We start from the raw sequence: 56380 nt of genomic DNA, 5'->3' as shown, positions 1-56380 counted from the left end.
TCTCAAGTATGCTAAGAGTACTACACAATTGTCCCGGGCACGAGGGCAGGGTGCCGGCGCCTAAAAACGGGAGAAATTCCGCAACCGCAAGCCGGCCGGCAGCAGGCGGTGTAGGATCAACCTTGTGGAAACTCAAGATACCCTGCAGGAACGGCCTCCGCCAGCCATATCCGGTCATTGCCCAGGAAGAACTTGACCCCGGCATCACACGCCCTGCGGGCCCAAACCCTGAGGATTACAGGCCTGCTGTCATGCCGCCGGCCGACCTCCAGGGCGGTCGGCACATCCACCGAGAGATGAACATACTGCCGCCTTCCGGGCAGCAGGCCATTTTCCTTGATGGAGGGGAGAAAGCGCCTGGCGGTACCGTGATAAAGAATCTCCGGCGGAAAAGCTGGTTCCTTGACAACCCGCTGGGAGCGGGAGTGCCCGTAGAGCGCCCGGATCTTCCCCCCGGCCATTTCAAACCTCTTCTTCTCGGCTGACCGGATCATTTCCTGCAAGCCTCGCACATCCAGATCGCTCCAGCCCCTGCGGTGCAGCGCAGCCAACAGATCGGAAACCGGAGCCCAACCCTCTTCATCGAGCCGCAGGCCGAACTCCTGGGGAGCATGCCGGAGGGCATAGGCAACCAGCTTGCTGAGCCTTACATGGTCCATTTCTTTCCATTCTCACCCCTTCACGGCAGAAGAGAAAAAGCCACACGCAATTCTCGAATTGTTCGCCCAGAAAAGCACCAGACTCCTTTTTCGCAAAAGCCCCACAAAATGCCCGCAGCTCTATTATAGCACTTGCGGGCCGGAGGAGCTTATGATTGCGCTTCCGCCTTCCCTCCGGGAGCGGAAGCGATCGGCACAACCGATAAAAAAAGGAGTGATGCTGATGGCCACCTTTTGGGAGGAACACCGCGATGACTCCCTCTGCGCCGACTGCGGTGGGAAGTGCTGCTACGTTTACGGCCCCCCTTACAACATGACCCGGGAAAGGCTGCACGAGGATAAACATGGGGTCCACGGCGGAGGCTATTATAAAAATTACGGAGTAGAACCCCTCTCTCAAAAGATCCACCCCCATGCCTGCGAGTACTTAAGCCCCAGCGGCTGCATCATCCCCTGGGAAAAACGCCCCCCGATCTGCAAGAATTACCGCTGCGGCCTGTGGAGGGATCTGGTCTTCAGAAGATGAAGAGATGAGTCGCCCTGCGAGCCGAGGTTCTTTTTCGCAATACCTCCTTCAACCACCCCTTCGCACATGCGGTGGTCTTGCCGAAACACCGGGGTCGGTTATAATAAAATCGGAAAAAATCTCTTAAAAGAAGAAAGACCGTTTCCGGCAAATTGCCGGCGCCCGTCTGCTCTGGTGGAAAAGGGCGTTCCTCGGGGTTCAGAATCGGCCAAGAGAAAACAGCCTATGAGCGGCAACCAAATCGACAGGGGGGACAAGCGGTAATGAGCGACCTGGGAGAGGTCTTCATGAAGCTCTTCGAAAAGCCGGAGATGGAGGTGCGCAACTGCGAGAACTGCAACAGCGGGATCATCACCAGCAACGGCATCGTCTGCTGCATCGACAAAAAGCAGGAGTGCCTCCCCGACGGGTCGTATAAGTACTGGACCCCGCTGGTGGTGATCGGAGAGGAAGATCTAGAAGATGAGGCTTAAGGGTAGGCGTTTATTTGCCCATTGCGCTGCTGCTTTTATTGTTTCAAAAATTTTTAAAAATTTTTGGACTGGAGATTTTGCCCCTATTGCATGAATCTCTTTTTATATATTGTATAATTTTTGTTGATATTTTTGTTCGATTTTCGCATAATATAAGTAAGGAAATCGTTTTTTGAATTTGTACAAGGAGGTATTATTATGATTGTAACCGCTACTGAGTTTAAGAAGAACCTGGGTAAATATTTAACCCTGGCAGCCAAAGAAGATATTTATATTACCAAAAACGGAAAAAGCATTGCAAAACTAACAAGCCCAATTCACGACAAGGTGGAAATGGCAAAATCCCTGTTTGGTATTCTTCCTGCAGATGCCTCTTTAGAACAAGCTAGAGAGGAGCGTCTGAGCCGTCATGAACGTGTTGATTGATACCAATGTTATTTTAGATGCCATGCTATCACGTTCTCCTTTTAAAGAAGCTGCAGAAAAACTGTTCCTTTTAGCCGCTGAAGATAAAATCGAAGCCTGTATCACCGCAAGCAGCATTACTGATATTTATTATTTATTAAAGAAATATTTAAAAAACGACGACCATTGTAAAGAGGCTTTGCTGAAACTTTTTGCCCTTTTTAAAATACTTGACGTTACCGGCACAGACTGTGAAAAGGCCTTGGAACTGGCTATGCCCGATTATGAGGATGCATTGCTTGCTGTCTGTGCCAAGCGTAATAAGATGGACTTTATTATCACCAGAAATTTAAAGGACTTTACCAACGCTCCGGTAAAAATTATTTCCCCCGACGATTTTCTTTCCACCCTTTAAAGTACCAGCGAGAAATTTCGTGGGATTGTCGCTTGCCGGAAAGAGTTTTCAGCCAAAAGCAGCCGCTTGCTCAGATAGGCACCTGTAGTTGTCCCATAAATGTATCTAATACCGCAGGCAACAAGGCCTTATTATTTCCAGCCCACCTACGGGAGAATCCAGAATATACTGGCCGTCACCGTTGTAATCAACATTGCAGGATTCTTCTCTTCGTTCGTATACTTTTTTTATCCCCGCCCGTTCCCCTCAGGCTAAAGGCCGCATCTAACGTTCCTTCCAGACCCTCCAGGAAAGGCTCGTTCTTGAGTTGCGCCTGGCAGGTGCTGCTACCAGCATGGTGGCCTGGGAACAAAACCTTGCCGTCGCGCTTTGTTCTGAAATTCCTCCTTCTCTATTTGAAAAATGATATGCGGGGTGGAGGTCATTAAACCGTTTCAGGTGCAAAGAAGCCCCTTTTTCTCCTCCACTGGCAGAGCGCATCCCATGCTTTGACGGCTATGTAAAGATTGGCCCGCACATCCGGTTGGGAAAGGTCGGCATTAATCAGCTTTTCGATCTTGCTCAGGCGATAGTGCAGGGTATTGATGTGAACATACAGGCTTTTTGCTGCAGCGGAGCGATTAAAACCGTGATCGACGAGGCTTCTCAAGGTCGGCAGCAAAACGGCAGTGCTATTCCCGTCATCTTCAATCAGCGGCCCCAGGGTTTTCAGGCAAAAGCTCTTAACAGAGCTCAGGCCCTGGGAAAAGAGGAAGGAAAAGACGCCGAGTTCGGAAAACTCCCTCACAAACCCCTTCTTCCCCATCACCCTGAGCAGGATCAGGGTAAGGCAGGCCTCCTGATAGCTCTTATACAGATCAGACAGCGGATAGGGCTGTCCTATGCCGATAGAGGTCTTCATGCTGAATGTTTTCTCGATAAACTCTTTGCACCTGCTCCTACCAACTGACCCCGACCAGTTCACCCCCGTCTCAAAAACACCGTCTGCATAAGGGTTCGGCACAACAAAAACCAGGCCGGTAGGCAAGGCAACCGGGATCACATCCGATCCCGTTTTCTTTAAGTACTCCCGGGAATATGAGCCGACCAGGCCCCAATCGATTCCGCCTTCCGCCTCCTCGGCCTCCATAACAGCTGCTGTGTAAGGTATATTTATATTCAAATCTTTCCCGCTTGACATAAAGATCTCTCTAACATCAGAAGCGTTTTTTTGGAGAAAGTATTCCCTAAGCTCCCTTTCGAACCTTTCACCGCTCTTAGCGAATTTATGAAAAGAGGCAAAACAACACTTGACCGCCAGCCTCGCTCCTTTAAGTACGGAAGCGGTACGCGCGACGACCTCCGGAGGAAGGTCCCTTACAATGACGAATGCGCTCGCACCATTGGAACCGATGTGGTAGAAAAGGCACCCATCGCCCTGCCGATAATAAAACTCGTTCACACCTATTCCTGAGGGGATTTCGACAAACGCCTCTTCTGTCCGGCCGGCTTCGACTTCCGGATAGTGTATTCGGCCGCTGCTATCCGTTATTATCACCGGACGGTTTAACACCCTTTTCAAGTAAGAGGCAACAAAAGGCAGCCCCTCATCGAGCACCCGCTCCACTAATTCTAACTGGCGCTGACCCTCTGTTGCTATCGACATCACACGAGATCACCCCCGGGCAATTTCCCCTCCTAGCAATAAACATGCCCAGAAGGATAAATTTTTCGTTTTCGGAAGAAAGGGTGATTCTAGGCATTTTTGAAAAACTTCTTAGAAAAAACGCATTCTCAAAATCGATCAACAAACAAACCGGGAGCCCCCTCCGTAACTCATCCCTGTTTCAATATTGGAACTGAAAGATTCCAGCGCTCGCTGACCGAAACTTCAGCGATTTTCCCTCTGGAAGCATAAAATCTCCGCGTAAAGAAGGCAGAAGGATAATCAAGACAAACAACGAAGATAAAAGCGATAAATCGACAAAATCCGCGCCTTCATTGGCTGACACCTCTGACACCGCATCTTCAAAGCCTTGACAAAACAGTTCCGGGTGTTCGCCCTTTGCACGCCCCTGCCCTGCAAACGTTTCAAGGTGGGTGTTAAGGCGCACCGCAAGCATGAGGAGGGTGATCGGTATGAGGAAGCCCTTGGTACAAATGCTCAGCCCGATGATCAAAAACAGAGATCGCCTTGTGAAGCAAACCCTTGACAAAAGCGATGTTCTCCTTATGGAAAAGATCAAAAAAAGCAAGCTGGAAATTCTCCACAACAGCTTCAGCCCTACCCCGAATGACTTAGTTCGACCCGTAGTAAACGAGTCATGGATCAGGTCGCGCAATTATAATCTTAAGCTCTTTGATTACAACTACGGTCCGACCCTGGACGGCGCTGCCTTTGAAGAACTGCTCAGGGAAAAAGGCCTGCTGCTGAAGGCAGCAGATCCATACCTCCTTAACCTGGAAACCATGCTCTCCCATACAAGCTGCATGGTTCTTTTGTCCGATGAAGAAGGGGTAATGCTGCGCGTATTAATCGGGAACCAAAAGCTGTTCAAAAAGATAAATAAAAGGTTCCAGCTGTCCCCGGGCGTAATTTGGACGGAAAAAACGATAGGGACTTGCGCCCACGGGATAAGCCTGCTGCTAGGAATCCCTATGCAAATCTGCGGCCCGGAGCACTACAGCGAAAAATTCGGGCAGATTTCTTGCTCCTCGGCTCCGATATTCGATGTGAACGACAATCTGGCGGCAACGCTCTCCATTGTCAGCCCTTATCTGCAGAATTCCCATTTTCTAAGCCTGGCGATTTCCACCGCCTGGGCCATTCAGAACGAATATCGGCTGGCGCTGAACAGGGAGCTGTTCGACACCGCTCTCGAGGCCACCGACGAAGCCGTAATAATCATCAACAGAAGAGGAATCATCACCAGGGCCAATGCAGCAGCCAGAAAAACACTCGATTTCTGGGGCAGAGATCTTATCGGGATGCCGATTGAAGACATCCTGGGGAAACAGCCTTTGGTGGACTTCGTGCTGAAGATGGGAGAGCCTGTAAAGGATGCCGAAATAGAAAGCGAGCGCTTAAACCGCAGGCTCTGTTTTTCCGCCCAGCCGCAAAAAGACCATAACGGCAATAATTTCGGCTGTGTGTTAACCCTGAAAGAGATCGAACGCGGCAGGAGAAGAGAAAAGCCGACCGGCCAGGCGCAAGCGGCGTTCACCTTCGATAAAATCGTGGGCAGCTCCCCTCAAATCATAAAGTCAATAGAAACGGCTAAAAGATTCGCCAGGCTGGATGTCAATATCCTCATTCAGGGTGAAAGCGGCACCGGAAAAGAGCTGTTCGCCCAGGCTATTCACAACGAGAGCCGGCCAGAAGGCCCCTTCATCGCCATAAACTGCGCTGCCATTCCCAAAAACCTGATCGCCAGCGAGCTTTTCGGCTATGAAGGGGGGGCGTTTACGGGAGCCGATCGGCAGGGACGGCCGGGGAAGATTGAACTGGCCAACGGAGGAACTCTTTTCCTGGACGAAATCGGAGATATGCCCCTGGAACTGCAGCCGGTGATCCTGCGGGCGATCGAAGAGAAAAGGATAATGCGCATTGGCGGCAAGCGGTACATCCCGGTCGACTTCAGGCTGATCACGGCCACCAACAAGAATCTACTGGATCTGGTGAAAAACAAACAGTTTAGAGAGGATCTGTACTATCGTTTGAAGGTGCTAGAGCTCAAAATACCCCCCTTGCGGGAAAGAGGCCCGGACACCGTAAGACTGGCCAAACACTTTATTGCTTTAGCGGCTCAAAAGCTGCAAATACCCGCTCCTTCTTTGAGCGATGAAGCAGTATTCCATTTATTGAAATACAGCTGGCCCGGGAACGTCAGGGAACTGGAGAACGCCATGTTTCACGCCGTTAGCATGTCAAGGAACGGGGTCATCGAACCGGGAGACCTTCCGGAGGAAATCGGCGCCTCACCCGCCCGCTGCCCTGTTAAAGACCACACCGGTCTAGAGTTGATCGCCGACAGCAGAATTGCCGCCGCACCCAACCTCTCCCTTAAAGAGATAGAAAAAATAACGATCATCCAGGCTTTGCTCCAAACGCAATACAACATCTCCGAAGCCGCGAAAATACTGGGAATGAGCAGGTCTACACTGTACAGAAAGATAAGAGACAACGGCCTGAAATTCATCACCCTCAACCGCAACACCAGACCGAAAGCACTGGGGCAATCACAACCACGATAGCATCCCCGATCGGCTTTGCCTCCTTCAGAAGCGAAAGAGGGATACCCGGGTACCACCTCTGCAGGTCAACCGACGCTTTAAGAGGGGCCTGAATTCAGGCCCCTCTTAGGAGGTAAACTTTTATTGCAATTCAACCCAACTCGACAACATATTTGCCGGCGAGATAACCCTGGGTATAGGCGCGACCATGGCTGTTGCCGGGCATGGTAACGCAGTAGTCGTTGGCGTAGTAGGAGCCCGAATTATTCCCGGCTGCATACAGCCCCGGAATAACGTTCAGGTCTTTATCCAGCACCTGCAGCTTCTCATTAACCCTCAGCCCGCCCAGAGTAACCAGCAAAGCCGTCGCCAGATGGGCGGCATAAAGGGGCGGCTTCTCGATGGTCGTCAGACAAACGGCACGCTTATGGAAGTCTTCATCGACACCCTTCCTCGCCAGTTCGTTGTAGCGCTCCACAGTCGCTTTAAAGGTCTCCACCGGCACCTTCATCTTCTGGGCCAGCTCCTCAACGGTATTGGCGCTCTTGATGACCCCTTTCTTAATCAATTCCTCGACCCTCTTCGGATCGTGAAATAAACTTTTCAGCGACTTGCAGGCGGTCATGCGAAACTTCGGCGCTTCCTCCGGCCATTTTGAATCCCATACCGTCCACCTCGTGCCGCCGGGCTGCTGCCTTACGGCATTGCTGATGTAGGCGTAGGGTAGGTCCTCGTTCATGAAACGTTCCCCGCGAATATTCACGCTCAGCCACGGCTGGCGCATAAGGGAGTCCGCCAGTCCCGGCTCCTCGACCATGCCGATATCGAACAGCATCGGCGCGTGAGGAGGCTCATCGATCGCTGCGCCGACCCAGAGGCCCATTTTATGCCCGTCACCGGTATTGGCCTTACTGTTATAGAGGTTCATGAAGCCTACGGCATGAGGGATATATTCTTTCAACATCTCCGGGTCGTTGCCGTAATCACCTGCACAAAGGACAACCCCCTTGGTAACGTTAAATCTGGTATAGGAACCGTCCTTATTCTTGGCGATTATTCCCGTCACCCGTCCCTTATTGTTGGGGCGGATAAGTTGTACCGCCGGAGTATTAAAGCGAACGTCCACTCCAACCTTCTTAGCATTAGTCAGCAATACCCAGGCCATTGCAGCCGTAGGTGGCAACGTCCCTTTGGGCATGACCTCCAGCGCTTCCTCCGGAGGATCTAACACAAAGGTCAGCGTCGGAAAGGTCTCGATGGTCGTATCAGGTATAGTGCAGTCCTCCGGCTTCCAAACCGTGTAAGTGCAGCCGAGTTCGGTCGCCATATCCAGCAGCCAGTCGTTGGCCTCGCCGCTGTATTCTGCAAAGAGCGAGACCACTTTTTGGTCGCCCTTATAACCGCCGAACCTCATTATCTCTCTTGTGATCTTCACCGGATCAATCCTGTTGCCTACCGATAACTGCGCCTTCGAGTTAACGGCACCGTAATCGTATCCGCGAAACCCCGGTATGTTGTTTTTCTCCAACAAAACGACCTTTGCTCCCAGCTGCCCGGCTCGCACGGCGGCGCACAATCCCGCAAACCCTGCGCCAACCACCACCACATCCGTATTCACAGTCTCCTTGATTTCCGAATCCGGAATCGGTTCCGGCGGCGTCAGAAAGCTCGGCTTTCTCGCTTCGTCTACCGGAGCCTGCACCTGCTCTTTGGGTTCTTTTTCCCCGCAACCGGCCAGCATCCCTAAGGAAGCAGCACCCACCGCACCGATCGCAGCACCCTTAATGAACGTTCTTCGTGAGATTCCCTTCCGTTCCCGAGCAGAACTCACGATCTCCTCTCCTCCCCTTGCTCTTAGTTTCTAATCGGCGCTCCTTTCCGTCTTGCCGGTGCACATTAAACAACACGCAAGATATTAAGGTCGATAAACTTCAAACGAGGCTTAAAAAAGACCTGCACTCAAGATTAGCATAGCACCCGCAGCAGCTTATTTTCATTGGTTCTATCCCACATAATTGTTTGTGTTGTTTATCCAAATGCAAGCGCTCCGTCATACATCGGGAAGGCCCTTACTAGTATCTCCCCGCCCGGACCGAAGCCGGCGGTGAAGAAAAAACACGGCAGAAAAAAGAAGAACTCAGGCTCTCCTTCCTGAGTTCTTCTTACCCCTCTTGCCGGAAAACTGGCGGGAGCGTGTGGGAATCGAACCCACCGGAGACGCTCTTCACGCCTCCCGCTGGATTTGAAGTCCAGGCGCACCACCAGGCACAAGCCGCTCCCGATGCCAGAGTTATTTTATCATATCCCAAAAGACCGTGTCCAGCCGGGCGGAGCAGGCCTCTAATTTCTGAAAGGCCCCTCCCGCCCTCAGGCATGCCCCTTCCAGGCGGCGGACTTGACCGAAATCCCCTCCTCTTTTAAGGCCTTGACGATATCTTCGGCGTTCGTCGTACGCAGCTGCAGCACCAGGGTCGCCCGGCCGAGCCTTTCATGAAACACCGCCAGGTGGGAGATGTCCCCCCCGTTCTTCCAGACGATCTCCGAGACCCGGACCAGCATCCCCGGCTTGTCTTCCAGCTCCAGCTCCAGCCGGGTGCCCGGATCCCGCAACCCCATCAATTCAATGAAGGCGTCAAAGATATCGCTTTCGGTAATGATCCCCAACAGCTTCCCGTCCTCAACCACCGGAATGGCGCCGATCTCGTTGTCCCGCATCATCAGTGCCGCCTCTTCGAGATAGGCATCAGGTGAGATGGAGATCACCTTCTGCTTCTTGATAATGGTGTCGATTTTGGTGCGCGCCAGCAGGTAGTTGAGCTCAAAGATGCTCAAAGATGTGGCCGGTGAAGGGGAGACCTCGCTCAAATCCCGATCGGTGACGATCCCCACCAGCTTCCCCCGGTCGAGAACAGGGAGACGCCTGAATTTGCCCTCTCTCATGAGCGTCAGGGCCTCGGCGATGGTCGTCTGCGGGGTGATGGTCACAGGGTTGGGAGTCATCTTGTCACGCACACGCAACTGAACCGCCCCCTTCGCAATAATTTATCCACATTAACCACCGAGATATGCCTTCTTAACCTCTTCCCGCCTGGACAGCTCCTTCGCCGGCCCCTCAAGGACGATCCTTCCCGTCTCCAGCACATAGGCGCGCTCGGCGATCTGCAGGGCCATCCTGGCGTTCTGCTCCACCAGCAGAATGGTGGTTCCCTCCCGGTTGATCTCCTCGATAATGGCAAAGATCTCCTTGACCAGCAGGGGCGCCAGCCCCATGGACGGTTCGTCCAACAGCATCAGGCTCGGACGCGTCATCAGGGCGCGCCCGATGGCGAGCATCTGCTGCTCCCCACCGCTCAGCGTCCCCGCAATCTGGTTCCTGCGCTCTTTGAGGCGGGGGAAGCGCTCCAGGACCCTCTCCAGGTCCTCCTTAATCCCCTGCTTGTCATTGCGGATGTAGGCACCCATCTCCAGGTTTTCGATCACGGTAAGATTGGCAAAAACCCGGCGCCCTTCGGGAACCTGGGCAATCCCGCGCTTGACGATGTCGTGGGCGGCCATCCTGGTGATGTCCTCCCCCCGAAAGGTGATCCTCCCCGAAGTCGCCCTGACGATGCCAGAGATCGCTCGCAATGTAGTGGTCTTTCCCGCACCGTTGGCTCCGATGAGGCTGATGATCTCCCCTTCCCCGACCGTGAGGTTGACCCCCTTCAAGGCCCAAATGGCGCCGTAGTGAACGTTGACATCCTCCAGGCTCAGCACCGGCTGCTTTATTCCTCCCATGCCGTCACCCCCTCATCAACTCCCAAATAGGCTTCGATCACTTTGGGATTTTGCTGGATTTCCTGGGGCGTCCCTTCGGCAATCAGGGAACCGTAGTTGAGCACCAGAACCCGCTCACAGAGGCCCATCACCAGGGACATGTCATGCTCGATCAAGATGATGGTCAGCCCGAACCGTTCCCGGATCCATCTGATCAAAGAAAGCAGCTCCTGCGTCTCCTGGGGGTTCATGCCCGCTGCGGGCTCGTCCAGGAGCAGGAGACGGGGTTTGGTAGCCAGCGCCCGGGCGATCTCCAGGCGGCGCTGCTCCCCGTAGGGGAGGTTTTTCGCCTTTTCCGCGGCGTACCTCTCCAGGTGCATAATCTCCAAAAGCCCCAGGGCCTCCTTTTCTATTTCCGATTCCCTGCGGGAATAAGGGGGAACCCGGAAGAAAGCAGGGATCAGCCCGTAGTTGAGAACCGACTGATAGGCGATCTTGACGTTATCCAGCACCGAAAGGTTGCCGAAAAGGCGGATATTTTGAAAGGTGCGGGCTATTCCCATTTTCGTTATCAGGTGGGGCGGCTTCCCCTTCAGGTCGCGTCCCTCGAACACGATGCTGCCGGAGGTCGGCTGATAAAGCCCGGTCAGGAGGTTGAAGACGGTCGTCTTGCCCGCACCGTTGGGGCCGATAAGGCCGACGAGTTCCCCCTCTTCGACGTTCAGATTGAAGTTGTTGAGGGCTACCAGACCACCGAAGCTCTTATTGAGCCTGTTCACGGTGAGCAGCGGCACCGAAAACACCTCCCCAGCGCTTAAAGATGTGCAAGGTCAGCTCTTTCTCCCCCAGCAGACCCTGAGGGCGGAAGACGGCGGAGGTGATCAGCAGCAGGGCGTAGAGGACCATCCGCAGCTCCGGGATAGCCTGAAGGGCGGTAGAGAGGATGGTGAGGAGAACGGCACCGACCACAGATCCCGTCAGGCTTCCCAGGCCACCCACCATGACCATCACCAGAACGTCGAAGGTGAGCAGGAAGGAAAACTTGGCAGGCTGGATGATGTAGAAGTAGTGGGCGTAAAGCACACCCGCCAGCCCTGCCAGCGACGCCCCGATCACGAAGGCCAGCACCTTATAGAAGGTGACGTTGATCCCCATCATGCTCGCCGCCAGGTCGTTCTCCCTGATGGCCAGGCAGGCCCTGCCGTGGGTGGAACAGATAAAATTCCGGATCAGCAACACCGATAAGACCACGGCGCAGAAGAGGATCGGCCAGTTGACGACGCGGGGTATCCCCAGAATACCCCTGGCTCCCCCCACATATTCGATGTTCACCAGGATCACCCTGATGATCTCCCCGAACCCTAAGGTGGCGATCGCCAGGTAGTCCCCTTTGAGCCTCAGCGTCGGGAGCCCCACAAGGAGACCGGCCAGAGCCGTTGCCAGCATCCCGCAGATGATCGCCAGTGGGAAGGGGAGCCCGAGCTTGACCGTGATCACAGCCCCCACATAGGCCCCCACGGCCATGAAACCGGCATGCCCCAGGGAGAACTCCCCGGTAAAACCGTTGATCAAGTTGAGGCTGGAGGCGAGGATGATATTAATCCCAATCAAAAAAACGCTGGTCAGCAGGTAATCGGAGAGAAGCCCGCTGTCGATCCCCACCTGCACGGCAGCGAAGATAACAACCAGGACGAAGATAAGAGCAATGTTGGCACTCCATCTCTTTTGCATTACATCCACCTACGCTTTCTCCTGTATGCCTTTCCCCAGCAACCCCGTAGGCCGGATTAAGAGAATCAGAATGAGAATACCGAAGGCTACGGCGTCCCGGTACATGGAACCCCCGAATCCGCTGACCAGGGCCTCTGTCATCCCCAAAAGAATTCCCCCCAACATGGCACCGGGTACACTCCCGATGCCTCCCAGCACGGCGGCAATAAAGGCCTTGAGGCCGGGCATCAGCCCCATCAGAGGCTGAACGGTGTTGAAGTATAAGCCGATTAAAAGCCCGGCGGCGGCCGCCATGGCGGAGCCGATGGCAAAGGTCACCCCGACTGTGGAATTGACGTTGACGCCCATCAGCTGGGCTGCCGTTCCGTCAAAAGAGACCGCCCTCATTGCCTTGCCGATGCGCGTCCGATAAATGATGTACTGCAGAATCACTACCAACACCAGAGTGGTTCCCAATACCAGCAGATCCTTGCTGGTGATGACGATACCTCCCACCCGGAAGATGCGTTCCTTGAGAATTGCCGGGTATGTCCAGACCTTTGGTGATAAGACGAACATCACCGCATATTCCAGAAATAAGGAAACACCGATGGCGCTGGTCAGAGCAGCCAGCCTGCTCACAGGGCGCACCGGCCTGTAGGCCACGCGTTCGATAACCACGCCCAGCAGAGAACAGACGATCATCGCCAGGACGAGGCTGGGGACAAACCCCAAACCGAGCAGGGCAGCGCCGAGAGCAACATAGGCACCCACCATCATGACGTCACCGTGGGCAAAATTGATCAGCTGGACAATGCCGTAGACCATTGTGTAGCCCACAGCGATCAAGGCATAGATGCTGCCGAGGGACAAACCGTTTAGCAACTGCTGGAGCAAATCCTGCATCCTCTCACCTCCGTTCGCGGCTACCAAGACAGGAAAAAGGGAAGGGCTTAAGGCCCTCCCTTACTTCCAACTGCCCCTTCTCCTTCTATTGCCTCGGCATCAGCTTGGTTACCAGCTGCTGTTTGCCGTCCACCATCTTGATGATGGAGACCTCTTTGACCGGGTTGTGTTTCTCATCGAAGGAGAGCTTGCCGGTGACACCCTCGAAGTCCTCGATCTCCTCCAGGGCCTGCCGGATCTTGATCGGGTCGGCCTCCCCTGCTTTCTCGATGGCCGCCGCCATCAGGTAACCGGCATCATAGCCCAGAGCGGCGAATGCATCGGGAATAACATTGTATTTCTTCTGATAGGCCTTGACGAAATCCTGAATCTTCGGAGAGGGATCCTCTACGGAATAATGGTTGGTGAAGTAGCAGCCATTGAGGGACTTGGCCTCGGCGATATTAACCAGTTCCGGAGAATCCCAGCCGTCCGCACCCATGAAGGGAACATCGATCCCGAGCTCCCGGGCCTGCTTGATGATCAGGCTCACCTGGTTGTAGTAAGCGGGAACATAAATGAAGTCAGGCTTCTTGGCGGCGATTCTGGTGAGCTGAGCCCTGAAGGCGTTATCGGTGCTGACAAAGCCCTCTTCCGCAACAATCTTGCCGCCCTTGGCAGTGAAGTACTCTTTGAAGTTCTCTCCCAGCCCCTTGCTGTAGTCATTGGTGGTATCCACCATGATGGCGCCGTTCTTCAGCTTCAGCTCGTCGGCGACGAAATTAGCCATGACCAGCGCCTGGTCCGGGTCGATGATGCAGATCCGGAACACAAAGTCCCGCACCTTGTTTTTCTCTTCATCAAAGGTGACCTGAGGAGCGGTGGCAGCGGTGGCTAGCAGTGGGATCTTGGCGTCGGTAAGAACCGGCTCTTCGGCCATGACATTCCCCGTCGTAGCCGGCCCGATCATGGCGACGATGCCCTGGGAAACCAGCTTGGTGGCAACGCTCAAGGACTCGGCGTTGTCGGACTTGTTATCCTGCACCAGCGGCTCGATCTTTTTGCCCAGGACTCCCCCTTTGGCGTTGATCTCCTCAAAGGCCAGCAGGATGCCGTTCTTGCAGCTGGTGCCGTAGGTGGCCACATTGCCGGAAAGCTCATAGTTTACCCCGATCTTGATGGTGTCGCCCGCAGCTCCCTGGGTTTTTTCCGTTCCCTGAGAGCCGCAGCCGGCGGCAAAGACGCTCAAGACAAAGACCAGCGCCGTGATTACGGCCAGGGCTTTACCCTTCCTCCTCCACAATCGCACTTAAAACATCCCCTTCCCGATTCGTTTTCTAAAAAAACAAAGTTATACAACGGACGACGACATGCGACCAGCTATCAGATACTCCAAAGGCTTATAACATCCTTCCACACTTCCCGGCCGGTTATTTGATGCATCGGCAAAACTCTTTATACAGAGCATCACTTCCCCGCTCCTTTTCAGCCCGCACCTTTCCCAGGCGCTCCTTCCAAAAAGACAACAGGCGCCTTTTGGCTGCCCTGATACCTACTGTCAAGCCGGGAATGCTCCAGCGCCACCCCCTTCTTTTTAGACTGCCAACGCCCGGCGCGATCAACAAACATTATTCCGATCTAATTCGGTAAACATCGGCAAAACCCTTCTAGTCGCATTAATTTTTTTGGAAATAGAGCATCCTTTTATCCCCAATCCTGCGCGTTTTTTTCAGGCGGTCGAAATGCTCCAGCAGCGGCAGACAGTAGCGCCGGGAGGTCCCCAGCAGATCCCGCGCCGTGGCCACCGTCATCTCCTGATGCTCCCGCAGATGAGCCTCCAGGATGTTCCAGGCCTGCTCCACCGCATCCCTGAGAAAATAGAGTTCCTCCCCTGCTTTGACCAATACGCCCGTCTGCAGGCAGTACTGAAGGAGTTCGCCGTCGTTTTCTAAAAGTCGCAGGATCTCCTCCGGCCCCGGTGGGGAGAAGGGGCAAGCGCTCAGCTCGGCCCGCAGCCGGTCGATAAGCGCCGCCTGCTCCGGGGTCGGGCTGGGGTTAAACCCCGGCATAACCAGGTTCTGGCCGTTGACGACAACCTCCCCAGCGGCAGCCCAGCGATCGAGAAGCGCCTGATACAAGCGCGCCGGGAGAAACTTGAAGTGGCGGGAGCGCAGCTCCTCCTTAGGAAAACCGCTGCGCAGAGGATAGCGGGAGTGATAAGCGGATAGAACCTCCTTCACCTTACCCAGCCACTCCTCATACAGGGCAAAGGGAACGGCCAGGGTCTCCCCGCCGAACTCGAACAGGAGGGCGTCCCCCTCTCTTTGCAGCTCATGAAGAATCTCCCGCACCTCCGCCTCTCCCAAACCGGTCCTGCCGGAGAGGTCGGCCAAGGAAAGGTGAGCGGTCGCGGCCCTAAGCTCCCCGGCAACCCTGGCGGAAGGGGAGCCGGTGAGCTTGAGCTCCAGCTGCCGCAGCACCTCCGGGCGGAACCGCTTGTAGCGCTTCCCCCCACATTCAATGATCTCCCCCCCGCCGATGGTCGTCACAGGGGAGTACTGTCTGATCACGTAGCGGTCGTGCACCGCTGCCACCACCGCCTCCTCCAGCTCGATCTGGACGACGGCGTCATCCCCGGGCCGGAGCTCATCGCGGTCGAGGAGGCGCACCCGCCCCAGGGCCTCTTTCGTCCCCAGGTGGAAGCGGATCCGCTGATAGTTCTTTAAAGGGTGAGGCGCCCGCTCCAGGAGGTGGAGAGCAGCGGCGACCCGCCGCACCGCCGGGAAGGCACCGGGGGTAACGAGCACATCCCCCCTCTTAACCTGGCCAACCTCCACGCCGGTCAGGTTGACCGCCACCCGCTGTCCCGCTCCCGCCTCCTCCACCTTTTGCCCGTGCACCTGCAGGGAACGCACCCTCCCTCTCAACCCCGAGGGCATGATCTCCAAGGCATCCCCGGTGTGCAGGGTGCCGCTGAAAAGCGTCCCCGTGAGCACAGTCCCGAAACCGGTGATGGTAAATACGCGGTCGATGGGAAGGCGCGCCTCCCCGGTGCGGGGCTTGGGGTTCACCTCCGCCGCTACCCCGGCCAGGGCGTCCAGCAACTCCTTCAGCCCTGCGCCGGTTACCGAAGAAACGGGAACTATCGGGGCATGGCGGAAGTGGGTGGGCTTGAGGAGCTCCCGCACGTCCTCCTCCACCAGGAGGAGCCACTCTTCATCCACCAGGTCCACCTTGGTAAGGGCGACTACTCCCTTTTGGACGCGCAAAAGCTCCAGGATGTCCAGGTGCTCGCGCGTTTGCGGCATAACCCCTTCATCTGCCGCCACAACGAAGAGCACCATGTCGATTCCGCCCGCACCCGCCAGCATGTTCTTGACAAACCTCTCGTGGCCGGGCACGTCAACCACCCCGGCGTGGATCCCGCCGGGCAGGCGCAAAGGGGCAAAACCGAGCTCGATGGAAATCCCCCGCTCCTTCTCCTCCTTCAGCCGGTCGGTATCAACACCTGTGAGCGCCTTAACCAGCCAGGTTTTCCCGTGGTCAACGTGGCCGGCGGTGCCGATTATGATAAAGGAATCCAATCGCTCTCACCTCCCGCCTTCTCTTCGCCAGCCGGCGTACCCGGCTCACCCCGCAGCGCCGCCTTCAGCGCCGCCGCCAGCTGTTCTTCTTCACCAGGCGCCAGGGTGCGGGGGTCGATGATAACCCGGTCCTCCCAGATGCGGACGATAACCGGAGGATCCCCCCGCCGCAGCCGCCCCGCCAGGGAGGCTGCCGTCATCTTCCCCGGGCGCAGGGAAAGCAGCGTCGTCGGAAGCTCAGCCAGCGGCAGGGAGCCCCCACCAACGCGCGAAGATCCGGGCATAATCTCTAATTTGCACTCCTCCCCTAAGGAAGCGGACAACATCTCCTTCAAAAAAATAGCTCTCCTTTCAATTTCGGAGTTTTTGAGGGAGATCATTCGCAGCACAGGAACGGCCTCTTCTGCCTTCCCCTCCAGGTAGAGACGAAGGGTGGCCTCCAGCGCCGCCAGGGTCATCTTATCCACCCGCAGGACGCGCAGCAGGGGGCTCTCCTTCAAGGCCTGCACCAGATCGGCCCGGCCGACGATAATGCCGGCCTGCGGCCCTCCCAGGAGCTTGTCGCCGCTGCAGGTGACCAGGTCCACCCCTGCGGCCAGACTCTCCCCGATCAGCGATTCCCCCGCCTCCCGGAACTCCAGCAGGTCAAAGAAGACTCCGCTGCCGGCATCCTCCATCACCGGGATCCGGTAGCTGCGCCCGATTGCCACCAGCTCCTGGCGGCTCACCTCCCTGGTGAATCCGACGACCCGGTAATTGCTGGGGTGTACCTTGAGGAGCAAGGCGGTCTCCGGCCCGATCGCCCGCTCGTAATCGCGGGGATAGGTCTTGTTGGTGGTGCCCACCTCCCTCAGGATGGCGCCGCTCTGGGCCATGATCTCCGGGACGCGGAAGGAGCCGCCGATCTCCACCAGCTCCCCGCGCCCAACCACAACCTCCCTGCCCCGCGCCAGGACATGGAGGGCCAGGAAAACCGCCGCCGCGTTGTTGTTAACCACCAGCGCCGCCTGGGCACCGGTCAGGTCGCAGAGGAGCTCCTCCACGTGGCTGTAGCGCTCTCCGCGGCTGCCCGTTTCCAGGTCGATTTCCAGATTACAGTAGCCCCCGGCGACCGCGGCCACCGCCTGACAGGCGGCTTCGCTTAAGGGTGCCCGGCCCAGGTTGGTGTGCAGAACGACCCCGGTGGCATTGATTACCGGGCGCAAACTGGGGCTGAGCCGCGACCGCACCAGGGCTGCCGTCTCTGCAGCCAGTTCCCCAGGCGCCGGCGGGTCGATGCCATTCTCCAGTATTTTCTTCCGCCAGCGCTCCAGCACCTGGCGCGCCGCCGCGGTGAGCAGATGTGTGGGGCAGCCCGCCCCGGAGCAGCGGTTGACCAGTTCATGCACGGCAGGCAGCTGCCGCAGCCGATCACGCTTATCCATTTAAGATCTTCCTTCCGGTGACTCCTTTTTGAAAACTTTCGATTCTGCGGTTAAAAACCCCTTCTTCCGGGCATATATATTTAACAAACGGATTGTATTTTTTACCATTGCGCTGCCCCTTCGGCACGCAGTTCAACCGTCCGCAGCAGGGGGGAAATAAGGATGATCTTCGGCCTCAAGCCCCAGAATATTCTCTCCCGCCAGGAAACCCGGGTGTCCGTCCACGACCGCAACGCGGCCGGAGATCTGGCCGCGTTTCTCACAGGGCTGCTCGGGGAGCTCAACCCATCGAGTTTTCGCCCGGTGGTGCTGCTGGGGATCGGTACAGATCGCTCCACAGGGGATAGCCTGGGTCCGCTGGTCGGGTCCCGGGTCAATGAGCTGGCACCTGGGCTGCTTCCAGTCTTCGGCACCCTCGACGACCCGGTGCACGCCGTCAACCTGGCGGAAAAAACCGAGGCCATCCAAAACGCTTTCCCTTTTCCCCTTATTATTGCCGTCGATGCCAGCCTTGGTCAACCGCAAAATGTCGGGGCGATAACCATCGGAAGGGGGCACTTAAAGCCGGGAACGGGGGTCCACAAGGATCTCCCCCCGGTAGGGGACATCTTCATCACCGGAGTGGTGAACATCGGCGGTTATCTGGAGTACCTCGTCCTGCAGAACACCCGGCTCGGGCTGGTGATGAAGATGGCAGACTGCATTGCCCGCGCCGTGATCCTCGGCTGCGAACAGGTGAGGAAAAAACAAAAACAGCCTGAGCGGCTGTCTTAATCGCGGCTGTTCAGGAAGAGGGTGATCCGCCGTCCCCACCTGTCGAAGCCAGCCCGATAAACCCCACTCCGGCTGTTACTTCAGGCGCTCCCGGACGGCGGCTACGATCTCCTCTGCGCTGAGCCCGGCGGCATTGATCACGGGAACATCCGTCCGGATATCCTCCTGCTGCAGCATATCGATATCCATTCCGCTCACGACCACCGCCTGAGCCCTCCTCAAATCCGCCGGATTCATCCCGACTACCCGGTAGCCGGCATCCTCGAGGGCACTGCGAACGTTTCCGAGTTCATCCTCTACCGCCACAAAAGCCATTTCTTTCCCTCCAGGCTGCTATTTTACACCCCTTATTGTGGCGCAAACAGAGGTCAATTATACGGGGCAACAGCCTGAAGGCACAGCACGAGGAGTCTATTCTATAGGAGCCCCTTCTGACGCCGAGGGGACACCTTCTTCCCCGGCAGAGGCATCCTCCGGCAGAGGGGACCCCCCATTCATCAGGCACTCCCCGCGAATCAGCGCTCCCTCCTCCACCAGCAGCCTAGACGCCTGAAAATTGCCGTAGAGCTTTCCCTTCGGGGTTATCTCCAGCTTGGCCTCAGCGTCGACATTTCCACGCACCAAGCCGGCGATGAGGACATTTCGCCCCTTCAGCTCGGCCTCCACTGCGGCGCCTTCACCGATCACAACATCCCCCGCCGACCTGACCGCACCCCGAAAGCGGCCGTCGATGCGGACGGAACCCTCCGTCTCCAGGGTTCCCTCGAAGGATGCCCCCCGGCCGAGAATGGTTTCCGCGGATTCGTTGAGCTTCAAACCGTCCTTCCTGAGCCAGGCCAATTTAAACTCCCTCCCGCAGTGCCGTTCAAAATTTTGTGCTTTCCGTGGCAAACCAAAAACTCCTCCGCTCCACGAGCCTTCCCCGGTTGAGGGCTGTTGGTGGGCGTTGTTTTCACGAACAGATGCACGTGATCCGGCATGATCCCCATTTGGGAATTTCAACCTCAATTTCATCGGCCTTCTGAAGAAGCAGATCTCTCAGCCGTTCTGCCATCTCACCTATCAGACTTTGCGGCGGTATTTTGGGCATCAGATGAGATGATAGCCAATATTGTACACGGTTGTTATTGATCGTTTCCACAGCTTTCCGTTCATGGCCAAATTATACGATTTAATTTTATGTTTGCAATGTATCTAATGTGAAAAGAACAACCTTTCATCCCACCCTTTCGGGTGGGCTTCCCGGCGTGGAATCGTAAAAAATTCAGCGCCGAAGAGCCACGGCGCGCCGGTGGGCCTCCGGCGAGGAGTCACTTGGCCGCCACCCGCCCCTCCGTCGCCCTACTCTTTGAGCACCTGCAGCGGGTCGATGAGAACCCCGTCCTTTTCCACCATAAAGTGCAGATGCGGCCCGGTGCTTCTGCCAGAATTTCCCGCCAAGGCGATCCTCTGCCCCTTTGTAACCCTTTCCCCAGCCCGCACCAGGTATCCGCTCAGATGACAATAAGAAGTTTTGTACCCGTAGCCGTGCTCGATGACCACGGTATGGCCGTAACCCGGACGGTAGCCGGTGAAGACGACCACCCCGTCCCCTGCCGCAGCAACCGGCGCCCCATATTCAGCGGCCAGGTCGAGGCCATCGTGAAACTCAGAGCGCCCGCCTCCGAAAGGTGAAGGGCGCTCCCCAAATCCGGAGGTCACTTCCCCCCGCACCGGCCAGTGGTCCGGCAGAGCGGCCAGGTACTTGAAGTGCTCCTGAAGATCCCTCTCCAGTTGCTCCAGATCGCGGCGCGCCATGGCGGCCACCCTTTGAACGGCGGAGAGGTTCCTCCTCACCTCAGCAGGGTCTTCTTCTGCGGCGGAAGTAGAGAGCCGCAGCCTGCGCGCTGAATCCCTGCTTCCGGACCTGCTGCTGTAATCCTCCCGGCGCTCAAGCAGCCCGGTCATCCGGCGCACCCTCTCATCCAGCTCTTTAACCCCCTCCAGGTAGGCCCTGGCCTCCTCAGCCTCTTCCCGAAGAGAGGCCAGTTCCCGCTGCTGCCTCTCATTCACCAGGCGCAGCTTGAGGAGTTCGTCCCGCTCCGAGCGCGCCCTATAACCGCCGATCAGCCCGGAGAGGGAGAGCGCCGCTAGCCCTGCGAAGAGCAATCCCGCACAGGCCAGCAGCCAGCAGGGAAGCCTAACCGCTTTCGTTCTCGCCCCGCCGGGGGGCACCACCACAAAGGTGAAGGGACGGGTGAGAAACCTTCTCCCGCGCAGGAACAGTTTACCGGGCATGGCTGCCCCTCCCCCAACCTCTAATTCGCAGCGGTAGCTTCTGACCGGCTGGCCATGCGAATGGCCGCCTTTTCCTCATCGCTGAGCGGATATGGGGACGTCCCCCCGACCACAGGCTTGGCAAACAGGCGACAGTCATCCCTCCCCACCAGACAGCAGAGAACGATGCCGTCACCGTCATTATTGAGCAAGGCAAGGGCAAAGCTCAATTCACTGCCCTTGTCGGAAAATGCATTAAACCGCAAAAAGCCGACGCGCCGGAGGGATTTGGCTACACCCTGCTCCAGCTCGCGGCACCACTGCCGGAGTTCGTTCAGCTCCGCCTTCGCCTCCCGGCAGGACACCAGGGTCTCACGAAGCAGCTCATCCAGACTCTCCCCGCCGCCGCGCAGCAGGCGCTGCAGGCGCCGGTTCCAGAGGAGAAGGCGTAAATTGAAGAATATCAACAGCAGGCAAAGGAGCGACAGCGCTCCCAGCGCCGTCAGCAAGGCTCCGTCCCCTTGCAGAAAAGGAATTCCGTCCATCTGGTCAGAACGCTACCTTTTTTTAATTTATCTGATCAAAAAAGTTCCACACATCCTCCTGAATTCCTCTTTTTTGACAAAAAACTTCGCGATGGCTTCATCGCCCACCACCCACCCCGCCCGCTACCGTTTCTTGACAGGAAGATCCCCCTCTGGTTAAACTTGTGGTGGTAAAATGCAGCTTGGATGCAGCCGGAGTGGTATTTGCAGAGCGGCCGGCACAAACGGGCAGCAGTGAAAGGAGAACCGCTACAATGGACAGAAGCAGCTTAAAGAAACTGCTCACAGACGTCCGGGACGGCAGGACGAGCGTGGAGGAGGCCTTTGCAAAGATCAGGCATCTACCCTATGAGGATATCGGTGCCGCCAAGATCGACCACCACCGCGCCCTGCGCAGGGGCTTTCCGGAGGTAATTTTCTGCCAGGGAAAAACGCCGGAACAGGCGCTGGCCGCCTTCAGAGAGCTGGCCGGGCACAACGGGCGCGTCCTGGCCACCAGGGTCTCTCCGGAAACCGCATCCCTGATCAAAACTGAGCTCCCCGAAGCTCAATACCGCCCGGAGGCCAGAATCCTTTTTCTGAGCCGGACGGAAATCAAGCCGCGCTGGGGCCGAATCGCGGTGTTGTCGGCGGGAACAAGCGACCTTCCCGTTGCCGAAGAGGCCGCCTTGACGGCGGAACTGCTGGAGAACGAAGTATCCAGAATCTACGACGTCGGGGTTGCCGGCATCCACCGCCTCTTCTCCCATCTGGAGGAGCTGGAGAGGGCGCGCGTCCTGATCGTCGTAGCCGGGATGGAGGGGGCGCTGCCCGGCGTGGTCGCCGGCCTGACAGACAGGCCGGTCATCGCCGTCCCCACGAGCACCGGATACGGGGCCAGCTTCGGCGGCCTCTCCGCCCTCCTGACCATGCTCAACACCTGTTCTCCCGGTGTGGGCGTCGTCAACATCGATAACGGTTTCGGGGCAGCAGTGCTGGCCCACCTAATCACGAGAAGCGGGGATGAAAAGCCATGAAAATCATCTATCTTGACTGTTTTTCAGGAATCAGCGGGGATATGTGCCTGGCCGCCCTCCTCGACCTGGGAATGCCCCTCGAGTGCCTGCAGGAGGCCGTAGAGCGCCTGGGGATTCCCGTTGCAGTCGAAGAGAAAACGGTGCACAAGGGAGCCATCAGGGCCAAAGGGATCGCCGTCAGGGAACTCCGCCCCCAGCCCCCGGCGCGCAGCCTCAGCGCCGTGCTGGAGATCGTGACAAAAAGCAGCCTCCCTGAAGAGATCAAGGCAAAAACGGAGGCCTGCCTCCGGCGCCTGGCAGCAGCGGAGGCAGCGGTCCACGGAACCCCCCCGGAAAAGGTGCACTTCCACGAGGTGGGAGGGCTGGACACACTGGTCGACCTCGCCGGCACCTTTATCGGGATCGCCCACCTGAAAGTAGAACACCTGTACGCATCACCCCTTCCCCTCGCCCGCGGCAGCATCAAGACCGCGCACGGGCTGATTCCCCTTCCGGCGCCGGCGGCCCTGGAGCTCCTGTCGGGGGTACCCACCTACGGCGTAAACCTGGAGGCAGAGCTGGTCACGCCGACGGGCGCCGCCCTGGTAACGGCGCTGGCATCCTCCTTCGGGCCACCGCCACCCGCCGTTTGGGAGCGGGTAGGCTACGGTGCCGGGAGCAGTGACCTGGAGTGGCCCAATGTCCTGCGCGCCTGGCTGGGGGAGGAGCGGATGTCCGATCAGCGTGCCGAGAAAGGAGCAGGGGCATTCGAGGAGGGCCGGATTCTGGTTCTGGAGACCCAGGTGGACGACACCAACCCCGAGTTTCTGCCCTACCTGCGCTCCAGGCTGGAGGAAGCCGGTGCCGTCGACGTTTCTTTCACCCCACTGCTCATGAAAAAAGGGAGACCGGGCTTCCAGGTGACCGTTCTCTCGTCTGCGGAGCGCCTCTACGCCCTGGCCCGGATCATCTTTCAGGAAACATCCTCACTGGGCCTGCGCTGGCGCCAGGAGGGGCGCATCATGCTTTTTCGCACAACCATCGGCGTGGAAACCCCCTACGGAAGGATCCCCGTCAAGATCGGATACACGCTGGCGCCGGACGGCAGCAGGGAGGTCTTCAACAGGGCACCGGAGTACGAGGACTGCGCCAGGGCGGCCAGGGAACACGGGGTGGGAATCAAAGAGGTCTACCGGTCGGCGCTAGCGGCATTGGTCAAAATCGAGGATGCGCAAGAAATATAGGCTTTTGGACTAGATCGCAAGTGGCGCCGGGGCTCACCGACCATCCAGCACCCGGCGCCACTCCTTTAACTCCCGCGACCCCTTAAAGCTCCTGTAAAGCCTTCTCAGCTCCGACAAGGGATTATCGCAAAACCGCCCGGCATCCTCCCCCTGGAGCCAGGATGGAACGGCCGCGCCGTCACGGCAGCATCCCCCATCATCTTTTATCCTTTCCGCAAACTCCCGCACCGCCCCTGCCGCCTTCTTCGGCCTGCCGTCGGCAGCAAACAACCCGAAAAATCTTTCGTGGGGGTTTTCCCTAAGGGGTGTGATCCCAAACAAATCGGGGTGGTAGTCGCTGTAGCACCAGGCGAATGCTCCGAGCATTCCCGCCGCCTGCAGCAGGCGCAGTGCCCTCCTGTAATAGAGCACACCTGCCTCCTCCGCCGCTTTGGGGCACTCCCGCCACAGCACCAGATCGGAGACTCCGAACTCCTGGAAGAGAACATCCTTCCCCCCCAGCCACCTGGTGAGCACCCCCAGAAAGGGCAAGACCTCCACATCCAGCGGGTGGTCCACCCAGTCCAGATAGAAGGGATAGCCGTGCATCGACAAATAATCGCAGTAAAGGGCTGCATCAGCCGGCCACAGCTTCCGGTCCTCCTGCAGATCCTCGGCGTGGAGTCCGATCGTCACCGGACAGTCGGCGACTTCTTTGAGCTCACCGGCAACTGCTGCCAGCCACTCCCTGGCCGCCTGGCGGTCCCCGGGAACGACAAAATTAGAGGGCTCGTTCCCCAGGTCGTAGCTCCACAGAGCGGGGTGACCTCGCAGCGCCCGGGCAACCTCCCGGCACTGCCTCTGCTGCTCTTTAATTATCCAGCGCTCACCGTAGTAATTTCGGATCTCCCGGCTGCGGGGCCGGCCGCCGCTCACCACCGGAAAGCGGCCCCGCAGTGGGCGCCCCAACAGCCACTCCGGCGCCCAGTTGGCGCCGCTCATGTGCCCGCAAAAGAAGGTCGGCTGGATCACCATCCTGCAGTCGGCCGCAGCATCGGCAACGGCAACCAGCCGCTCCAGGCACAGAGGCGACAACCCTCCGGGGGAGGGCTGGAAGTCCTCCCAGAGGAGAAAGATCCGCACCACCTGAAACCCCAATGCCGCCAGGCGGCGGAAGTCGTCCCTGACCTCGGCGGCATGAAAATCCCGCCACCAGTACATCGCCCTCTTCGCCGGCCAGTAATTGACACCGAGCAGAAAACGCAAAGTTTTATCCCCCCTTTCAGCACCCTCCCGCCGCGGCAGTGAGAGGATTTGGCACCTTCTCCAATCCCTCCTATCCCTCACCGGCCGGGAGATAAAAACCAGCCTGTCCCTCAAGGACATCTTCCCCTTTTTATTATTCTTATGCCCACGCTTTTACAAAAAAACCCCGGCTTCTCTCGCCGGAGGCCCTTTAAAAACACTAAAAGCCGGGGAGCACTCCGCATTCCCGGCAGGATTCAACAGCCGAAGAAAAACTCCAGGAGTCGCTCGAGATCATCCCGACCGTAGTATTCGATCTCGATCCTCCCACCCCGCCTGCCCGGCCTGATCCGCACCTTCGTGCCCAACCGCTCCCGCAGGCGGTCCTCCACTGCCGCCAGCTCCACATCCTTCTTCTTCTCCCCTGCCTTCTGTCGGGAACCCCCCTCTTTCAAGAGGCGCTGGACGGCCTTCTCCGCATCCCTTACCGTGAGCCCCTTTTCCACGATCTCCCGGGCAAGCATCTCCTGCCCGGCAGGATCGGGGATGCCCAGCAACACCTTGCCGTGGCCGACGCTCAGTTTCCCCTGCCCCAGGAGGCTCCTTACGCCTTCCGGCAGCTGCAGAAGGCGTAAGGAATTGGCGATAAACGACCTGCTCTTACCGACGCGGGAGGCGACCTCCTCCTGCGTGAGGTGAAACTCCTCGATCAGGCGCCTGTAGGCCAGCGCTTCCTCCACGGGATTGAGGTCCTCCCGCTGGATGTTCTCCACCAGCATCATTTCACCGGAGGTCCGGTCATCCACCCGGCGGATAACCGCCGGGATCGTCTCCAGCCCCGCCTGTCTGCAGGCCCGCCAGCGCCGCTCCCCGACGACCAGTTCATACAGGTCCTCCCCGACCGGCCTGACGACGACCGGCTGCATGACTCCGTGTTCCTTAATAGACGAGGCCAGCTCCCGGATGGAATCCTCGTCGAAGTCCTGCCGGGCCTGGTAGCGGCTCGGCGTAATCCTCTCCAAGGGGAGTTCCACTATTTCCGCGTCCTCTGCGGCACCTTCGGGTGTCGTGGGAATCAGGGCCTTCAGCCCCCGCCCCAAACCCTTACTCTTCATGCTCGATCACTTCCTGTGCCAGCTCTTGATAGAGGATTGCCCCGCGCGATCTGGGGTCGTAAGCGATCACCGGCTTTCCGTGGCTGGGCGCTTCGCTGAGCCGCACATTCCTGGGAATGACCGTCCGGAACACCTTGTCCCCGAAGTAATTCTTTACCTCGTCCACCACCTGGATGGCCAGGTTGGTGCGGGCGTCGAACATAGTCAGAAGCACCCCCTCCAGCTCCAGCTGCGGGTTGAGACGCCGCCGAACCAGATTCACCGTCTGCAGCAGCTGCCCCACCCCCTCCAGGGCATAATACTCGCACTGAATGGGGATCAGGATCCTGTCCGCAGCCGTCAAGGCATTGATGGTCAGCAGGCCGAGAGAAGGAGGGCAATCGATGAAAATGTAGTGGTACCGGCCGCGCAGGCTTTGCAGAGCGGAGCGCAGCCTGAACTCCCTGTCCTTCATGCCGACCAGCTCGACCTCCGCCCCGGCCAGATTGATCGTAGCGGGAAGCAGATCGAGGTTTTCGATCTGCAGTGAGACCACCACCCGCTCCGGCTGCGCCTCCCCCAGAAGCAAGTCGTAGACGGAAACATCCAACCCATCCCGATCAACGCCAAGACCGCTGGTGGCATTGCCCTGTGGGTCGGCGTCGACGAGGAGCACCCTTCTCCCCGTCGCCGCCAGGCAGGCGCTCAGATTAATGGCGGTCGTTGTTTTAGCAACACCGCCCTTCTGGTTGGCTATGGCGATGGTTTTCGCCTGCCCGCGATCGCTTGGAAAGCCCTTATTTTCAACGGTTGGCCGCAGATGTTCCACGTGGAACAGTCCTTTTCTCTTCTTTTTCTTATTGCTATTTTTATTCCACAACAAAGCGCAATCCTCCTGCATTCCCGCCCACTTCCGTTCAAATTTTTTCACACTCCGCCTGTACCCATCAATATTCATCTTCCCCTAATAATTACCACACCAAGCTCAAACCCACCCGTAACGCCTTTTTTTGGCCGCTGACCCTCTTTTTCCGCCACCAAACCCATCCATGAGTCACCTGGACAGGCAATGTAATACTTACATATCCCTCAGCCAGCCCCACAATTCTTTCGAACAGATGTTTCTCAGAGGGATCCCCGTAAACTTATTCCCGTCAAAGTCTCCCTTCACGATCATTTCTTCCAACAGGTCCTCACCGTAGTTAACGATCTGCGACCTCAACTCATCCAGGCGTCGTGAAAAGGGCGCGCATATATACGTGCGGCAGACGAATGGACGGGCCTCATACAGTGAGCAGATACTCCGCTTTCGATCCCACAAACAGCAGATGTCATCAATGCACTTCAGCGTGACATCCAGACAGGGCCCTAAATCATCAATCCTACAATAACGGCTCAGCCACTCGCCAACGCTCATCCCTGCACCGAGACCTGCCCTCATCATTCTGGATATATCTCCTGGCGTTAGGGGTATTCTCCCCCCGCAGCAGATGCAACATCCGTTACAGCTGCTACCGTACCTCCTCCTGGCGGCTCTTCCGGAAAGGACTAACTCCCCTACCCTTTCTACATCCCCGACCGCAGCGTCATCTGAGAGAACGCCTACATCGTAACATTCGTATGTTTCATCCCACCAGATCCGCACCTTCTCAGACACCAGTGTCCACCTCAATTACTATTCGCAAAACACCGTTATCCTCCTCGTGCGACAGTCGCACATTCAGCCCCGCGCTGCGCATCATCTTTACACCCCTCTCCAGGGAATTCATAAAGATCCTCAGGTCGCGGATCTTCGGCACGACATTCTGCTTTCGACCCTTTTTTATTTCCCGGGAAATATTTTTATGTTTTTCCCTTCTGATCAGCTCTTCCCACTCCCCGACCCTGTAATCCCGCACAGCAGCCATACCGAGCACCTTGAGCTGAGCCCTGCTGTCCTCCAGTTCCAGAAGAGCCCTGGCATGCCTCTCTGACAATCCCAAACGATAAACCTGCTCCCTCACCTCAGGCGAAAGCCGCAACAGCCTCAGTTTATTGGCTACTGCGCTCTGGCTCAATCCCATCCTTTCGGCGACCTCAACCTGGGTGAGATTAAACTGCTCGATCAGACGTCGAAATCCCTCTGCCTCCTCGAAAAAGTGAAGATTCCTCCTCTGTACGTTTTCCATCAGTGCCATCTCCATGGCTTCGGCATCGCTCACTTCTTTAATCACAGCCGGAACTTCCTGTAGCCCCGCCATCATGCTGGCCCGCACCCTTCTCTCTCCGGCTATCAGCTCATAGCCTCCATCACAGGGCCTGACGACGATCGGCTGCAACACCCCGACGTTCTTGATCGACTCTGCGAGCTCCTTTAATGACTCCTCATCAATGTTAAAACGGGGCTGAAATCTGCCGCACCTTATGCTTTGTAGAGGTATTTTTACGACCTCTCTATCACCCTTGCGGCCCCCTCCGAAGAGCATTTCCAACACCATCCCCCTATGTCCGTGCATTACATTTCATCTTCTTTTCGACAGCATCACCTCCTATCCCTCTTCTCAAGAGCGGCCTCTTCTCAGGTATTCCTGCTCTTCGCGGGTAATCCTCTGGAGTACGCTCTTCTTTGACAAAAGATACGATATGCCTTCCTTCCTCACCCTCAAATACATAAGGAACTATCCGTTCTAATCGAACGCCGAGAACGCTCATCGCAAAGGCGGACTGACCCAATTCCTCCTGGATGCTACGTCCCTTCATCGCCAGCAAGTGCCCTCCTCTCTTTAGAAATGGCACGCCAAGCTCCAACACCACCGGCAGTGCTGCCAGCGCTCTGGCAGTAACGCAGTCATACGTCTCCCTGTGATTGGGATCGCGGGCCAAATTCTCCGACCTCTCCCAGATAACACGGCACCCTTCTAACCGCAGAGCGTCGATGACTTCCTCTAAAAAGCGGCACCTCTTGGCCTGAGACTCCACCATAACTACCTGCAGGTGGGGGAAACAGATCTTCAAAGGCACTGCAGGAAAACCGGCACCGCTGCCGATATCGAGAAGGCGTCCTACGGCTACAAGTTCGCAACCCCGGCTGCACCAGAGGGAGTCCAGGAAGTGGCTGGAGAAGAGGTTCTCTTCGTTCTGGAGGCGCACCAGATTGATCCTCCTGTTCCACGATCTTATTAATTCTGCGTAGATCTGAAATCTTTCTTGCATCCATCCTTCGATCTCTAATCCCAGCTCCCGGGCTCCGGCAACCAGCTTTTGCATTCCTCTCGTCACGACAAAACCACCGCTTTCATTTTACTTTCCGATGCAAAACTCTCTGAAGATCTCGTCGATCACATCTTCGGATTCCGTGTCACCTAAAATCTGCCCCAGTTGCGTCCAGGCATCCCAGAGATCGATGGCGACGCACTCAGGCGGCATGCCCCCCCTTATACCGCACTTTGCACCTACAAGGGACTCTCTCACTCTCTCCATCACCTCCAGCTGTCTACGCCTAGTCAGCACTGCCGATTCCGGTGCCAATTTACTCACCCCAACGACGTTTAAAACCGCCTCCCCCAGCTCTTTTCGTCCCCATCCCAACCGGGCCGAAATCTCCAGGAAAACATAACTGCTTCCCAGCCGCTCTCTAATCAGATCGACGTCCAGCCTTCTTTCTTTTAAGTCAATCTTATTCAAGAGGACGACTCCTCTCTTGTCCTTGATCAGCTCTAATACGTCTCGATCCTCTTCACTCAGCTCGCTGGTGACGTCGAACAAAGCCAGCACAATATCAGCCTCTTCGACAGCAGCCCGCGTTCTGTCAATACCCAGCCTCTCGACGACCCCGGCCTTTCCTCTGATTCCAGCGGTATCCATCAGGATCAAAGGGATTCCCTCGAGATTAATGGCCTCCTCAATGATATCCCTGGTCGTTCCGGGTATGTCCGTCACCAGCGCCCTCTCCTCCCCTAAAAGTGTGTTGAGCAGGGTTGACTTGCCGACGTTAGGCTTCCCTACCAAAACCGTCTTCAGCCCCTCCCGGTAAATCCTGCCGGCCCTTGAGCCTTCGATGTATCCGTCAACCCTGGCAATGAGTGCATCGATCCTCTCCATCAACTTATCCACTGGGATTTGATCGACATCTTCGGGGAAGTCGATCTCCGCCTCGACCCAGGCCAGGATCGATTTCAACTCATCTCTCATTCCTCCAATTTCCCTCGAAAGACCTCCTGACAGCTGCCTTAAAGCTATCTCCGCGCCCTTCTCACTGCGCGCCCTGATGACGTCGAGAACGGCCTCGGCCTGAGCCAAATCAATCCTTCCGTTTAAAAAGGCGCGCTTGGTGAACTCACCTGGTTCGGCCAAACGCGCGCCATTCTTCAAGAGAAGATCGAGCACCCTCTTAATCGGGAGGATCCCCCCGTGGCAGTTGATCTCCACGACGTCCTCCCTCGTGTAGGTGTGCGGCCCTCTCATTACTGACACCAGCACCTCATCGATAACCTCACCATCCTCATTGCGGATGTACCCCAGCCTCATGCTGTGCGAAGGCGTTTTCAGAAGGTTCTGTCCCTTGCGAAAGGGCTGGAAAAATCTGTCCACCAGCTCCACCGCCCCCCTCCCGCTCATCCTGACTATGCCGATAGCCGCCTCACCTAGAGCGGTTCCCAACGCGGCGATCAGATCCCCCTCTTCGATCCGTTCCATCATCTTCACCTGCCTTGCCGAAATGTCTAGAGGATGAAATTTAGAGATAAAATTAAAAAATGGGGATATTCTCATCATCATCCCCAAGTTTGATATATACCATTATTATTCTTAATTGGTAACTTTTTATTTTTCTTCTTTCAAAAGCCCGTCTCTCTTATAGCAAACTGCCAGCCTGCGGTAAGGCTCTTGACCACGACTGACGGTATAGACATTTTTCTCATCCTGGAGCTCCAGGTGAATGATTCTCCTCTCCTGCGGCGGCATAGGCTCCAGCGTATAATCCCTTTTCGTTCTCTTGACCCTATCGGCCACCCTCCTGGCCAGCTTTCGCAGCACCTTCTCCCTCTTCTCCCGGTACCCTTCGGCATCGAGGATTATCCGCACTCGCTCCTGGAGGCGCTTGCTCACTGCCAGATTGGCCAAAAGCTGTAGTGCGTTCAGGGTTTCCCCATGCCTTCCAATCAAATGCCTGATATCCGTCCCGCACAGTTCCACGCGCCAGTAACCGTCCTCGAACCAGATCCTCTGCTCCACATCTAGCTCCATCTTATCGAACACTTCTTTCAAAAAGCTTCTAATCACCACATCCGGCTGATCGACGACCCTGACGCGCACCCTTGCCGACTTAACCCCGATGATGCCCAGAAAGCCTCGTGACCCCTCCTCTAACACCTCGATCTCCACGTCGTCACGCCCGACACTGAGCTCCTTTAAAGCCTTTTCGACCGCCTCTTCCACAGAGCTGCCTTCAACGATCATCTCTTTCATGCCTTGGATCCTGCTCCCTTCGCAACTCCCGACATCCTTCTAATGACAAGCGTCTCAACGGCGCTGAACAGCGAGAACACCACCCAGTAAAGGGTTAGCCCGGCGGGAAGCGTTCGTGCTATCCAGCCGATAAAGAGGGGCATGATGATGAGCATCGTTCTCTGCGTCGGATCGATTTTTCCGGACGCGGTCATACTGGTAAAAAACTGTTGGGCAAATGTAACCACAACCGTCAGCAAAGGCAAGATGATGGGGTCCGGCTGTCCCAGATTTTCGATCCAGAGAAATCCGGCTTTGGTCAGGTCAACGTATGGAGGATGCAGCTTGGGATCAAAGAACAGGCGCAGTGAGCTGAACAGCGCAAAAATGATCGGCATCTGGATCAGCAGGGGGAGGCAGCCTGACATCGGATTGACCCCTTTCTCCTTATACAGCTGCATAACGGCCTGCTGCGCCTTTTCCGGTTTGTTCTTGTACCTCTCCTGTATTTCCTTGATCTTTGGCTGCAGCTCCTGCATGGCTCGCATCGAGTTCATCTGCAACCTCGTCAACGGGAAGAGGACTATCTTAACGGCGATCGTAAAGAGGATAATCGCCAAACCATAGCTCGGTATCTTCATCCAGACCGTCGCCAGATAAAATGCCTGAATGATCTCACTAAATCCCTGTACGATGTTGTTCCACAAAGTTTATCCCGCCGCGCTTCATTCTGCCCGGGCAGGTGTCACCTCCTCGATTTTTTTAAAAATCTATTCTTGTCCCGCGGTAAGGGGTCAAAACCACCGCTGCTAAGGGGATGGCACCTTAGGAGGCGGTAAATAATTAAAATAACGGCATATGACAATCTGTACTCATTCAGTGCCTGGATGGAGTATTCAGAACATGTGGGATAAAAGCGGCAAACCGGAGGATGCCACGACGACCATAGCTTCTGATAGACCTTGATCAGACAAATGATGAGCCTGTTTATCATCATTCTTACCTTTAAAATAATCGTCGCGGGCCTCCACGCTCCAGGCCCGTGACTCTACCCCGAAAACCTATCTACATCCCTTTCAACAGCCCGCATCCCTTCAGGATATTGCCGACATCTGCGCTGATCTTGTGGAATTCTGCAGTTAGTAACCTCTTCCTGGCAACAACGACAATATCATGTTCCTCACAAAGGAGATCCTGATAGTGGGAGAGGATCTCTCGCAGAACCCTTTTTACCCTGTTGCGGGTTACGGCTCCGCCTACCTTTTTCCCCGCCACAATCCCGATTCTCGTCCCCTTTTGATCCCCTCTTTTTATATAGTAGATACTGACATACCTTCCAGCGACCGACCGCCCGTTTTCATAGACGTTCTTAAAGTCCGCGTTCTTGCGAAGTCGCAGCTCTTTTCTTAACAATTTACCACTTCTTTGCGTATATTATGCAGAGAGGACCCTTCGCCCCTTCGTTCTCCTGCGGCGGATGATTTTGCGCCCTCCTGGAGTCCTCATCCTCTTCAGAAATCCATGAACCCTCTTCCTTCTTCTCCTTTTCGGCTGATAAGTTCTCTTCATCTAGTATCAATCCTTTCCCTCTTACTTGCTACCCCTTATTTTTCCTTCCACTTCTTTTTTAATTATAGACGACAACTATCCTGTGTCAAGCAAGTTCTTTCCGTCACATCCCATCTGACAAATTTCAGACACATGTGAAACAGGTAGGGGGATATCGGGTACGCTTATCTGGAACGCCATTTGAGGCACTGCGGTGTGGAGATAGAAGTTACTTCGCAAGAAGAGCCTAAAGACGCCCACACGGAACTGGTTCAGGATTTGCTGGCAATAGTGACCTCTTTTTCGGGCCGGCTGTACGGCTCTAGAGGCAGCAGAAAAATTCGGCGGAGCTTTCGGGAGCTGATAAGGGATGCCGAAGCGGAGGCGCAAGAAGGATAAGTTTAGCTTCACAGTGTGCGGTGAGTTCTTCCCGCATGTTTACCCGGCCTTTCAGTCTCAAGAGTGGAGCCGGGGCGGGGAGGACCCGCTCGTGACAGAGATGCGTCTCTTCTGCGTCTGCCAGCGCTGGGCCTTCAACCGGCTGCTGGAGGGCGTATCACGTTATGAAATTAAGAAGGTGGGACAGGAACTCTTCGGGCTCAACTCCCGACATACAGACGATGCCAGGCTCAGGGCACAGGCATTGCTGGATTCCCAGAAAGATCTTTTGGGGTTAGAGACTGAGGAAACGGAGAAGAAGCTCGGGTCGGCGAGACATCAAGCAATAAATTCCTGCAACAGACCCTCAACTTTTAAGATTTTCGGGCTTTCCCACATCGTGCAAGGTTACCCACCTGATAAGCCAACCTCGGTTCGCTCCCCTATGTTCCGAGTTCCCCTTTCGGCTTCCTTCAGACCCCACCGTTGCCGGTAACGCCCTTGCCTACGGGTTACCTTCCCCCTGGTTAGGTGGCATGGGTTTCTTTTAACCGCCCGTCTCAGCAGACATACTGGGCGAACACGCAAAAGCCCCGCCGTCCTTGCGGGGCTTGAATTACTCTGGCGCACCCGGAGGGACTCGAACCCCCGACACGCGGTTTAGGAAACCGCTGCTCTATCCTGCTGAGCTACGGGCGCTAAGAAAATGGCGGAGAGAGTGGGATTCGAACCCACGAAGCAGGTTTTTTACCTGCTTAATCGCTTAGCAGGCGATCGCCTTCAGCCAGCTCGGCCATCTCTCCGCATAAACTCTCTAACTGGTGCGCCCGGAGAGATTCGAACTCCCAACCTACAGATCCGTAGTCTGTTGCTCTATCCAGTTGAGCTACGGGCGCACAGATGGCGTTTGCCTTTTCTTTTAATTATAACCAACAATCCCTCTTTAGTCAATCTGGCGGAGGGGGTGGGATTCGAACCCACGGAGCCCGTAAGAGCTCAACGGTTTTCAAGACCGCCTCCTTAAACCACTCGGACACCCCTCCGCAACCCTCTCTTGCCGCGTTAGTATAGCACAGCGGACAAGATCCTGTCAATTTGCTGTTACCAGTTCTCTGCCAAAAAGCGCCGTCAGGAGCCCCTCCCGGGGCAACCGTCCGGACAGAGGCTTACCTCGACCCGGTGATGACGTCGATGCCCATGTATGGCCTGAGCACCTCGGGAACCACCACCGAACCGTCCTCCCGCTGGTAGTTCTCCAGGATCGCAGCTACGGTGCGGCCGACCGCCACCCCGGAGCCGTTCAGGGTGTGTACGAAGCGCGGGCGTGCCCCCGCCTCCGGCCGGTAACGGATGTTCGCCCGCCGCGCCTGGAAGTCCTCGAAGTTGCTGCAAGATGAGATCTCCCGGTAGGTGCCGGCCGCCGGGAACCAGACTTCCAGGTCATATGTTTTGGCGGCAGAGAAGCCCAGGTCCCCCGTCGAGAGGGAAACCACCCGGTAGGCCAGCCCCAGGCGGCGCAGCACATCCTCGGCATCGGCGGTCAGCTTCTCCAGCTCCAGATAGGAATCCTCCGGGGTGGTGAACTTCACCAGCTCCACCTTGTTGAACTGGTGCTGGCGGATGAGTCCCCTGGTATCCCGGCCTGCCGCCCCGGCTTCCGCCCGGAAACAGGCGGTATAGGCCGTATGGTAGATGGGAAGCACCTCCCCGGGCAGGATCTCGTCGCTGTACAGATTGGTAACCGGAACCTCAGCAGTAGGGATGAGGAAAAGGTCCTCCCTGTTGCAGTAAAAGAGGTCCTCCTCGAACTTGGGGAGCTGACCGGTGCCGGTCATGGTTGCGCGGTTGACCAGGAAGGGCGGGAAGATCTCCGTGTACCCGTGCTCCTCTGTGTGCAGATCCAGCATGAAGTTGACCAGCGCCCGCTCCAGCCTGGCCCCCCATCCTTTAAGAACGGTGAACCGCGCCCCGGCCACCTTTACGCCCCGTTCAAAATCCAAAATGTCCAGGTTCTCCCCGATCTCCCAGTGGGGGCGGGGTTCGAAGCCGAAGCTGGGGGGCTCGCCCTCCACCCGCAGGACGATATTGGCCCCCTCATCCGGGCCGACAGGTACCGACTCATGGGGTATATTGGGGATCAGGAGCAGCGCTTGCTGCAGCTTCTGCTCGATCTCGTTCAGTTCCCGATCGATCTCCTTGCTGCGCCGGGATATCTCCCGCACCTCTTCTATCAGGTGGGCGGCGTCCTCTTTGGCCGCCTTGAGCCTTCCCACCTCCTGGGAGAGGGTGTTCCTCCTGTTCTTCAGCCTTTCGCTCTCGGCGATCTTGCTACGCCGCTCCTCATCCCAGGCCAGCACCTGGTCGAGATCAAATTCGACGTTCCTGTCCGACAGCGCTTTCTTGACTACTTCTGGGTGACTGCGGATAAACTTCAGATCCAGCATCTGGCTTCCCCCTTTCGAACTCTTTTTCTAAAACCCGCCGGAACCGATCTCTCCAGGAACAGTGCTCTCACCCCGTTCTCACATGAAGACGACCTTCACGTTGATGATACCTTTGAGCTGGCGCACCCTCCTCAGCGTGGATTCGTCCACCGGAGAATCCACGCTGAGGATCATCAGGGCGACCTCCCCCTTAACGGTGCGGGCAACCTGCATCATGGCGATGTTGATGTCCGCTTCGCCCAGAGCGGAGGCAAAGGGGCCGATCACCCCCGGCCTGTCGATGTGCTCCACGAAGAGCATGTAGGGGGTGGGAACGACGTCGAGCTGATAGCCGTTCACCCGGACGATGCGCGGGCTCTGATCCCAGGCCAGGGTGCCGGCATATTCCACCCTCCTCCCCGCTCCGGTAAAGATGACCGAGATCAGGCTCACATGCCCGGTTTTGCTGACCTCATCCCGCCGCTCGCAGACCTTGATGCCGCGGTTTTCGGCAAGCCACGAAGCATTGACCAGGTTGACCTGATCCCCCATCACCGGGCTGAGAAGCCCCTTCAGGAAGGCCAGGGTGAGAATCCCCGTTTCTTTTCTGGCGATCTCCCCGTTGTAAATCAGCTCCACCCGCTCAGCGGGCACCTTTTCCAGCTGGTAGTAGAGCCGGCCCAGGTATTCGGCGAGCTCCAGGAAGGGGCGCATGGTGTCGATCTCCTCTCCCAGCAGACAGGGGAGGTTGACCGTATTGGGGACGATCTCCCCTTTGAGGGCTGAGAGCACGTAGTTGGCCAGGTCGGTGCCCACCCTGTGCTGGGCCTCAAAGGTTGTCGCCCCGATGTGAGGGGTGACGACCACATTATCAAACTCCAGCAGGGGGTTCCCGGTGCAGGGCTCTTTTGTGAACACATCCAGTGCTGCGCTGGCGACGATCCCCTCCTTCAAGGCCCAGGCCAGGGCTTCCTCATCGATGATCCCCCCCCGGGCGCAGTTCACCACCCGCACCCCTTTCTTGGCGATGCGGAACTGCTCCATCCCGATCATGCCTATGGTCTCCTCGGTCTTCGGGGTGTGGACGGTGATGAAGTCGGACTGGCGCACCAGATCGTTCAAGGTCTCCATGCGCTCAGCACCGAAGCGCTTGAAACGCTCCAGGGGAATATAAGGGTCATAGGCGATCACCCTCATGTTGAAGGCCTTGAGTCGGGTGGCGACAAAGGAACCGATCCGGCCCAGCCCCACGATCCCCACCGTTTTCCCGTACAGCTCATTACCCATAAACCTGCTCCGGCCCCAGCCGCCGTCCTTCACCGTCTGGTGGGCCTGGGGCAGATTTCTGGCGGAGGCCAGCATCAGTGCGATGGTATGCTCCCCCGCGGAAAAGCTGTTGCTGTCCGGTGTATTGACGACCACCACACCGTGCCGGGTAGCGGCGGCCACGTCGATGTTATCCACACCATTCCCGGCCCGGCCGACCACCTTCAACCGCTTTCCCCTCCTGATGACCTCCTCGGTCACCAGGGGAATGCTGCGCACGATGAGGGCATCGTAGTTTTCAATGATCTCCTCCAGCTCCGGCTGGCCGATACCGATGCGGACATCCACATCGGCCTCTGCCCGGAGCATCTCCAAAGCCTCATCAACTATCTTGTCGCCGACGAGAATCTTCGGTCTCGCTCCATTCATGATCTCTCTTCCCCTCCTTTATCCGACCTTATTGGGTGGCGGCCAGGGCGACCTCCTGGGCGGCCCTCACTCCCTGTCCCAGGTTTGCCTTGAAGCCACAGCCTATCAGGGCCATCTCCAGGGCTGCCAGGGTGGCCAGGATATCCGTCTCACAGACATACCCCAAATGGCCGATCCGGAAGATCTTGTTCTTCAGCTTGTTCTGCCCCCCGGCCACAATAACCCCGTACCTTTCCCTGAGCAGCCTGCGGATGGCATCGGCCTCGATCCCGGCCGGCGCGCAAACCGCCGTCACCGCGTTCGAAGCGATCTCATCCTTGACCAGGAGCTCCAGCCCCAGGGCGCGCACACCGGCGCGCACCATATCCCGCAGCCTGCGGTGCCTGGCGATGATCCGGGGCAGGCCCTCTTCCTTGATCATCCGCAGGGACTCCGCCAGAGCGGTCAGTTGGGGAAGGGCAGGTGTATAGGGCGTCTGTCCCTTTTCGGCGTATTTGCGCGCCTCCCGGATGTCCCAATAATAGCGGGCGTTGGTGCACTTCTCCGCCGCCTCCCAGGCCCTCCTGCTGACAGCTATAAAGGAGAGCCCGGGCGGGATCATGAAGCTCTTCTGCGAGCCAGCCACAACCACATCCAGGTTCCAGCCGTCGGTCTCCAGCTCCATCGCCCCCAGCCCGCTGACCGAATCTACGATGAAGAGGGCCGGGTGCTCCCCGGCGGCCTTCCGCAGAGCCTTAAGATCGTTGGTCACACCCGTCGAGGTCTCATTGTGGGTGACGAAAACGGCCTTGATCTCTTTATCTTTATCCTCCTTCAGGCGCTCCTCCAGAGCGGCGGGATCCGCCGCCGTCCCCCAGGCAAAATCCATCTTTTCTACCCGGGCGCCAAAGCGCCTGGCGATCTCAGCAAAGCGGTCCCCGAAGTTCCCGATGGAAACAACCAGCACCTTCTCACCCGGGGAGATGAAATTGGCCACTGCCGCTTCCATCCCCCCTGTGCCGGCTGAGGGGTAGATGATGATATCGTTTTCCGTGCGGAAAACCTCTTTTAATCCCGCAGTGATTTCCGATAACAGGGTCTTGAACTCCGGACCCCTATGGTTGATCATCGGTTTTGCCAGGGCACGCAACACCCGTGGTGGAACGGGAGTGGGTCCCGGCAGCATCAGATACTGTTTCTCCTCCATAGACGCTCCTCCTCGGCAAAAAATGGCATAATATAATAAAACTCCCGCCCCTCAATGGGACGGGAGTAGCTACCCGCGTTGCCACCCAAATTGACACCGGATCCTTCCGGTATCCACTCAGGTCGTCTGTAACAGGACTTCCTGTGCTCCTTTGCCCGGTTCCCCCGGTTTGCGGAGCCGGTTCCGGGGGGGATTCAGCCTATCCTCCCGCTGGCTTCCACCGGCCGCCAGCTCTCTGCAGGGAAAGGATAAACCTACTGGTCCCCTTCATCACCCTTTTGCCACTGCTGGTTTTGATGTATTATACCACACAATAACAGCTGCGACAAATCAAAATTATCTCTTCCCTTCCGCCATCTCCAAAAAGTACTGGTGCAGGCGCAGGTCGGCAGTCAGCTCCGGATGAAAGGTCGCCGCCAGTATCCTACCCTGGCGCACCAGCACCGCCTTCTCCCTGTAAGTGGCCAGCACCTCCACCTTCGGCCCGACGCTCTCGATGATGGGAGCGCGGATGAAGATGGCAGGAACCGGTTCCGTCCCCAAGGCCTCAATCTTCAATTCGGTTTCGAAGCTGTCCACCTGCCGTCCGTAGGCATTGCGCCTGACTGCGACGTCGAGCAGGCCGAGGCTTACCTGATCGCTCCCTACGATCCCCCGGGCGAGAACAATGACCCCGGCGCAGGTGGCCAGGATCGGCAGATCCTCAGCGCCCCTCTTGAGGAGGGCCTCCCAAAGCCCAAAACTCCTGAGCAGCTTGGTGATGGCGGTGCTTTCCCCACCGGGGATGGCGAGGGCAGCGACCTCATCCAACTCCTCCCTGGTGCGCACCTCCATCGCCTCGCAGCCGCACCTCCGAAAGGCGTCAACGTGCTCCCGGAAGGCACCCTGCATGGCCAGAACTCCAACCCTCACTTTTCACCATCCCCTGTCGGCAAGGCGCTCTTCCGGGGCAATGGCAGAGAGCTCCAGCCCCCTCATGGCCTCACCCAGGCCGCGGGATACCTCCGCCAGCACCTGCGGGTCCCTGTAGTGGGTCACCGCAGCGACGATGGCTTTTGCCCTTTTCGGAGGATCTGCAGACTTGAAGATGCCTGAACCGACGAAGACCCCGTCGGCACCCAGCTGCATCATCAAAGCAGCGTCGGCGGGAGTGGCCACACCCCCTGCCGCAAAGTTGACGACGGGCAGCCTGCCGCTGGCGGCCACCTCTTTGACCAGCTCGTAGGGGGCTCCCAGCTTCTTGGCCGCAGCCATCAACTCCTCCTGCGGCAGGCCCTGGAGCCACCTGATCTGGTCCTGCACCGTCCTCATGTGGCGCACCGCCTCGACGATGTTCCCCGTCCCCGCTTCACCCTTGGTGCGGATCATCGCTGCTCCTTCGCCGATCCTGCGCAGGGCTTCTCCCAGGTCGCGCGCCCCGCAGACGAAGGGCACCTTAAACTGGTGCTTATCGATGTGGTAGCTCTCATCGGCAGGGGTGAGAACCTCACTCTCGTCGATATAGTCTACCCCCAGCGCCTCCAGGATCTGGGCCTCCACAAAGTGGCCGATTCGTGCCTTGGCCATTACCGGTATCGTTACGGCATCCATTATCCGCAAGATTACATCAGGGTCCGCCATCCGGGCCACACCGCCGGCTGCCCGGATATCGGCCGGAACACGCTCCAGGGCCATCACTGCACAGGCCCCCGCTTCCTCGGCGATCTTGGCCTGCTCGGGGGTGGTCACATCCATGATAACGCCGCCCTTGAGCATCTCCGCCAATCCCTTTTTGACATTCCAGGTTCCTTTGGCCTCCACTTGAACTCCCACCCTTTCTCGGACTAAACATCCTGGTGCTCTTATTTTACTGCACCTGAAACCGCCGTGACAAGGCATCTGTTTCTTCAACTAGTTGACCTTCTCCATTCCTTCGATACTGTTCGAAGGCAGCTTGGCGACGGCAACGAGGCGCTCATCCTCTTTCAGCCGCATCAGCTTCACCCCCTGGGTGTTCCTCCCCTGCACCGGTATCTCCCCGACCCGAATGCGGATCATGCTGTCCTCGCTGCTCATGAGGAGGATCTCATCGCGGTCGTCGACCACCTTGACACCCGCCAGGCATCCGTTGCGATCGGTTACCTTCAAGGTGATCAGCCCCCTCCCACCCCTCTTCTGAACGCGGTAATCAGCCGCCGGGGTACGCTTTCCGTAGCCTCTTTCGGTCACCACCAGCACCTGGGATCCCTCCCGGAAGCGGTCCATTCCAACGACCTCATCACCGGGATCGAGCCGGATGCCCAGCACCCCGGAGGCCGCCCTTCCCATCACTCGAACGTCCTCCTCATTAAAGCAGAGAGCCATCCCCTTTTTGGTGGCCAGGATGATCTCTTCCCTCCCCTCCGAGAGCCGCACCCCGATCAATTCATCCCCGGGGTGCAGGCGCAGGGCGATGATCCCGTCCCGCCGGGAGGAGTCATAGTCGCTGAGCAGTCCCTTCTTCACCAGACCCTGCCTGGTAGCCATCAGCAGGTAGCGGTCATCCCGAAACTGGCGCAAAGGGATCACCGCAGTGACTACCTCATCTGCGGCAAGGGGAAGAAGATTGACCAGCGCCGTCCCCTTGGCCTGCCGGCTACCTTCTGGTATGTCGTAGACCTTGAGCCGGTAAACCTTCCCTTTGTTGGTGAAGAAGAGCAGGAAGTGGTGCGTGGAGGCGGCAAAGAGCTGCTCCACGAAGTCCTCATCCCTGGTGGTAAGGGCGGTTATCCCCCGCCCCCCGCGGTGCTGACCGCGATAGGTGTTGAGGGGGATCCTCTTGATGTAGCCGCGCCTGGTGAGGGTGATCACCACGAGCTCTTCCGGAATGATGTCCTCCTTCCTGACCTCCGGGGCCTTTTCCGCGATCAGCGTTCTCCGGTCATCCCCGAACTTCTCCCTAACTTCCAGGAGTTCCTGCCGCACCACACCCCTGATGAGGCTTTCATTGGAGAGGAGTTCTTTGAGACCGGCGATCCTTTCCTCCAGCTCTCTCTTTTCTTCCAATACCTTCTCCCGCTCCAGACCGGTCAGGCGCCGCAGGCGCATGTCCAGGATGGCCTGGGCCTGCTTCTCGCTCAGCTGGAAGTTCCCCATCAGCCCCCGCCGGGCCTCCTCATCGGTGTGCGACCGCCTGATGAGGCTGATCACCGCATCGATGTGATCGAGGGCGATCACCAGTCCGTCCACGATGTGCAGGCGCTCCTCGGCGCGCCGCAGCTGGTACTGCGACCTCCTCCTAACTACTGTGACCTGGTGCTCCAGGTAATGGCTGAGCAGCTCCTTGAGGTTGAGAATCCGGGGGGTCCCGTCGACCAAGGCCAGCATGATCACCCCGAAGGTGTCCTGCAGTTTGGTGTGCTTATAGAGCCTGTTGAGGATCACCCTGGGGTTGGCTTCCCTCCTCAGTTCGAGCACCACCCGCATCCCGCTGCGGTCGGACTCGTCCCTGAGGTCGCTGATGCCGTCCAGCTTCTTTTCCCTAACCAGTTCCGCTATCCTCTCCACCAGGCGGGCCTTATTGACCTGAAAGGGGAGTTCGGTGATGACGATCTGGCTGCGGCCGCCGGACGTCTTCTCGATCTCCGCCCTCCCCCTGACCACCAGCGCTCCCCGCCCGGTTTCGTAGGCCTCCTTAATCCCGTTCAGGCCGAGGATGCTGCCCCCGGAAGGGAAGTCCGGCCCCGGAATGTACTGCATCAGGTCGGCAACCGACGCCTCCGGATGATCGATGAGATAGACCAGCCCGTCGATCACCTCCCGCAGGTTATGCGGAGGGATGTTCGTGGCCATGCCGACTGCGATGCCGGAGGAACCGTTGACGAGCAGGTTGGGGATTCTGCTTGGCAACACAGCCGGCTCCTTTTGCGAATCGTCGTAGTTGGGGACGAAATCCACGGTCTCCTGGTCGATGTCGGCCAGCATCTGCAGGGCCAGCGGGGCCAGGCGCACCTCGGTATAGCGCATGGCCGCGGGAGCATCCCCATCGATCGAACCGAAGTTACCGTGCCCGTCGACCAGTGGATAACGGCAGGAGAAATCCTGTGCCAGCCGCACCAGGGCATCGTAGACAGCGGCGTCCCCATGCGGGTGGAAGCGCGCCAGCACATTCCCCACCACCACCGCACTCTTTTTATGGGGCTTATCGGGCGTGATCCCGGCGTCGAACATGGCGTAGAGGATCCGCCTGTGCACCGGCTTGAGCCCGTCCCGCACATCGGGGAGGGCGCGGCCGACGATCACACTCATGGCGTAGTCGAGATAGGACTTCTTCACTTCCTCGTTGATGTCTACCGGTGAAACCGAACCTATGGTCGGCATAATCCCCTATTCCTCCTTGGAATTCAACTAAAGCCTATTATAACCCGGACTGCCCGGGAATGCCAAACAGAACTGCCCCTCGCAGAGATCGCGCTGCCAGCATATACCATCCCCGCACCCCAATAGCCGCAAGGCTTCCAGCTCCAGCACCTGGTAAAGAGTGTAAAGAACCCTTCTCCCCTAAAGTAACTTCTTTAGGGAACGTTTCGAAAGCTCTTTATTTGTCATGGTGCCTGCTACTATAATGAACCCAAGATTTTAGACAGCGAGAAAGGGGTTTTTTAGAACCAAATGTCTGTTCGTAAACAATATTCGCCGGAATTCAAAAGCAAGATCGTGCTGGAAATTCTCAAAGAAGAGAAAACCCTCTCACAGCTATCATCGGAATATGGGGTCCATACCACTCAGTTAAAGAATTGGAAAAAAGAAGCGCTTGAAAACCTGCCCCAACTTTTTGATAAAAGAAATATAGAACATCCGTTTCTTGTTATCAGGAGGAATACAGGAGCCGTTTGTTCCTGGTGCCTCCTTTTGCGGGTAAAATGTGCCGTAGCTTTTATAGCACCTTGCCCAGCGGGCGACCAGGCTGGGTGCAATATCATGTCTTCTGGCCACGATCGAGGCATCGCCCGTTTCCAGGGTTTCTTTCACGATCTGTATTTTTCATCTCTGGTGAATATTGTTTTCTGTTCAACTAAATCATACCCCCTTACTTAACTGTAATAGATTGCGGTCTAACTGTTCAATCTCGTTAGGGGGCTAAACAGTAATTTACTAGTTATAGGGTGATAAGCTTTGCTGGACACTCAGTTGTTGGTGTTTAAGACTGTAGCAGAACAAAAGAGCTTTTCGCTGGCTGCCCGGGTACTGCATATGACCCAACCGGCCATCAGTATTCATGTTCAGACCTTGGAAGACTACTTTGGTACGCGTTTACTGGACCGCACCAACCGCCGTGTTTCCCTTACCGAAGCTGGAAGAGTACTTTACCACTACGCAGTGCAACTTAGCCGACTTTACGATGAAGCCAGGAAGGCGGTAGCCGAGGTCAGCGGGAAGGTCAAAGGAAAACTAATAATAGGCGCTACCTTGAACTATTGGTGAATACCTGTTGCCGCGTGTGGCAGGTTATTACAAGCAGAAATATCCTGAAGTGGAAATAACTTCACTGATTGCTAATACCCAGGAAATTGTCCAGAGAGTTTTGGCCCACGAGCTGGATTTAGGTGTTATTGAAGGCCAGGTGGAACATCCTGACTTAATTCAAGAAGATATTTTCCAGGACGAACTGGTGATTATCGTTTCACCCCGGCACCCTTGGGCCGAACGGGGAGAGATTACTCTCGAAGAATTGAAATCAGAACCTATTATCCTTCGGGAAGAAGGCTCTGGTACCCGGCAAGTAGCTGCAGAAGGATTAAAGAAGGTAGGGGTGAAACTCTGGTCTTTGAAGGTAGCCATGGAATTGGGTAGCACTCAGGCTATTAAAGAAGCTGTAGAAGCTGGCTTGGGGGTAGCTATTATTTCGCGGTTAGCCATTAAAAAAGAAAGCAGGAATAACCTGCTCCGGGAAGTAAGATTGCAGGGAGTGGATTTTAAACGGATGTTGCGCGTGGCTTACAGCCGTCATAAATTTCGTAGCCCCGCAGCTGAAGCTTTTTTAGATCTTTTACTTTCTAAAGAGGCTTTTAAAGTATTGGATTAATTTGGCGGCCTAGGCTGATGCTCTAAATATTAACTTAATTGGCCAGGTGGGAGATGACCAGCCAGCCTGTAATACTCAGTATCAAGGAGCCTGCCAGGCCAACTCCCAGGCTTTTAGTGCCGACTTTTTTGATCATCTCCAGGCTAACGTTAAGCCCGAGGCCGGCCATTGCCATGGTAAGGAGGAAAACCCCTCCCTGGATCAAGGTAGTCGTCAGGAAAGACGGCAAGATTTGGGCAGTATTGATGGCGCTGAAGGCGAGAAAACCGAAGATGAACCATGGTACTGGTAGCTGCCGCCAGTTCTCAGCAGCCTCTGTTTTATTTTCAGAGATAAAAATAACTCCTAGCAGTAGGACTACGGGGACAAGAAGAGCTACCCTGCCAAGTTTTACCAGAAGAGCTAAATCAACACTGGCAGCACCGCCGGGCTGGGCAGCGGCAATGACATGGGCCAGTTCGTGAAGGGTGCTTCCGGAGAAAAGGCCATACTGGAACTGGGTCAAGTTAAGTAAGGGGTAAAGAAGCGTATAGATATATGGTAAATAAAGTTCCCAGCAGAGCGATGATGGCCACAGATACAGCTGTTTCGTCATCGCGCGCCTTGATTACGGGAGCGGCGGCGGCGATGGCAGCGGCACCACAGACGCCTGTGCCTATAGCAATCAGAGTAGCTAGCCTCTTATTAAGGCCTGCTTTTTTTCCTAAAAAAGTAATAACTGTAATAGCAATCAGAATAGCCAAAATGTCTAATAAGATTGCCTGCGGTCCGGCTGCTAGAATCCCGGGAATATCTAACCTCAATCCCATGAGGATAATGCCATAACGCAATATTTGTTTACTGGCATAATTAACACCCACAGCGGCCGTTTCCGGAATCCCCATGAGGGAGCGCCAGGTAAACCCTAACAGGATTGCCAGCACCATGCTTCCCATGATGTTCAGGATGGGAAGGGTGGAGAGTTCTCTAGCTACAAGGGCCAAGATCAAAGTTAATACCATACCTTGAACCAGACCCAGCCCCTGGCTGCTGTCTGTGGCCGTAAGGGATTTGGTGGTCATCCTTTTCTTCCCCCTTGTTCCTTTAATCTTAATTCACACCATAGCATACCAAGAGTGTTGGAGAGATGTAAAATATAGAAGATTTATGACTGTTATTAGGGCTGATAGTGAGTTGGGTGTAAATGATAATCTTAAATTGATCCAAAAATTAAAGGAATGATCACGACAAAGTGATCCACCCGAATCAAAATATCCTGTATCCTTGAGGTGCAGAAAACTCAGGGAGACAGGAGGAAAAGGAGAAGTGATTCGAGTGGATCTCACAGGATCTTTAAGCGGCTCCAGGAAGAGTTAGGGTATGAGGGAGCGGAATCCACAATTCGCCGGTTGGTTGGGCAACTGCGCCCTTCAATCCGAGATGTTTACATACCCCTATCCTTCGAGCCAGGAGAAGCGGCTCAGGTAGACTGGGGAGAAGCCGTCTTCCACCCGAACGGAGAGAAAATCAAAGCCAATCTTTTCTGTATGCGGCTGGCATGAGCGCCATACCATTTGTAATGGCCTTTCCGAGCCAGCGCCGGGAAGCGTTCATCAAAGGGCACATCAGAGCATTTGAATTTTTCGGTGTGGTACCCAAGAGGCTGATTTACGACAACCTGCGCACAGCTGTAAAGGAGGGGTGGGGCAAGGACGTAAAAAAAAAGCAAAAAGACTTTTTAGTATGATAAGCCCACTATGCATTCAACTCCGAGTTTTGCAATGCCGGTGCCGGCCACGAGAAAGGGTTAGTAGAAAATCTTAATGGTTGGCAACCCCAGTACAGGCAAAACGCATCTATCTATCGGTTTAGGTGTTGCTGCCTGTAGGGATGGCCACCGGGTCTGCATATTACAGCCCCGCCTCTGGCAATGAAGTTGGCCGAAGCCCAGGATAAATACCAACTGCGCCGCATCGAGCAGGGGATCAACAAAGCGGCTCTTTTAATCATTGATGACCTCTCATACATTACATTCAACCGCAGACACTGAATAACCAAATCCTTGAAGGTAAACTCCCTTTCTGATGCAATTGACTTAAAATCAATGCTTGTTCTCATGAACCTCACTCCCCTTCATTTTGGTTTTTCCCATTCTCGGAGTGGGGTTCTGCCCCTCCGCCTCAACCAGGAGCCCCTGAAACGGGGTCCGGCCGCTCGCGCGAAGCGGCCGGACCCTGGGCGGCAACACCTGCTGGCTTTTCCCAGCCAGCAGTTATAGTTAACCTGTCTGCAGGCGTCCCTGCTTCAGCCTGCCGAAGGCCTTAGTCGTCTCTACAACCAGCAGGGGGATCAGGCTGAAGCCCAGCACCGTCAGCCAGTCCCCTGGTCTCAGCATAACGGTGTCGAAGAACCCCCTCAAGAAGGGGATGAAGAGCACCACACCCTGCAGAGAAAGGGAGATGGCAAAGGCAGAGAGATGATAGCGGTTGGTGCCGATGCCGATGGTAAACAGGGAATCCCGAAAGCTCCTGATGTTAAAGGAGTGCACCAGCTGCACCAGGGCCATGGTGGCGAAGGTCATGGTATGGGCCTCCTCGAGAGTGCGGCCCTGGGAGAGGGCGAGCAGGTACACGGCCAGAGAAATCAGACCGATCATCGTCCCCTGCCAGAGAATGTTCCAGCCCACGCCTCCGGAGAGTACCCCTTCCTGGGGATCCCGCGGGGGCTGCTCCATAACCCCGTTCTCCGGCGGTTCCACCCCTAAGGCCAGGGCCGGGAGGCTGTCGGTCACCAGGTTGAGCCAGAGGATCTGAATGGCCGTCAGCGGGCTGCCCTGCCCCAGCAGAACGGCGGTAAAGATGGCGACGATCTCCCCGATGTTACAGGAGAGCAGGTACTGGATCGACTTGCGGATGTTGCTGTAAATGGTGCGCCCCTCCCGGACTGCGTTGACGATAGTTGCAAAGTTGTCGTCCAGCAGCACCATATCGGAGGCCTCTTTTGCCACCTCGGTCCCGGTAATCCCCATCGAGACGCCGATGTCGGCGCGCTTTAAGGCCGGGGCATCGTTCACTCCATCCCCGGTCATGGCCACGATGTGGTTGTGAGCCTTCAGGGCGGCCACAATGCGCAGCTTATCCTCCGGGGAAACCCTGGCATAGACCGTGATCCGGTTGACCTCTCTTTCCAGCTGGCGATCGTCCATCTTCTGCAGCCGGTCGCCTGAAAGGGCGCCATTCCCCTCCTGCCAGATGCCCAGAGCCCTGGCAATGGCCACGGCGGTCTCCAGGTGATCGCCGGTGATCATCACGGTGCGGATCCCCGCCCTCTTACAGACGTCCACCGCCTTCCGGACCTCCGGCCGCGGCGGGTCCTGCATGGCGAAGTACCCCAGGAAAATCAGATCCCGTTCGGCATTCTCCGAAGTGGGGTTCGCCGGCACATCCGGCCACAGGCGCGCCGCCAGGGCGAGCACCCTTTCACCGCGCGAGGCCAACTCCGAATTGACGCTCAGGAGGCGCCTCTTGCTCACCTCGTCGAGAGGGCGAAACTCTCCTTCCTGAAGGATCCCGGTGCAGCGTTCGAGCACCACATCAGGTGCCCCTTTGGTGAAGGACCAGACGCCATCCTCGATTTTATTAAAGGTGGTCATCATCTTGCGGTCGGAGTCGAAGGGGATCTCCGCCAGCCTGGGATGCTCCCTTTCCGCCTCCTCCCTGACTATCCCTGCCTTGGCCGCCGCCACCACCAGGGCACCCTCGGTGGGGTCGCCGATGATCCGGTAGCCGTTCTCGCCGTTTTCCAGGCAGGCGTCGCTGGCCAGCAGCCCTCCCAGCAGCAGCAGCCTCAGGTTTTTGTCGGCTGCCGGGTCAACGGCCGTCTCCTGCTCGTCGACGAAATCCCCAACTGGCCGGTAGCCCGCTCCCGTCACCCTCAGCATTCTCCCCTCCGTATAGAGGTGGACGACGGTCATCTCGTTCTTGGTCAGAGTGCCGGTTTTATCGGAGCAGATAACCGTCACCGTGCCCAGGGTCTCCACCGCGGAGAGCCTGCGGACGACAGCCCGCCTCCTGCTCATCCTGGTCACCCCCAAGGCAAGAACGACGGTTACCACCGCCGGCAGGCCCTCCGGCACCGCCGCCACCGCCAGGCTGATGGCGATCATGAACATCCCCAGAACGTCCATTCCCTGGCGGACGCCTGCCAGGAAGACGACCAGCACTAAAACCCCGGCTCCGATCCCCAGCACCTTGCCCAGCTCGGCAAGGCGCCTCTGCAGGGGGGTGACCTCCTGGGGGGCCTCCTGGATCAGCTGGGCAATGCGGCCGATCTGGGTATTCATTCCGGTGACCACCACGATACCGCACCCGTGCCCTGCCGTCACCGTGGTCCCCATGTAGGCCATGTTCTTCCTGTCCCCCAGAGGCACTTCTTCCTCAGGCAGCACCCCGACATCCTTCTCGACGGGGACCGACTCCCCGGTCAGAGAGGATTCGTTCATCCTCAAAGACACAGCAGCGGTCAGCCTGATGTCGGCAGGCACCGAGTCCCCCGCGTCCAGCAGAACCACGTCCCCGGGAACGAGGGACTCCAGCTCAACCTCGCCGACCACCCCGCCTCGGACCACCTTGGCCGTAGGCCTGGTCATCCTCTTTAAGGCCTGTAGGGCCTGCTCCGCCTTTCGCTCCTGATAAACTCCCAGGATAGTGTTCAGCACCACGATCAGCAGGATCACCAGGGAATCCGCCCACTCGCCGAGAACGCCCGAGATCACCGCCGCCACGATCAGGATCAAAACGAGGACCTCCTTCAGCTGCTCGAGCACCATCGAAAAGAGGCTGCGCGGCGGCGGCTCCTTGAGGGCGTTAGGGCCGAACTCCTGAAGGCGCCTCTCCACTTCCGCACTGCTCAAACCCCGCTCCGGGTCGGTACCCAGCGCCGTACTCAGATCCTCGATCTCCATGGTATGCCACAATTTCTCTCGCATCTTCTTCCTCCTCACAGATGGTAATTTCTCTGTCAACAGAAAAGACCTCTGCAGGAAATCTATCCATGCAAAGGTCTTGCCCGGATCCCCATCCGACCGTCCGGCGGGCTTAACGCCGTGGTGTCGCCGTCCAGGTTGCGGCTACTCCCCTATGCACGCTGACAACCTTAAAACAGGCTGTTTCTTTAAACTACTCCTCAAGGAATACCTGCGGGTAAATCCCCTCCCCCCTCCCTTTTTTTAAAGCGGCCGTCTTCAGTCCGCAGACCCCTCAGATATCCAGATTCCTGACATCGCGGGCATGGGCCTGAATGAACTCCCTCCTGGGCTCCACCTTTTCCCCCATCAGGATGGTGAAGATCTCATCCGCCAGCATGGCATCGGTCAGGGTTACCTGGAGCATGGTGCGCCTCTCTGGATCCATGGTGGTCTCCCAGAGCTGCTCCGGATTCATCTCTCCCAGACCCTTGTAGCGCTGGATTGTCACATTGTCGGTCTTCCAGTTCCGGAGCAGTTTCTCCAGCTCCCGGTCGCTGTAGGCGTATTCGATCCTCTTCCCCTTCTGCACCTTGTAGAGGGGGGGTTGAGCGATGTAAACGTACCCCGCCTCGATGAGCGGCCGCATGTAGCGGTAGAAAAAGGTGAGCAGCAGGGTCCTGATGTGGGAGCCGTCGACATCGGCGTCACTCATGATGATGATCCTGTGGTAGCGCGCCTTTTTCAGATCGAAGTCATCGAGAATTCCGGTTCCCACAGCGGTGATGATGCTCTTGATCTCCTCATTGGAAAGCATCTTGTCCAGGCGCGCCTTCTCGGCGTTGATGATCTTGCCCCGCAGGGGAAGGATCGCCTGAAAGCGCCGGTCGCGCCCCTGTTTCGCCGAACCACCAGCCGAGTCCCCCTCGACGATGTAGAGCTCGCACTCCCTCGGGTCCTTCGACGTACAGTCGGCAAGCTTCCCGGGCAGGCTGATGTGATCGAGAGCAGTCTTGCGCCTGGTTAACTCCCGGGCCTTCCTCGCCGCCTCCCGCGCCCTCGCCGCCTGCACAGCCTTTTCGACGATCAGCTTAGAGGGCCCCGGATTCTCCTCAAAGAACTCCTCCAGATGCTCGCTGACGACCGACTCGACGATGCCCCGCACCTCGCTGTTGCCAAGCTTCGTCTTGGTCTGCCCCTCGAACTGCGGTTCCTTCAGTTTGACGCTGAGGACGGCGGTCAGGCCCTCGCGGGTGTCCTCACCGCTGAGTTTCTCCATGTTTTCCTTAAGATATCCGCTCTTTTTGGCGTAGTCGTTGATGATTCTGGTGAGAGCGGCCTTGAAACCGGCCTCGTGGGTTCCCCCCTCCTGGGTGTGAATGTTGTTGACGTAGGAATAGATGCCCTCCGTATATCCGGTGTGGTACTGAAGGGCAACCTCAATCACCACCCCGTCCTTTTTATCGCTGAAGTACAAAGGGTCCTGGTGCAAGACCTCTTTGTTTTTGTTCAGCGACCGGACAAAATCGGCGATACCCCCCTCGTGGTAGAACTCCTGGCGATCACCGGTCACCTCATCCACGAGGACAAAACGAAGTCCCTTATTCAAATAAGAAAGGTCGCGGACGCGGGCAGTGATGTACTCCCTGTTGAACTTTCTTTCGGAGAAGATCTGTCCGTCCGGCAGGAAGCGCACCGTGGTTCCAGTTCCCTCGGCAGCCCCGGCGTCCTTTAAGGGGGACTTCACCTGACCCCGCTCATAGCGCTGTTGATAACGCCTCCCGTCCCTCCGCACCTCGACCAGCAGCCAGCGGGAGAGGGCGTTGACGACCGACAGACCTACCCCGTGCAGACCGCCGGAAATCTCGTAACCGTTACCGCCGAACTTGCCGCCAGCGTGCAGCATGGTAAGAGCAGCCTCGACGGCCGGCCTGCCAGTGCGTGGGTGAATATCAACAGGAATCCCCCTGCCGTTATCTCTCACCGTAACGCTGCCGTCCCTGTGCAGAGTAATCTCGATCAGGTCGCAATACCCGGCCAGGTGTTCATCGACACTGTTATCGATCAATTCAAAAACTAGCTGGTGCAGGCCGCGCGCTCCCGTATTGCCGATGTACATGCCCGGACGGCGCCGCACGGCCTCCATACCTTCCAGCACTTCGATCTGGGCAGCGTCGTAATCCCGATCGCAGCCGCTTCTCTCTCTGCCGTTCTGTTGCACCATACTGCCTCCTCATTGCCGTAACAACCGGACGGTTTGCTTGGAACCAAACGCATGAAATCCATTAAAACCCGTAGTATTATAACACATTTATCTTTCCCAATAGAAGAAGCAGGGAAAGCGCCTGCTTCATTCCGGTCTCCCCGCTATCTGCAGCTGCGATCTGCGGGTCAGGGTGTCCACCGAAATCGGGGAGTAGTATATGCGGCGCTTGGTCACAACGATGCTTTTCCCCCGCTCAGGCCTGCCGACGTGCACCACCTGCTTCTCCCCAGCGGCAAAATTCAAGAACTCGCAGTTGACCTCCCTTCTCCGTCCCGTCTCCAGATCAATTATCGCAATCAGCTCATTTAAGGGAACCATCACCTCACCGCCGATGTGCAGAAACATCCCTTTTTTAACCTCCCAAAGCAAATATTATACCCTCTTTTCGAAACGATAGAGGGTGATGCTCTCCGTCAGCTGCTCCTTCCTGCTGTAACCGCCGTGCGGCATTCCGGACATTGTGGCAATAACCTGGCTGCCGCCCCGGATCTGTTCGAACACCAGCCTTCTGCGCCTCTCGTCGAGCTCCGAGAAGACGTCGTCGAGCAGCAACACGGGATCGGCCCCGCGCTCGGCTGAGAGCAGCCGGTAATGGGCCATCTTCAGCGCCAGAGCCATCAACCTCTGCTCACCCTGTGATGAAAAGAAACGCGCCTCGTGCCCATTAAAGAGCAGCTGAAAGTCATCCCGGTGAGGGCCGACCGTCGTCGCCTTAAGCCTCCTGTCCACCTCCCGCGATCGCTGCAGCGCCTTTAGAAAGTTCTTCCTGTACTCGGGATCTTCTGTTGATGCACAGCCTCCGCCGGCAACCCTGGAAAGATACCTTCCAGTGAGCACACCTCCACCGCTTAAAGAGGTGAACGAATCGCTGCAAAAAAAAAGCAACCTTTCCAGAACGTCGATCCTTCTCCTCCAGATTCTAGCGCCGATGGCCGCCAGCTGCTCATCCCAGGGCAGCAGTTCGGCCGGTGCGAAGGCGGAGCCCCGCAACAGTCTGTTGCGCTGCAGGAGGGCTGTACGGTACTGCAAGAGATCGGCGGAGTGCTGCGGGCGCAGTTGGGCGACGAGCAGGTCGAGAAAGCGCCTTCTGTAAACTGGTCCCCCCTGAACGAGGGAGAGATCCTGCGGGGAAAAGATAACAACGGGCAGGATGCCTGCAGCGCTTCCCGGTCGCGACCTCTTTCCGTTAATCTTGAACACCTTTCTCCTCAGCTCGCTGCTGTAGACGATCTCTAGAGCGTATTCCAGGCCGCCCTGCACAACCGTTCCCTTAAGCGAAAAAAAAGATTCCCCCCACCTGATCAGGATCTCATCGCGCACCTGGCGGTTAGAGTAACCGGATCCCAGGTAAAATATGCTCTCCAACAGATTGCTCTTACCCGAACCGTTGGGCCCTGAGACGACGAGAAATCCCTCTTCGGGGCTGAATTCCATCTCTCTGTAGTTGCGGAAGTTTATAAGCTTTATATAACTCAGCATCGGTCGCCTGACCGCCTAACTAGCACGGCACACAGGGCTGACAAGGTGCAGATATGAGCCATCATCCCCCTCCTCCTGATAAACGGCAGGACCGCTTGAGCCATTTAAAGAGAGCGAAACCTTCTCCTGCTCCATCACATGAAGGGGGCTCAGCAGGTAGTTGGCGTTAAAGCTGGCCTCGCAGGAATTACCCGCTCCCTCCTCCAGGGGAATGGTCTCCTTTAAGGAACCGACTTCGTCCGCCTGAGCGGCTACGGTGAGCTTGTCCCCCTCTACTTTCAAACAGGCGAGCGCGTAGTGCTCGCGCTGGGAAACGAAGAGCGATGCTCTCTCCAGGGTGTCCAGCAGCCGTTTCCTCTCCACCTGCACCTCGAGCAGGGGATCGGAGGGAATAACCATCTCGTAATCCGGAAAACCGGAGTCGATGAGGCGGGTCGTCAGCAAAAAGCTAGCTCCCGAGAAGCTGACAGCTTGATCGTCCCAGGTGATGACGAGGTTCTCCCCTTCCTCCACCAGCTTCACCGACTCACCCAGGGCGCGGCCCGGGATCAGGATGCTCGTTCCCTTAACTGAGCTCTCGTTGGCCATCTTGAAAAGAGCAAGCCTGTAAGCGTCGGTGGCAGCCACATGGATTTCTTCGTCCAGGAAACGAAAGTAGACACCCGAATAGTTGAAAGCGGTCTCTTGCTGAGAGACTACGAAGAGAGTTTTACAGGCACAACTTTTCCACCTCGCAGCGGGTAAATTCAGCTCCTGCCCCACTGCCCTCGCCTGTAAAGGTGGAAAATCATCCGGCATCCAGGTATGGAGCCTACTCAGCGACGATCCGTATGTCACATCCAACAGCCTGCTCTCCTCGTTCCAGGAAAGGGACAGCTCCTCATCGGGTATCCGCCGCAGCAGATCATAGAGGTAACGGACGGGGACGACGACACAGCCCTCCTCCTCGACATGGGCGGGGATCCATAACGTCAGACTGACTTCCAGGTCGGTGCTTTGGACGACCAGGCCCTTATCGTCGGTGTAAATCAGACAGCCGCTCAATATCGGCGCGCTCGGACGGGCAGGAACAATTTTGCAGGCCGCTGCCAGGGCGCTGGTTAAACTCTCCCTTCGACAGCTGATCTTCAAAAAGATAACCTCCTCATAAGTAATGATATCACAAAGCTTACAAATTCTGTTATAACTTTCTTATGTAATTTATATATTTAATTCCGATCATTCGGAGGAGGAGGAGTAATAGGGTGCTGGAAAATGTGCAATATTACTTAATAGTACTCTCTAGGTGTCAATGTGATGGTATTCGCCATTTACTTTCTATGTGTAATTATATGTGGAAAAGGGTGCTTATTGTGTGTGGATTGTTTGTGGATTAAAAAAATATCAAGATGATGTTTTGATCATATCGATGAGTTTGTTGATGGTGTCTTCAGTGTTAATATCTTGTTGAATTCGGTCTTTTATTTTGTCGCAGGCGTGCATCACAGTGGTGTGATCCCGGCCGCCGAATTCCCGTCCGATAACGGGAAGGGAGTCTTCTGTAAGTTCCCGGGCCAGATACATGGCGATCTGGCGCGGGAAGGCCACATCCTGGGTGCGCCTCTTCGACTTTAAGTCTTCTACTTTGAGGTTGAAGTGTTTGGCGACAACCCTCTGGATTAGGCCGATGGTGATGTTCTGTTTTCTGCTGCCTGCGAAGAGGTCCTTGAGAGCCTCCTTCGAGAGATCGAGGGTGATCTCCTTCTGGTGCAGTGATGCATAGGCGATCACCCTGAGAAGGGCGCCTTCCAGTTCTCTGATGTTGGATTTTATTTTTGAGGCAATAAATCGGATAACCTCGTCTGGAACAACGCGGTTTTCCAGTTGAGCTTTTTTTCTTAAGATGGCTTCTCTCGTTTCCAGATCGGGCGGTTGGATGTCGGCTAGGAGGCCCCACTCAAAGCGGGAGCGGAGGCGGTCCTCCAGTGTCGGTATCTCTTTGGGCGTTCGATCGCTGGAAATGATGATCTGTTTATTGGCTTCGTGCAGTGTATTAAAGGTATGAAAGAACTCCTCCTGGGTGCGCTCCTTTCCTGCTAAAAATTGGATATCATCGACCAGGAGAACGTCTACGTTGCGGAATTTGTTGCGGAATTCGATGTTCTGGTCATCCTTGATGGCGTTGATCAGCTCGTTGGTAAATGTTTCTGATGAGACGTAGACGACCCTGAAATTCCTGTTGTTCTTTAATACATGATGGCCGATGGCGTGCATCAGATGGGTTTTGCCTAAGCCAACGCCACCGTAGATAAAGAGCGGGTTGTAGGCCTTACTTGGTGCCTCAGCTACTGCGAGAGCTGCGGCATGCGCCAGTCTGTTGCTGTTGCCTACAACAAAGGTGTCGAAGGTGTATTTGGGATTTAGTGAAGGCTGGTTCTCCCCCCTGGACGGCAGAAGGATGTTCTCCCTGCTGTCCGGCGTTACAAAACGCAGGGAAAAGCTGCGGTTGTACTTGTATTCGAGGCGCGATCGAATAAGGGTACTAAAGCGGGTTTCCAGCCACTCCCGGGAGAAGTCATTATGAGTTAAAATTATCAGCGTTCCATCGTGGTAGGCCAGCGGGCTCGCCGCATTTAGCCAGACCGAGTAGTTATGTTCATCAACTTCCTGTTGCAGAATTTCTAAGACATCTTTCCAAATTTCAGAAAGTTTATTTCTTAACAATCCCAACGCCACCCTTGGATTTATTATCCACAGACTATTGATAAATTGTTGATAACTTTGGGGTTCAAGAATTAATATAGCAGAGAATACCGGGCCGGACAAGATGGTGTAC

General features: G+C 56.6%; 57 protein-coding genes, 5 tRNA genes, 1 pseudogene and 1 other annotated feature. Of the genes and pseudogenes, 15 read left to right on the top strand and 48 right to left on the bottom strand.

Features of this window, described 5'->3' with window-relative positions; all coding sequences use genetic code 11:
• Nucleotides 1–116: 116 nt before the first annotated feature.
• Nucleotides 117–659, bottom strand: a complete 543-nt coding sequence (locus TPH_RS00295; protein WP_015049228.1) for an RNA 2'-phosphotransferase — start codon at nucleotides 657–659, stop codon at nucleotides 117–119.
• Nucleotides 660–810: 151 nt separating this feature from the next.
• Between TPH_RS00295 and TPH_RS00290 the strand changes: the two genes are divergently transcribed.
• The 4 genes from TPH_RS00290 (at nucleotide 811) to TPH_RS00275 (ending at nucleotide 2478) form a co-directional block, all read left to right on the top strand.
• Nucleotides 811–1185, top strand: coding sequence for a hypothetical protein (locus TPH_RS00290; RefSeq protein ID WP_028991222.1), 375 nt, complete (start codon nucleotides 811–813; stop codon nucleotides 1183–1185).
• Nucleotides 1186–1448: 263 nt separating this feature from the next.
• Nucleotides 1449–1658, top strand: coding sequence for a hypothetical protein (locus tag TPH_RS00285; protein ID WP_015049226.1), 210 nt, complete (start codon nucleotides 1449–1451; stop codon nucleotides 1656–1658).
• Nucleotides 1659–1856: 198 nt separating this feature from the next.
• Nucleotides 1857–2084 carry a type II toxin-antitoxin system Phd/YefM family antitoxin gene (locus TPH_RS00280; protein ID WP_015049225.1) on the top strand — a complete coding sequence of 76 codons (228 nt, stop codon included), beginning with the start codon at nucleotides 1857–1859 and terminating at the stop codon, nucleotides 2082–2084.
• Entirely contained in the window at nucleotides 2068–2478 is a 411-nt protein-coding gene (locus TPH_RS00275) for a PIN domain-containing protein (RefSeq protein ID WP_015049224.1), read from the top strand. The genes TPH_RS00280 and TPH_RS00275 overlap by 17 nt, the downstream gene beginning before the upstream one ends.
• Nucleotides 2479–2902: 424 nt before the next feature.
• Here TPH_RS00275 and TPH_RS00270 read toward each other — a convergent pair whose 3' ends face one another.
• A complete protein-coding gene (locus TPH_RS00270) occupies nucleotides 2903–4123 on the bottom strand; it encodes a PucR family transcriptional regulator (RefSeq protein ID WP_028991223.1) in 1221 nt (406 codons plus the stop codon).
• Between the two features lie 181 nt (nucleotides 4124–4304).
• On the bottom strand, nucleotides 4305–4637 hold the full coding sequence (locus TPH_RS00265) for a hypothetical protein (protein WP_148275799.1): 333 nt from the start codon (nucleotides 4635–4637) through the stop codon (nucleotides 4305–4307).
• On the opposite strand from TPH_RS00265, the gene TPH_RS00260 reads away from it, so the two are divergent.
• Nucleotides 4597–6711, top strand: coding sequence for a sigma-54-dependent Fis family transcriptional regulator (locus TPH_RS00260; RefSeq protein WP_015049222.1), 2115 nt, complete (start codon nucleotides 4597–4599; stop codon nucleotides 6709–6711). The two genes, TPH_RS00265 and TPH_RS00260, sit on opposite strands and share 41 nt — an antisense overlap.
• Before the next feature lie 130 nt (nucleotides 6712–6841).
• Here TPH_RS00260 and TPH_RS00255 read toward each other — a convergent pair whose 3' ends face one another.
• From TPH_RS00255 to selA, 11 genes are all read right to left on the bottom strand, one after another.
• Nucleotides 6842–8521 carry an FAD-dependent oxidoreductase gene (locus TPH_RS00255; RefSeq protein ID WP_015049221.1) on the bottom strand — a complete coding sequence of 560 codons (1680 nt, stop codon included), beginning with the start codon at nucleotides 8519–8521 and terminating at the stop codon, nucleotides 6842–6844.
• 352 nt (nucleotides 8522–8873) lie between these two features.
• Nucleotides 8874–8970 (bottom strand) — tRNA-Sec (locus tag TPH_RS00250).
• Between the two features lie 87 nt (nucleotides 8971–9057).
• Nucleotides 9058–9702, bottom strand: coding sequence for a CBS domain-containing protein (locus TPH_RS00245; RefSeq protein WP_236608837.1), 645 nt, complete (start codon nucleotides 9700–9702; stop codon nucleotides 9058–9060).
• A gap of 39 nt (nucleotides 9703–9741) precedes the next feature.
• Nucleotides 9742–10467: an ABC transporter ATP-binding protein gene (locus tag TPH_RS00240; protein WP_015049219.1), complete on the bottom strand. Its 726-nt coding sequence runs from the start codon at nucleotides 10465–10467 to the stop codon at nucleotides 9742–9744.
• Entirely contained in the window at nucleotides 10455–11240 is a 786-nt protein-coding gene (locus tag TPH_RS00235) for an ABC transporter ATP-binding protein (protein WP_015049218.1), read from the bottom strand. Before TPH_RS00235 ends, TPH_RS00240 begins: the two co-directional genes overlap by 13 nt.
• Nucleotides 11209–12177 carry a branched-chain amino acid ABC transporter permease gene (locus tag TPH_RS00230; RefSeq protein WP_015049217.1) on the bottom strand — a complete coding sequence of 323 codons (969 nt, stop codon included), beginning with the start codon at nucleotides 12175–12177 and terminating at the stop codon, nucleotides 11209–11211. The genes TPH_RS00235 and TPH_RS00230 overlap by 32 nt, the downstream gene beginning before the upstream one ends.
• A gap of 9 nt (nucleotides 12178–12186) precedes the next feature.
• Entirely contained in the window at nucleotides 12187–13062 is an 876-nt protein-coding gene (locus TPH_RS00225; RefSeq protein ID WP_015049216.1) for a branched-chain amino acid ABC transporter permease, read from the bottom strand.
• Between the two features lie 85 nt (nucleotides 13063–13147).
• On the bottom strand, nucleotides 13148–14350 hold the full coding sequence (locus TPH_RS00220) for an ABC transporter substrate-binding protein (RefSeq protein WP_015049215.1): 1203 nt from the start codon (nucleotides 14348–14350) through the stop codon (nucleotides 13148–13150).
• A gap of 121 nt (nucleotides 14351–14471) precedes the next feature.
• Nucleotides 14472–14603 (bottom strand): hypothetical protein, encoded by a 132-nt coding sequence (locus tag TPH_RS16135; protein ID WP_269077475.1) that lies wholly within the window; start codon nucleotides 14601–14603, stop codon nucleotides 14472–14474.
• Nucleotides 14604–14717: 114 nt separating this feature from the next.
• Nucleotides 14718–16625: a selenocysteine-specific translation elongation factor gene (gene selB / locus TPH_RS00215; RefSeq protein WP_015049214.1), complete on the bottom strand. Its 1908-nt coding sequence runs from the start codon at nucleotides 16623–16625 to the stop codon at nucleotides 14718–14720.
• Nucleotides 16607–18049, bottom strand: a complete 1443-nt coding sequence (gene selA / locus TPH_RS00210) for an L-seryl-tRNA(Sec) selenium transferase (RefSeq protein ID WP_015049213.1) — start codon at nucleotides 18047–18049, stop codon at nucleotides 16607–16609. The genes selB and selA overlap by 19 nt, the downstream gene beginning before the upstream one ends.
• 162 nt (nucleotides 18050–18211) lie before the next feature.
• On the opposite strand from selA, the gene yyaC reads away from it, so the two are divergent.
• Complete coding sequence (gene yyaC, locus TPH_RS00205; RefSeq protein WP_015049212.1) at nucleotides 18212–18823, top strand: spore protease YyaC; 612 nt, start codon at nucleotides 18212–18214, stop codon at nucleotides 18821–18823.
• 75 nt (nucleotides 18824–18898) lie between these two features.
• Here yyaC and TPH_RS00200 read toward each other — a convergent pair whose 3' ends face one another.
• The 4 genes from TPH_RS00200 to TPH_RS00185 all read right to left on the bottom strand — a co-directional run bounded on the left by TPH_RS00200 (nucleotide 18899) and on the right by TPH_RS00185 (nucleotide 21624).
• Nucleotides 18899–19138 (bottom strand): YkuS family protein, encoded by a 240-nt coding sequence (locus TPH_RS00200; protein ID WP_015049211.1) that lies wholly within the window; start codon nucleotides 19136–19138, stop codon nucleotides 18899–18901.
• A gap of 96 nt (nucleotides 19139–19234) precedes the next feature.
• Complete coding sequence (locus TPH_RS00195) at nucleotides 19235–19663, bottom strand: bactofilin family protein (protein WP_015049210.1); 429 nt, start codon at nucleotides 19661–19663, stop codon at nucleotides 19235–19237.
• A gap of 501 nt (nucleotides 19664–20164) precedes the next feature.
• Nucleotides 20165–21100: a M23 family metallopeptidase gene (locus tag TPH_RS00190; protein ID WP_015049209.1), complete on the bottom strand. Its 936-nt coding sequence runs from the start codon at nucleotides 21098–21100 to the stop codon at nucleotides 20165–20167.
• A gap of 20 nt (nucleotides 21101–21120) precedes the next feature.
• Nucleotides 21121–21624 (bottom strand): DUF4446 family protein, encoded by a 504-nt coding sequence (locus TPH_RS00185; RefSeq protein ID WP_015049208.1) that lies wholly within the window; start codon nucleotides 21622–21624, stop codon nucleotides 21121–21123.
• Between the two features lie 254 nt (nucleotides 21625–21878).
• Between TPH_RS00185 and larB the strand changes: the two genes are divergently transcribed.
• Both larB and larC read left to right on the top strand, forming a co-directional pair.
• Nucleotides 21879–22640 carry a nickel pincer cofactor biosynthesis protein LarB gene (gene larB / locus TPH_RS00180; protein ID WP_015049207.1) on the top strand — a complete coding sequence of 254 codons (762 nt, stop codon included), beginning with the start codon at nucleotides 21879–21881 and terminating at the stop codon, nucleotides 22638–22640.
• Entirely contained in the window at nucleotides 22637–23863 is a 1227-nt protein-coding gene (larC, locus tag TPH_RS00175; protein ID WP_015049206.1) for a nickel pincer cofactor biosynthesis protein LarC, read from the top strand. The genes larB and larC overlap by 4 nt, the downstream gene beginning before the upstream one ends.
• 33 nt (nucleotides 23864–23896) lie before the next feature.
• Here larC and TPH_RS00170 read toward each other — a convergent pair whose 3' ends face one another.
• From TPH_RS00170 to rpmH, 12 genes are all read right to left on the bottom strand, one after another.
• The gene (locus tag TPH_RS00170) at nucleotides 23897–25108 is read right to left on the bottom strand and encodes a glycoside hydrolase 5 family protein (protein ID WP_148275796.1); all 1212 of its coding nucleotides are present in this window, start codon (nucleotides 25106–25108) and stop codon (nucleotides 23897–23899) included.
• Nucleotides 25109–25344: 236 nt separating this feature from the next.
• A complete protein-coding gene (locus TPH_RS00165; protein WP_015049204.1) occupies nucleotides 25345–26202 on the bottom strand; it encodes a ParB/RepB/Spo0J family partition protein in 858 nt (285 codons plus the stop codon).
• Nucleotides 26192–27001 carry a ParA family protein gene (locus TPH_RS00160; RefSeq protein ID WP_236608836.1) on the bottom strand — a complete coding sequence of 270 codons (810 nt, stop codon included), beginning with the start codon at nucleotides 26999–27001 and terminating at the stop codon, nucleotides 26192–26194. The genes TPH_RS00165 and TPH_RS00160 overlap by 11 nt, the downstream gene beginning before the upstream one ends.
• Before the next feature lie 258 nt (nucleotides 27002–27259).
• Nucleotides 27260–27838: a YkgJ family cysteine cluster protein gene (locus TPH_RS00155; RefSeq protein WP_015049202.1), complete on the bottom strand. Its 579-nt coding sequence runs from the start codon at nucleotides 27836–27838 to the stop codon at nucleotides 27260–27262.
• On the bottom strand, nucleotides 27831–28676 hold the full coding sequence (locus TPH_RS00150; protein ID WP_148275794.1) for a ParB/RepB/Spo0J family partition protein: 846 nt from the start codon (nucleotides 28674–28676) through the stop codon (nucleotides 27831–27833). The genes TPH_RS00155 and TPH_RS00150 overlap by 8 nt, the downstream gene beginning before the upstream one ends.
• Nucleotides 28663–29439 carry a 16S rRNA (guanine(527)-N(7))-methyltransferase RsmG gene (rsmG, locus tag TPH_RS00145; RefSeq protein ID WP_015049200.1) on the bottom strand — a complete coding sequence of 259 codons (777 nt, stop codon included), beginning with the start codon at nucleotides 29437–29439 and terminating at the stop codon, nucleotides 28663–28665. The genes TPH_RS00150 and rsmG overlap by 14 nt, the downstream gene beginning before the upstream one ends.
• Nucleotides 29440–29460: 21 nt before the next feature.
• Nucleotides 29461–30858: a tRNA uridine-5-carboxymethylaminomethyl(34) synthesis GTPase MnmE gene (gene mnmE / locus TPH_RS00140; RefSeq protein ID WP_028991228.1), complete on the bottom strand. Its 1398-nt coding sequence runs from the start codon at nucleotides 30856–30858 to the stop codon at nucleotides 29461–29463.
• Nucleotides 30859–30981: 123 nt separating this feature from the next.
• The gene (gene jag / locus TPH_RS00135) at nucleotides 30982–31626 is read right to left on the bottom strand and encodes an RNA-binding cell elongation regulator Jag/EloR (RefSeq protein ID WP_015049198.1); all 645 of its coding nucleotides are present in this window, start codon (nucleotides 31624–31626) and stop codon (nucleotides 30982–30984) included.
• Nucleotides 31623–32312, bottom strand: a complete 690-nt coding sequence (locus TPH_RS00130) for a YidC/Oxa1 family membrane protein insertase (protein ID WP_015049197.1) — start codon at nucleotides 32310–32312, stop codon at nucleotides 31623–31625. The genes jag and TPH_RS00130 overlap by 4 nt, the downstream gene beginning before the upstream one ends.
• Nucleotides 32313–32350: 38 nt before the next feature.
• Nucleotides 32351–32599, bottom strand: coding sequence for a membrane protein insertion efficiency factor YidD (gene yidD / locus TPH_RS14495; protein WP_236608835.1), 249 nt, complete (start codon nucleotides 32597–32599; stop codon nucleotides 32351–32353).
• A gap of 71 nt (nucleotides 32600–32670) precedes the next feature.
• Nucleotides 32671–33018 carry a ribonuclease P protein component gene (gene rnpA / locus TPH_RS00125; RefSeq protein WP_015049196.1) on the bottom strand — a complete coding sequence of 116 codons (348 nt, stop codon included), beginning with the start codon at nucleotides 33016–33018 and terminating at the stop codon, nucleotides 32671–32673.
• A 21-nt stretch (nucleotides 33019–33039) separates the two neighbouring features.
• A complete protein-coding gene (gene rpmH / locus TPH_RS14490) occupies nucleotides 33040–33174 on the bottom strand; it encodes a 50S ribosomal protein L34 (RefSeq protein WP_081578536.1) in 135 nt (44 codons plus the stop codon).
• A 195-nt stretch (nucleotides 33175–33369) separates the two neighbouring features.
• Here rpmH and TPH_RS00120 point away from each other — a divergent pair, with 195 nt between their 5' ends.
• Both TPH_RS00120 and TPH_RS16670 read left to right on the top strand, forming a co-directional pair.
• Nucleotides 33370–33552, top strand: coding sequence for a recombinase family protein (locus TPH_RS00120; protein WP_015049194.1), 183 nt, complete (start codon nucleotides 33370–33372; stop codon nucleotides 33550–33552).
• Between the two features lie 91 nt (nucleotides 33553–33643).
• Nucleotides 33644–34027 carry a hypothetical protein gene (locus TPH_RS16670; protein ID WP_236608802.1) on the top strand — a complete coding sequence of 128 codons (384 nt, stop codon included), beginning with the start codon at nucleotides 33644–33646 and terminating at the stop codon, nucleotides 34025–34027.
• Nucleotides 34028–34153: 126 nt separating this feature from the next.
• Here the strand turns inward: TPH_RS16670 and TPH_RS00110 are convergent.
• The 10 genes from TPH_RS00110 to gyrA all read right to left on the bottom strand — a co-directional run bounded on the left by TPH_RS00110 (nucleotide 34154) and on the right by gyrA (nucleotide 43173).
• Nucleotides 34154–34230: transfer RNA gene (locus TPH_RS00110), tRNA-Arg, on the bottom strand.
• A gap of 8 nt (nucleotides 34231–34238) precedes the next feature.
• Nucleotides 34239–34334, bottom strand: a tRNA-Ser gene (locus tag TPH_RS00105).
• A gap of 16 nt (nucleotides 34335–34350) precedes the next feature.
• A tRNA-Arg gene (locus tag TPH_RS00100) sits at nucleotides 34351–34427 on the bottom strand.
• A gap of 57 nt (nucleotides 34428–34484) precedes the next feature.
• Nucleotides 34485–34574, bottom strand: a tRNA-Ser gene (locus TPH_RS00095).
• A 123-nt stretch (nucleotides 34575–34697) separates the two neighbouring features.
• Entirely contained in the window at nucleotides 34698–35975 is a 1278-nt protein-coding gene (serS, locus tag TPH_RS00090) for a serine--tRNA ligase (RefSeq protein ID WP_015049192.1), read from the bottom strand.
• Between the two features lie 78 nt (nucleotides 35976–36053).
• On the bottom strand, nucleotides 36054–37649 hold the full coding sequence (gene serA / locus TPH_RS00085; RefSeq protein ID WP_015049191.1) for a phosphoglycerate dehydrogenase: 1596 nt from the start codon (nucleotides 37647–37649) through the stop codon (nucleotides 36054–36056).
• Nucleotides 37650–37677: 28 nt separating this feature from the next.
• Nucleotides 37678–38835 (bottom strand): pyridoxal-phosphate-dependent aminotransferase family protein, encoded by a 1158-nt coding sequence (locus tag TPH_RS00080; RefSeq protein WP_015049190.1) that lies wholly within the window; start codon nucleotides 38833–38835, stop codon nucleotides 37678–37680.
• Between the two features lie 52 nt (nucleotides 38836–38887).
• Nucleotides 38888–39115: a binding site (T-box leader), on the bottom strand.
• A gap of 56 nt (nucleotides 39116–39171) precedes the next feature.
• The gene (gene pdxT, locus TPH_RS00075) at nucleotides 39172–39747 is read right to left on the bottom strand and encodes a pyridoxal 5'-phosphate synthase glutaminase subunit PdxT (protein WP_028991231.1); all 576 of its coding nucleotides are present in this window, start codon (nucleotides 39745–39747) and stop codon (nucleotides 39172–39174) included.
• Nucleotides 39748–39750: 3 nt separating this feature from the next.
• On the bottom strand, nucleotides 39751–40635 hold the full coding sequence (pdxS, locus tag TPH_RS00070) for a pyridoxal 5'-phosphate synthase lyase subunit PdxS (protein ID WP_015049188.1): 885 nt from the start codon (nucleotides 40633–40635) through the stop codon (nucleotides 39751–39753).
• Nucleotides 40636–40725: 90 nt separating this feature from the next.
• Nucleotides 40726–43173: a DNA gyrase subunit A gene (gene gyrA, locus TPH_RS00065; RefSeq protein WP_015049187.1), complete on the bottom strand. Its 2448-nt coding sequence runs from the start codon at nucleotides 43171–43173 to the stop codon at nucleotides 40726–40728.
• 291 nt (nucleotides 43174–43464) lie between these two features.
• Here gyrA and TPH_RS14480 point away from each other — a divergent pair.
• The 3 genes and pseudogenes from TPH_RS14480 to TPH_RS00050 all read left to right on the top strand — a co-directional run.
• Nucleotides 43465–43647: pseudogene (locus tag TPH_RS14480) on the top strand (transposase); the annotation flags it as partial.
• Between the two features lie 321 nt (nucleotides 43648–43968).
• Complete coding sequence (locus TPH_RS15515) at nucleotides 43969–44277, top strand: LysR family transcriptional regulator (protein ID WP_049886046.1); 309 nt, start codon at nucleotides 43969–43971, stop codon at nucleotides 44275–44277.
• Between the two features lie 16 nt (nucleotides 44278–44293).
• Nucleotides 44294–44878, top strand: coding sequence for a LysR substrate-binding domain-containing protein (locus TPH_RS00050; protein ID WP_236608888.1), 585 nt, complete (start codon nucleotides 44294–44296; stop codon nucleotides 44876–44878).
• A gap of 34 nt (nucleotides 44879–44912) precedes the next feature.
• Here the strand turns inward: TPH_RS00050 and TPH_RS16130 are convergent, their stop codons facing one another.
• Together TPH_RS16130 and TPH_RS16125 are read right to left on the bottom strand one after the other, a co-directional pair.
• A complete protein-coding gene (locus TPH_RS16130) occupies nucleotides 44913–45473 on the bottom strand; it encodes a YeiH family protein (RefSeq protein ID WP_248642565.1) in 561 nt (186 codons plus the stop codon).
• Nucleotides 45385–45939: a putative sulfate exporter family transporter gene (locus TPH_RS16125; RefSeq protein WP_248642566.1), complete on the bottom strand. Its 555-nt coding sequence runs from the start codon at nucleotides 45937–45939 to the stop codon at nucleotides 45385–45387. The genes TPH_RS16130 and TPH_RS16125 overlap by 89 nt, the downstream gene beginning before the upstream one ends.
• Nucleotides 45940–46415: 476 nt before the next feature.
• Here TPH_RS16125 and TPH_RS00035 point away from each other — a divergent pair, with 476 nt between their 5' ends.
• Both TPH_RS00035 and TPH_RS16345 read left to right on the top strand, forming a co-directional pair.
• Nucleotides 46416–46604, top strand: coding sequence for a transposase (locus TPH_RS00035; protein WP_015049186.1), 189 nt, complete (start codon nucleotides 46416–46418; stop codon nucleotides 46602–46604).
• A gap of 76 nt (nucleotides 46605–46680) precedes the next feature.
• Nucleotides 46681–46791 (top strand): ATP-binding protein, encoded by a 111-nt coding sequence (locus TPH_RS16345; RefSeq protein WP_081578534.1) that lies wholly within the window; start codon nucleotides 46681–46683, stop codon nucleotides 46789–46791.
• Nucleotides 46792–47135: 344 nt separating this feature from the next.
• Here the strand turns inward: TPH_RS16345 and TPH_RS00030 are convergent, their stop codons facing one another.
• From TPH_RS00030 to dnaA, 6 genes are all read right to left on the bottom strand, one after another.
• On the bottom strand, nucleotides 47136–49844 hold the full coding sequence (locus TPH_RS00030) for a calcium-translocating P-type ATPase, SERCA-type (protein WP_015049184.1): 2709 nt from the start codon (nucleotides 49842–49844) through the stop codon (nucleotides 47136–47138).
• Nucleotides 49845–50115: 271 nt separating this feature from the next.
• Entirely contained in the window at nucleotides 50116–52044 is a 1929-nt protein-coding gene (gene gyrB / locus TPH_RS00025) for a DNA topoisomerase (ATP-hydrolyzing) subunit B (RefSeq protein WP_015049183.1), read from the bottom strand.
• A gap of 126 nt (nucleotides 52045–52170) precedes the next feature.
• A complete protein-coding gene (gene remB / locus TPH_RS00020; RefSeq protein ID WP_015049182.1) occupies nucleotides 52171–52431 on the bottom strand; it encodes an extracellular matrix regulator RemB in 261 nt (86 codons plus the stop codon).
• A gap of 27 nt (nucleotides 52432–52458) precedes the next feature.
• Nucleotides 52459–53565 carry a DNA replication/repair protein RecF gene (gene recF, locus TPH_RS00015; RefSeq protein WP_015049181.1) on the bottom strand — a complete coding sequence of 369 codons (1107 nt, stop codon included), beginning with the start codon at nucleotides 53563–53565 and terminating at the stop codon, nucleotides 52459–52461.
• Between the two features lie 15 nt (nucleotides 53566–53580).
• A complete protein-coding gene (dnaN, locus tag TPH_RS00010) occupies nucleotides 53581–54696 on the bottom strand; it encodes a DNA polymerase III subunit beta (RefSeq protein ID WP_015049180.1) in 1116 nt (371 codons plus the stop codon).
• A 252-nt stretch (nucleotides 54697–54948) separates the two neighbouring features.
• Nucleotides 54949–56268: a chromosomal replication initiator protein DnaA gene (gene dnaA / locus TPH_RS00005; RefSeq protein WP_028991234.1), complete on the bottom strand. Its 1320-nt coding sequence runs from the start codon at nucleotides 56266–56268 to the stop codon at nucleotides 54949–54951.
• Nucleotides 56269–56380 lie beyond the last annotated feature (112 nt).

This window comes from Thermacetogenium phaeum DSM 12270 (assembly GCF_000305935.1).
In the GTDB taxonomy this organism is placed as follows: Bacteria; Bacillota; DSM-12270; order Thermacetogeniales; family Thermacetogeniaceae; genus Thermacetogenium; species Thermacetogenium phaeum.
Note: the sequence above shows the minus strand (reverse complement) of the source record. Positions and strands in the feature narration are given on the sequence as shown.

What these genes read in the sequence shown, in the direction of transcription:
- TPH_RS00295 (WP_015049228.1), bottom strand. Translation starts at nt 659, where the DNA reads ATGGACCATGTAAGGCTCAGCAAGCTGGTTGCCTATGCCCTCCGGCAT.
- TPH_RS00290 (WP_028991222.1), top strand. Translation starts at nt 811, where the DNA reads ATGATTGCGCTTCCGCCTTCCCTCCGGGAGCGGAAGCGATCGGCACAA.
- TPH_RS00285 (WP_015049226.1), top strand. Translation starts at nt 1,449, where the DNA reads ATGAGCGACCTGGGAGAGGTCTTCATGAAGCTCTTCGAAAAGCCGGAG.
- TPH_RS00280 (WP_015049225.1), top strand. Translation starts at nt 1,857, where the DNA reads ATGATTGTAACCGCTACTGAGTTTAAGAAGAACCTGGGTAAATATTTA.
- TPH_RS00275 (WP_015049224.1), top strand. Translation starts at nt 2,068, where the DNA reads ATGAACGTGTTGATTGATACCAATGTTATTTTAGATGCCATGCTATCA.
- TPH_RS00270 (WP_028991223.1), bottom strand. Translation starts at nt 4,123, where the DNA reads ATGTCGATAGCAACAGAGGGTCAGCGCCAGTTAGAATTAGTGGAGCGG.
- TPH_RS00260 (WP_015049222.1), top strand. Translation starts at nt 4,597, where the DNA reads ATGAGGAAGCCCTTGGTACAAATGCTCAGCCCGATGATCAAAAACAGA.
- TPH_RS00240 (WP_015049219.1), bottom strand. Translation starts at nt 10,467, where the DNA reads ATGGGAGGAATAAAGCAGCCGGTGCTGAGCCTGGAGGATGTCAACGTT.
- TPH_RS00230 (WP_015049217.1), bottom strand. Translation starts at nt 12,177, where the DNA reads ATGCAAAAGAGATGGAGTGCCAACATTGCTCTTATCTTCGTCCTGGTT.
- TPH_RS00225 (WP_015049216.1), bottom strand. Translation starts at nt 13,062, where the DNA reads ATGCAGGATTTGCTCCAGCAGTTGCTAAACGGTTTGTCCCTCGGCAGC.
- selA (WP_015049213.1), bottom strand. Translation starts at nt 18,049, where the DNA reads ATGGATAAGCGTGATCGGCTGCGGCAGCTGCCTGCCGTGCATGAACTG.
- yyaC (WP_015049212.1), top strand. Translation starts at nt 18,212, where the DNA reads ATGATCTTCGGCCTCAAGCCCCAGAATATTCTCTCCCGCCAGGAAACC.
- TPH_RS00200 (WP_015049211.1), bottom strand. Translation starts at nt 19,138, where the DNA reads ATGGCTTTTGTGGCGGTAGAGGATGAACTCGGAAACGTTCGCAGTGCC.
- TPH_RS00190 (WP_015049209.1), bottom strand. Translation starts at nt 21,100, where the DNA reads ATGCCCGGTAAACTGTTCCTGCGCGGGAGAAGGTTTCTCACCCGTCCC.
- TPH_RS00185 (WP_015049208.1), bottom strand. Translation starts at nt 21,624, where the DNA reads ATGGACGGAATTCCTTTTCTGCAAGGGGACGGAGCCTTGCTGACGGCG.
- larB (WP_015049207.1), top strand. Translation starts at nt 21,879, where the DNA reads ATGGACAGAAGCAGCTTAAAGAAACTGCTCACAGACGTCCGGGACGGC.
- larC (WP_015049206.1), top strand. Translation starts at nt 22,637, where the DNA reads ATGAAAATCATCTATCTTGACTGTTTTTCAGGAATCAGCGGGGATATG.
- TPH_RS00165 (WP_015049204.1), bottom strand. Translation starts at nt 26,202, where the DNA reads ATGAAGAGTAAGGGTTTGGGGCGGGGGCTGAAGGCCCTGATTCCCACG.
- TPH_RS00150 (WP_148275794.1), bottom strand. Translation starts at nt 28,676, where the DNA reads ATGCACGGACATAGGGGGATGGTGTTGGAAATGCTCTTCGGAGGGGGC.
- mnmE (WP_028991228.1), bottom strand. Translation starts at nt 30,858, where the DNA reads ATGATGGAACGGATCGAAGAGGGGGATCTGATCGCCGCGTTGGGAACC.
- jag (WP_015049198.1), bottom strand. Translation starts at nt 31,626, where the DNA reads ATGAAAGAGATGATCGTTGAAGGCAGCTCTGTGGAAGAGGCGGTCGAA.
- yidD (WP_236608835.1), bottom strand. Translation starts at nt 32,599, where the DNA reads ATGATAAACAGGCTCATCATTTGTCTGATCAAGGTCTATCAGAAGCTA.
- rpmH (WP_081578536.1), bottom strand. Translation starts at nt 33,174, where the DNA reads ATGAAGAGAACTTATCAGCCGAAAAGGAGAAGAAGGAAGAGGGTTCAT.
- serS (WP_015049192.1), bottom strand. Translation starts at nt 35,975, where the DNA reads ATGCTGGATCTGAAGTTTATCCGCAGTCACCCAGAAGTAGTCAAGAAA.
- serA (WP_015049191.1), bottom strand. Translation starts at nt 37,649, where the DNA reads ATGAATGGAGCGAGACCGAAGATTCTCGTCGGCGACAAGATAGTTGAT.
- TPH_RS00080 (WP_015049190.1), bottom strand. Translation starts at nt 38,835, where the DNA reads ATGGAGGAGAAACAGTATCTGATGCTGCCGGGACCCACTCCCGTTCCA.
- gyrA (WP_015049187.1), bottom strand. Translation starts at nt 43,173, where the DNA reads ATGCCGACCATAGGTTCGGTTTCACCGGTAGACATCAACGAGGAAGTG.
- TPH_RS16130 (WP_248642565.1), bottom strand. Translation starts at nt 45,473, where the DNA reads ATGACGAAACAGCTGTATCTGTGGCCATCATCGCTCTGCTGGGAACTT.
- TPH_RS16125 (WP_248642566.1), bottom strand. Translation starts at nt 45,939, where the DNA reads ATGACCACCAAATCCCTTACGGCCACAGACAGCAGCCAGGGGCTGGGT.
- TPH_RS00035 (WP_015049186.1), top strand. Translation starts at nt 46,416, where the DNA reads ATGAGCGCCATACCATTTGTAATGGCCTTTCCGAGCCAGCGCCGGGAA.
- TPH_RS16345 (WP_081578534.1), top strand. Translation starts at nt 46,681, where the DNA reads ATGGTTGGCAACCCCAGTACAGGCAAAACGCATCTATCTATCGGTTTA.
- TPH_RS00030 (WP_015049184.1), bottom strand. Translation starts at nt 49,844, where the DNA reads ATGCGAGAGAAATTGTGGCATACCATGGAGATCGAGGATCTGAGTACG.
- gyrB (WP_015049183.1), bottom strand. Translation starts at nt 52,044, where the DNA reads ATGGTGCAACAGAACGGCAGAGAGAGAAGCGGCTGCGATCGGGATTAC.
- remB (WP_015049182.1), bottom strand. Translation starts at nt 52,431, where the DNA reads ATGTTTCTGCACATCGGCGGTGAGGTGATGGTTCCCTTAAATGAGCTG.
- recF (WP_015049181.1), bottom strand. Translation starts at nt 53,565, where the DNA reads ATGCTGAGTTATATAAAGCTTATAAACTTCCGCAACTACAGAGAGATG.